At 43.5% G+C, this 57,534-nt stretch carries 52 protein-coding genes and 1 tRNA gene; 21 read left to right on the top strand and 32 right to left on the bottom strand.

The window, feature by feature from the left end; translation table 11 throughout:
* Positions 1 to 51: 51 nt before the first annotated feature.
* Complete coding sequence (locus AACT23_RS05945) at positions 52 to 450, top strand: hypothetical protein (protein ID WP_017045220.1); 399 nt, start codon at positions 52 to 54, stop codon at positions 448 to 450.
* A gap of 121 nt (positions 451 to 571) precedes the next feature.
* Here AACT23_RS05945 and fabV read toward each other — a convergent pair whose 3' ends face one another.
* The 3 genes from fabV to AACT23_RS05930 form a co-directional block, all read right to left on the bottom strand.
* Positions 572 to 1,774, bottom strand: a complete 1,203-nt coding sequence (gene fabV, locus AACT23_RS05940; RefSeq protein WP_026028134.1) for an enoyl-ACP reductase FabV — start codon at positions 1,772 to 1,774, stop codon at positions 572 to 574.
* Positions 1,775 to 1,951: 177 nt separating this feature from the next.
* Positions 1,952 to 4,234 carry an acyl-CoA dehydrogenase gene (locus tag AACT23_RS05935; protein WP_064625501.1) on the bottom strand — a complete coding sequence of 761 codons (2,283 nt, stop codon included), beginning with the start codon at positions 4,232 to 4,234 and terminating at the stop codon, positions 1,952 to 1,954.
* A gap of 55 nt (positions 4,235 to 4,289) precedes the next feature.
* Positions 4,290 to 4,916 (bottom strand): TetR/AcrR family transcriptional regulator, encoded by a 627-nt coding sequence (locus AACT23_RS05930; protein ID WP_038172089.1) that lies wholly within the window; start codon positions 4,914 to 4,916, stop codon positions 4,290 to 4,292.
* A 447-nt stretch (positions 4,917 to 5,363) separates the two neighbouring features.
* Between AACT23_RS05930 and AACT23_RS05925 the strand changes: the two genes are divergently transcribed.
* Positions 5,364 to 6,257: a pyridoxal-phosphate dependent enzyme gene (locus tag AACT23_RS05925; RefSeq protein WP_094127174.1), complete on the top strand. Its 894-nt coding sequence runs from the start codon at positions 5,364 to 5,366 to the stop codon at positions 6,255 to 6,257.
* A 28-nt stretch (positions 6,258 to 6,285) separates the two neighbouring features.
* On the top strand, positions 6,286 to 6,540 hold the full coding sequence (locus AACT23_RS05920; protein ID WP_017045216.1) for a DUF1496 domain-containing protein: 255 nt from the start codon (positions 6,286 to 6,288) through the stop codon (positions 6,538 to 6,540).
* Between the two features lie 11 nt (positions 6,541 to 6,551).
* Here the strand turns inward: AACT23_RS05920 and AACT23_RS05915 are convergent, their stop codons facing one another.
* The 6 genes from AACT23_RS05915 to AACT23_RS05890 all read right to left on the bottom strand — a co-directional run bounded on the left by AACT23_RS05915 (position 6,552) and on the right by AACT23_RS05890 (position 14,081).
* Positions 6,552 to 8,003: an NAD-dependent succinate-semialdehyde dehydrogenase gene (locus AACT23_RS05915; protein WP_445286071.1), complete on the bottom strand. Its 1,452-nt coding sequence runs from the start codon at positions 8,001 to 8,003 to the stop codon at positions 6,552 to 6,554.
* A gap of 151 nt (positions 8,004 to 8,154) precedes the next feature.
* Positions 8,155 to 9,495 carry a GGDEF domain-containing protein gene (locus AACT23_RS05910; RefSeq protein ID WP_013856589.1) on the bottom strand — a complete coding sequence of 447 codons (1,341 nt, stop codon included), beginning with the start codon at positions 9,493 to 9,495 and terminating at the stop codon, positions 8,155 to 8,157.
* A complete protein-coding gene (locus AACT23_RS05905; protein ID WP_019280927.1) occupies positions 9,492 to 10,526 on the bottom strand; it encodes an ABC transporter substrate-binding protein in 1,035 nt (344 codons plus the stop codon). Before AACT23_RS05905 ends, AACT23_RS05910 begins: the two co-directional genes overlap by 4 nt.
* A 188-nt stretch (positions 10,527 to 10,714) precedes the next feature.
* Positions 10,715 to 10,802, bottom strand: a tRNA-Ser gene (locus tag AACT23_RS05900).
* A 168-nt stretch (positions 10,803 to 10,970) separates the two neighbouring features.
* On the bottom strand, positions 10,971 to 11,420 hold the full coding sequence (locus AACT23_RS05895; protein ID WP_017042265.1) for an L-alanine exporter AlaE: 450 nt from the start codon (positions 11,418 to 11,420) through the stop codon (positions 10,971 to 10,973).
* 237 nt (positions 11,421 to 11,657) lie between these two features.
* Positions 11,658 to 14,081: a hybrid sensor histidine kinase/response regulator gene (locus AACT23_RS05890; protein WP_217899552.1), complete on the bottom strand. Its 2,424-nt coding sequence runs from the start codon at positions 14,079 to 14,081 to the stop codon at positions 11,658 to 11,660.
* Positions 14,082 to 14,242: 161 nt separating this feature from the next.
* On the opposite strand from AACT23_RS05890, the gene AACT23_RS05885 reads away from it, so the two are divergent.
* The gene (locus tag AACT23_RS05885) at positions 14,243 to 14,824 is read left to right on the top strand and encodes a UPF0149 family protein (protein WP_017045210.1); all 582 of its coding nucleotides are present in this window, start codon (positions 14,243 to 14,245) and stop codon (positions 14,822 to 14,824) included.
* Positions 14,825 to 14,936: 112 nt separating this feature from the next.
* Here the strand turns inward: AACT23_RS05885 and nadA are convergent, their stop codons facing one another.
* The 16 genes from nadA to cysS all read right to left on the bottom strand — a co-directional run bounded on the left by nadA (position 14,937) and on the right by cysS (position 28,994).
* Positions 14,937 to 15,998, bottom strand: a complete 1,062-nt coding sequence (gene nadA / locus AACT23_RS05880; RefSeq protein ID WP_094127168.1) for a quinolinate synthase NadA — start codon at positions 15,996 to 15,998, stop codon at positions 14,937 to 14,939.
* Positions 15,999 to 16,130: 132 nt separating this feature from the next.
* Positions 16,131 to 16,907 carry a tol-pal system protein YbgF gene (ybgF, locus tag AACT23_RS05875; RefSeq protein ID WP_094127166.1) on the bottom strand — a complete coding sequence of 259 codons (777 nt, stop codon included), beginning with the start codon at positions 16,905 to 16,907 and terminating at the stop codon, positions 16,131 to 16,133.
* 15 nt (positions 16,908 to 16,922) lie between these two features.
* Entirely contained in the window at positions 16,923 to 17,462 is a 540-nt protein-coding gene (pal, locus tag AACT23_RS05870) for a peptidoglycan-associated lipoprotein Pal (protein ID WP_013856577.1), read from the bottom strand.
* 30 nt (positions 17,463 to 17,492) lie between these two features.
* Entirely contained in the window at positions 17,493 to 18,830 is a 1,338-nt protein-coding gene (tolB, locus tag AACT23_RS05865; RefSeq protein WP_088718023.1) for a Tol-Pal system beta propeller repeat protein TolB, read from the bottom strand.
* Positions 18,831 to 18,857: 27 nt separating this feature from the next.
* A complete protein-coding gene (gene tolA, locus AACT23_RS05860) occupies positions 18,858 to 19,928 on the bottom strand; it encodes a cell envelope integrity protein TolA (RefSeq protein ID WP_094127164.1) in 1,071 nt (356 codons plus the stop codon).
* Between the two features lie 12 nt (positions 19,929 to 19,940).
* Positions 19,941 to 20,384 (bottom strand): protein TolR, encoded by a 444-nt coding sequence (gene tolR / locus AACT23_RS05855; protein ID WP_094127162.1) that lies wholly within the window; start codon positions 20,382 to 20,384, stop codon positions 19,941 to 19,943.
* 3 nt (positions 20,385 to 20,387) lie between these two features.
* Entirely contained in the window at positions 20,388 to 21,071 is a 684-nt protein-coding gene (tolQ, locus tag AACT23_RS05850; protein ID WP_013856573.1) for a protein TolQ, read from the bottom strand.
* Positions 21,061 to 21,480 (bottom strand): tol-pal system-associated acyl-CoA thioesterase, encoded by a 420-nt coding sequence (gene ybgC, locus AACT23_RS05845; RefSeq protein WP_017042272.1) that lies wholly within the window; start codon positions 21,478 to 21,480, stop codon positions 21,061 to 21,063. The genes tolQ and ybgC overlap by 11 nt, the downstream gene beginning before the upstream one ends.
* A gap of 179 nt (positions 21,481 to 21,659) precedes the next feature.
* Entirely contained in the window at positions 21,660 to 21,962 is a 303-nt protein-coding gene (gene ybgE, locus AACT23_RS05840) for a cyd operon protein YbgE (protein WP_013856571.1), read from the bottom strand.
* Positions 21,955 to 22,062: a cytochrome bd-I oxidase subunit CydX gene (gene cydX, locus AACT23_RS05835; RefSeq protein WP_000270284.1), complete on the bottom strand. Its 108-nt coding sequence runs from the start codon at positions 22,060 to 22,062 to the stop codon at positions 21,955 to 21,957. The genes ybgE and cydX overlap by 8 nt, the downstream gene beginning before the upstream one ends.
* Positions 22,063 to 22,073: 11 nt before the next feature.
* Positions 22,074 to 23,210, bottom strand: a complete 1,137-nt coding sequence (cydB, locus tag AACT23_RS05830; protein WP_013856570.1) for a cytochrome d ubiquinol oxidase subunit II — start codon at positions 23,208 to 23,210, stop codon at positions 22,074 to 22,076.
* Between the two features lie 17 nt (positions 23,211 to 23,227).
* The gene (cydA, locus tag AACT23_RS05825) at positions 23,228 to 24,814 is read right to left on the bottom strand and encodes a cytochrome ubiquinol oxidase subunit I (RefSeq protein ID WP_029189795.1); all 1,587 of its coding nucleotides are present in this window, start codon (positions 24,812 to 24,814) and stop codon (positions 23,228 to 23,230) included.
* Positions 24,815 to 25,286: 472 nt separating this feature from the next.
* Positions 25,287 to 26,291, bottom strand: coding sequence for a Holliday junction branch migration DNA helicase RuvB (gene ruvB / locus AACT23_RS05820; protein WP_017042275.1), 1,005 nt, complete (start codon positions 26,289 to 26,291; stop codon positions 25,287 to 25,289).
* Positions 26,288 to 26,908, bottom strand: coding sequence for a Holliday junction branch migration protein RuvA (gene ruvA, locus AACT23_RS05815; protein WP_013856566.1), 621 nt, complete (start codon positions 26,906 to 26,908; stop codon positions 26,288 to 26,290). The genes ruvB and ruvA overlap by 4 nt, the downstream gene beginning before the upstream one ends.
* 100 nt (positions 26,909 to 27,008) lie before the next feature.
* A complete protein-coding gene (ruvC, locus tag AACT23_RS05810) occupies positions 27,009 to 27,530 on the bottom strand; it encodes a crossover junction endodeoxyribonuclease RuvC (RefSeq protein ID WP_013856565.1) in 522 nt (173 codons plus the stop codon).
* An 81-nt stretch (positions 27,531 to 27,611) separates the two neighbouring features.
* Positions 27,612 to 28,994: a cysteine--tRNA ligase gene (gene cysS, locus AACT23_RS05805; protein WP_094124411.1), complete on the bottom strand. Its 1,383-nt coding sequence runs from the start codon at positions 28,992 to 28,994 to the stop codon at positions 27,612 to 27,614.
* 179 nt (positions 28,995 to 29,173) lie between these two features.
* Between cysS and AACT23_RS05800 the strand changes: the two genes are divergently transcribed.
* The 4 genes from AACT23_RS05800 to AACT23_RS05785 all read left to right on the top strand — a co-directional run bounded on the left by AACT23_RS05800 (position 29,174) and on the right by AACT23_RS05785 (position 32,295).
* Positions 29,174 to 29,668 carry a peptidylprolyl isomerase gene (locus AACT23_RS05800; protein ID WP_010319203.1) on the top strand — a complete coding sequence of 165 codons (495 nt, stop codon included), beginning with the start codon at positions 29,174 to 29,176 and terminating at the stop codon, positions 29,666 to 29,668.
* Positions 29,669 to 29,704: 36 nt separating this feature from the next.
* Positions 29,705 to 30,439, top strand: a complete 735-nt coding sequence (gene lpxH, locus AACT23_RS05795) for a UDP-2,3-diacylglucosamine diphosphatase (RefSeq protein WP_019280922.1) — start codon at positions 29,705 to 29,707, stop codon at positions 30,437 to 30,439.
* A gap of 103 nt (positions 30,440 to 30,542) precedes the next feature.
* On the top strand, positions 30,543 to 31,757 hold the full coding sequence (locus tag AACT23_RS05790) for an EAL and HDOD domain-containing protein (RefSeq protein ID WP_094127160.1): 1,215 nt from the start codon (positions 30,543 to 30,545) through the stop codon (positions 31,755 to 31,757).
* Positions 31,758 to 31,824: 67 nt separating this feature from the next.
* Positions 31,825 to 32,295 (top strand): YchJ family metal-binding protein, encoded by a 471-nt coding sequence (locus AACT23_RS05785; protein ID WP_141195541.1) that lies wholly within the window; start codon positions 31,825 to 31,827, stop codon positions 32,293 to 32,295.
* Positions 32,296 to 32,351: 56 nt separating this feature from the next.
* Here AACT23_RS05785 and AACT23_RS05780 read toward each other — a convergent pair whose 3' ends face one another.
* Complete coding sequence (locus AACT23_RS05780) at positions 32,352 to 33,353, bottom strand: porin (RefSeq protein WP_094124386.1); 1,002 nt, start codon at positions 33,351 to 33,353, stop codon at positions 32,352 to 32,354.
* A gap of 512 nt (positions 33,354 to 33,865) precedes the next feature.
* Here AACT23_RS05780 and dinG point away from each other — a divergent pair.
* The 4 genes from dinG to rsmS are packed head-to-tail and all read left to right on the top strand — an operon-like array spanning position 33,866 to position 37,491.
* Positions 33,866 to 35,941 carry an ATP-dependent DNA helicase DinG gene (dinG, locus tag AACT23_RS05775; protein WP_094127156.1) on the top strand — a complete coding sequence of 692 codons (2,076 nt, stop codon included), beginning with the start codon at positions 33,866 to 33,868 and terminating at the stop codon, positions 35,939 to 35,941.
* A gap of 53 nt (positions 35,942 to 35,994) precedes the next feature.
* Complete coding sequence (locus tag AACT23_RS05770) at positions 35,995 to 36,774, top strand: sulfite exporter TauE/SafE family protein (RefSeq protein WP_094127154.1); 780 nt, start codon at positions 35,995 to 35,997, stop codon at positions 36,772 to 36,774.
* A complete protein-coding gene (gene priC, locus AACT23_RS05765; RefSeq protein ID WP_010319211.1) occupies positions 36,771 to 37,319 on the top strand; it encodes a primosomal replication protein PriC in 549 nt (182 codons plus the stop codon). Before AACT23_RS05770 ends, priC begins: the two co-directional genes overlap by 4 nt.
* A 1-nt stretch (position 37,320) precedes the next feature.
* Positions 37,321 to 37,491 (top strand): pleiotropic regulatory protein RsmS, encoded by a 171-nt coding sequence (rsmS, locus tag AACT23_RS05760; RefSeq protein ID WP_013856554.1) that lies wholly within the window; start codon positions 37,321 to 37,323, stop codon positions 37,489 to 37,491.
* Between the two features lie 34 nt (positions 37,492 to 37,525).
* Here the strand turns inward: rsmS and AACT23_RS05755 are convergent, their stop codons facing one another.
* Positions 37,526 to 39,643, bottom strand: coding sequence for a methyl-accepting chemotaxis protein (locus AACT23_RS05755; protein ID WP_017050380.1), 2,118 nt, complete (start codon positions 39,641 to 39,643; stop codon positions 37,526 to 37,528).
* Positions 39,644 to 39,868: 225 nt separating this feature from the next.
* Here AACT23_RS05755 and xthA point away from each other — a divergent pair, with 225 nt between their 5' ends.
* Positions 39,869 to 40,678: an exodeoxyribonuclease III gene (gene xthA / locus AACT23_RS05750; protein WP_094127152.1), complete on the top strand. Its 810-nt coding sequence runs from the start codon at positions 39,869 to 39,871 to the stop codon at positions 40,676 to 40,678.
* 112 nt (positions 40,679 to 40,790) lie between these two features.
* Here xthA and AACT23_RS05745 read toward each other — a convergent pair whose 3' ends face one another.
* The 4 genes from AACT23_RS05745 to AACT23_RS05730 all read right to left on the bottom strand — a co-directional run bounded on the left by AACT23_RS05745 (position 40,791) and on the right by AACT23_RS05730 (position 44,071).
* Positions 40,791 to 41,468, bottom strand: a complete 678-nt coding sequence (locus AACT23_RS05745) for an ABC transporter permease (RefSeq protein WP_094127150.1) — start codon at positions 41,466 to 41,468, stop codon at positions 40,791 to 40,793.
* Between the two features lie 2 nt (positions 41,469 to 41,470).
* Complete coding sequence (locus AACT23_RS05740; RefSeq protein ID WP_013856550.1) at positions 41,471 to 42,211, bottom strand: ABC transporter permease; 741 nt, start codon at positions 42,209 to 42,211, stop codon at positions 41,471 to 41,473.
* 208 nt (positions 42,212 to 42,419) lie between these two features.
* Positions 42,420 to 43,196, bottom strand: a complete 777-nt coding sequence (locus AACT23_RS05735) for an ABC transporter substrate-binding protein (RefSeq protein ID WP_026028918.1) — start codon at positions 43,194 to 43,196, stop codon at positions 42,420 to 42,422.
* 104 nt (positions 43,197 to 43,300) lie between these two features.
* Positions 43,301 to 44,071 (bottom strand): ABC transporter ATP-binding protein, encoded by a 771-nt coding sequence (locus AACT23_RS05730; protein ID WP_013856548.1) that lies wholly within the window; start codon positions 44,069 to 44,071, stop codon positions 43,301 to 43,303.
* A 614-nt stretch (positions 44,072 to 44,685) separates the two neighbouring features.
* Between AACT23_RS05730 and AACT23_RS05725 the strand changes: the two genes are divergently transcribed.
* The 3 genes from AACT23_RS05725 to AACT23_RS05715 all read left to right on the top strand — a co-directional run bounded on the left by AACT23_RS05725 (position 44,686) and on the right by AACT23_RS05715 (position 49,960).
* Entirely contained in the window at positions 44,686 to 46,227 is a 1,542-nt protein-coding gene (locus tag AACT23_RS05725; RefSeq protein WP_017042289.1) for a DUF3360 family protein, read from the top strand.
* A gap of 268 nt (positions 46,228 to 46,495) precedes the next feature.
* The gene (gene pflB, locus AACT23_RS05720; RefSeq protein ID WP_013856546.1) at positions 46,496 to 48,772 is read left to right on the top strand and encodes a formate C-acetyltransferase; all 2,277 of its coding nucleotides are present in this window, start codon (positions 46,496 to 46,498) and stop codon (positions 48,770 to 48,772) included.
* 201 nt (positions 48,773 to 48,973) lie between these two features.
* The gene (locus AACT23_RS05715) at positions 48,974 to 49,960 is read left to right on the top strand and encodes a lipid A deacylase LpxR family protein (protein WP_026028681.1); all 987 of its coding nucleotides are present in this window, start codon (positions 48,974 to 48,976) and stop codon (positions 49,958 to 49,960) included.
* A 17-nt stretch (positions 49,961 to 49,977) separates the two neighbouring features.
* Here AACT23_RS05715 and AACT23_RS05710 read toward each other — a convergent pair whose 3' ends face one another.
* Positions 49,978 to 51,855: a methyl-accepting chemotaxis protein gene (locus AACT23_RS05710; protein ID WP_017048071.1), complete on the bottom strand. Its 1,878-nt coding sequence runs from the start codon at positions 51,853 to 51,855 to the stop codon at positions 49,978 to 49,980.
* 201 nt (positions 51,856 to 52,056) lie between these two features.
* Between AACT23_RS05710 and pflA the strand changes: the two genes are divergently transcribed.
* The 5 genes from pflA to AACT23_RS05685 form a co-directional block, all read left to right on the top strand.
* Positions 52,057 to 52,797 (top strand): pyruvate formate lyase 1-activating protein, encoded by a 741-nt coding sequence (gene pflA / locus AACT23_RS05705; RefSeq protein ID WP_013856543.1) that lies wholly within the window; start codon positions 52,057 to 52,059, stop codon positions 52,795 to 52,797.
* A 64-nt stretch (positions 52,798 to 52,861) separates the two neighbouring features.
* The gene (locus tag AACT23_RS05700; protein WP_017048072.1) at positions 52,862 to 53,527 is read left to right on the top strand and encodes an energy-coupling factor ABC transporter permease; all 666 of its coding nucleotides are present in this window, start codon (positions 52,862 to 52,864) and stop codon (positions 53,525 to 53,527) included.
* Between the two features lie 123 nt (positions 53,528 to 53,650).
* Positions 53,651 to 54,151 (top strand): YfbU family protein, encoded by a 501-nt coding sequence (locus tag AACT23_RS05695; protein WP_013856541.1) that lies wholly within the window; start codon positions 53,651 to 53,653, stop codon positions 54,149 to 54,151.
* 288 nt (positions 54,152 to 54,439) lie between these two features.
* Positions 54,440 to 56,374: a PrkA family serine protein kinase gene (locus AACT23_RS05690; RefSeq protein ID WP_013856540.1), complete on the top strand. Its 1,935-nt coding sequence runs from the start codon at positions 54,440 to 54,442 to the stop codon at positions 56,372 to 56,374.
* A gap of 82 nt (positions 56,375 to 56,456) precedes the next feature.
* On the top strand, positions 56,457 to 57,534 hold a 1,078-nt coding region (locus tag AACT23_RS05685; protein ID WP_094127146.1), incomplete at its 3' end, for a YeaH/YhbH family protein.

Below are 57,534 nucleotides of genomic sequence, written 5' to 3'. Positions count from 1 at the left end.
TCTACAACTCAATACTGTATACACATACAGCATGTATGAAAGGACAGTATTATGCTTCAAGTAAATTTCGCTTCTCAACTATCAGCTCAGTACCCTTTGGCTAATGCCCATCGCTCAGTAAATACGATTGAACAAGCCATGATGTCAAAGCTTGCTAAGCTATCCCAGCACCAACAGCAGTGGATCTTATTCACCTCTGAATGTCCTCGACCACAGTATGAACAGTTTGCTTCTTTCAATATACATTGCGACAGAGTGATCCACATGAAACCCTCTCAAACGTTATCGGAATTAGAGATTGTGATTAAAGCTATCCGCTCCGGAAATGCCAGTGCGATAATCGCGTCAAATACTATTGAGCCTATCAACCAACACCTACTCAAGCAATTAGCGGCCGAGCACCACTGTGATGTGTTTTTTGTTGCAGGGAAACAGCAACCGTTCCATTGATCGAGAAAATGCTGTTGAGGGTGAATAATGCTGTATTACCCTCCATAACAGCAAAGGCCTAGCATTGTGGCTAGACCTTTGAGATTAGAACATCTTATTGTGTCACTGTGACATCAATAGATTAGATATCAATTACATCGAATGCCACTTCAGTATCGACATCGGCTTCGTAATCAACGCCATCAACACCAAAACCGAATAACTTCAAGAATTCTTCTTTGTATTCAACGTAATCCGTCAGCTCTTTTAGGTTTTCAGTAGTGATCTGTGGCCAAAGCTCACGGCAATGCTTTTGAATATCTTCACGCAGTTCCCAGTCATCCAGACGCAGACGATTTTGCTCATCTACTTCCGGCGCACTACCGTCTTCTTTATAAAGACGTTGGCTAAACATGCGATAGATCTGTTCAATACATCCTTCATGTACACCTTGCTCACGCATTTTCTTAAACACCATTGCGATGTAAAGAGGCATAACAGGAATAGCTGAACTGGCTTGAGTAACAACCGATTTAAGAACGGCCACATTAGCCGTGCCACCTAGTACAGAAAGCTGTTCATTCAGTGCCGATGCGGCGCGGTCTAAATCCATCTTCGCTTTACCTAGCGCACCATCCCAATAGATTGGCCAAGTTAGCTCAGTACCGATATAGCTATAAGCCACGGTTTTACACCCTTGGGCCAATACGCCAGCTTCAGCAAGTGCATGGATCCACAGCTCCCAATCTTGACCGCCCATAACCGTTACCGTGTCTGCAATTTCCTGCTCAGTTGCAGGTTCAACACTGGCTTCAATGATGATGTCTTTATTGGTATCAACCGCTGTCGCGGTGTATGTTTGGCCAATCGGTTTCAATGATGAGCGAATCAGTTCGCCAGTTTCAGGTAACTTACGCACTGGTGAAGCAAGCGAGTAAACCACCATATCAATTTGACCTAAGTCTTGTTTGATTAGCTCGATCGCTTTCTGTTTTGCTTGGTGAGAAAATGCATCACCATTTAGGCTTTTAGCATACAAACCCGCCTCGTGAGCAAGCTTGTCAAACGCGGCTGCGTTATAAAAACCGGCGGTGCCTGGTTTTTTATCCGTGCCCGGTTTTTCAAAGAAAACACCGATGGTCGCAGCACCTCCACCAAAAGCGGCGGTAATACGAGACGAAAGGCCGTAGCCACTGGATGAGCCTACAACAAGTACACGTTTCGGTGCATTTTTGATAGGGCCTTGTGCTTTGGTGTAAGCAATTTGTTCTTTTACATTAGCTTCACAACCCACAGGGTGCGTTGTCGTACAGATAAATCCACGAATTTTAGGTTTGATGATCATATTCAACTTCCTTCAAAAATCTCCGCTAGGATAAAAGTTTCGCTCGAAGATCTCACCCTATTTCTTTAAAAACAGGCAGAAATTGCAAGTGGTTGGATCTCTCGTGGCTCAAAAAATCAGGGCACCCGACTAGGATGCCCTGATATACGGTCACACTTTTAGTGACGATATTCGCGACTAGGCGACATGATTAAGCTTTGGCTTTCCCGGCTTATTGGTCATCACCTCGCTCAAGTCATGGCTAAAGTGATCAACTTGAATCGCTTTATAACGCAGTTTGTCTGCGGCCAAAATTTGGTCTACTTCAGTTTGAGTCAACACATTTTCGCTTAAGGCTTGAGCCAATCGCTCAGTCAGGGCACCTTTACGCGCAATTTTACCCTCTTTGGCTGCGCGGAACAGCTTGCGCTCCAGTGCACTGATACCATACATCGCCAAAAACGCTTTTTCCATCAAGCCAACGCTATCGTCTTCCTCTGGCCCAATGTAGCAAAGATGAGTGAGACGATCTCGATGTGCTCCAGGAGTCATTAAGCTTTCCGCCAGTTTGACCGACAGCTCATCGCTAGGTTTGTCATAATGGTTGCCCAAAGGGAAGACCAACACTTTAAGTAAGCGCCCAACCACTTTGTTGGGGAAGTTGCTGTACGCCTCTTGCAAAGATTTAGCCGCGTGGTACAAACAATATTGCACCGCGTAGTGCACGTAATCTAAATCAGTTTGTTGGCGGCCTTCATCTTCATACTTTTTCAAGGTCGCTGAAGCCATGTACAGATAACTCAAACCATCACCTAAACGCGCTGAAATCATCTCTTTACGTTTAAGATCGCCACCTAACGTCAACATAGCGAAATCGGCACTCACGGCAAGTGCTCGGCTAATGCGCGTTAACTGTTGGTAATACGCTTTTGTTGGGCCGCTCATCTGCGCTTTGACAAAGCGCGAACCCGTTAATGCAGCACCGAGCGCCCCAAAGGTATTTTTGGTCGCGTGGCTAATGTGCTTAAACAACAGCTTATCGAAATCTTTCGCGCCTTGCTCTGTATCAGGATTAGCCGCCGCTTCCATCTCTTTCAAAACATAAGGGTGACAGCGAGTGGCACCTTGGCCAAAGATCATCAAATTGCGAGTTAGGATATTGGCCCCTTCAACCGTAATTGCGACCGGGATACCAAGATAATGTGTTCCGAGGTAGTTCATTGGTCCATCTTGAATCGCTCGACCAGAGTGAATATCCATCGAATCATTTAAAATTGTGCGCGCAATTTCTGTCATATGGTATTTGGCAATTGCGGTCACTATACCCGGCTTTTCTTTCAAATCGAGCGAGGTTGTGGTTAAGGTTCGTGTCGCTTCAAGCAAATAAGTTAAGCCACCGATACGGCCCAGTGCTTCAGCTACCCCTTCAAATTTACCAATTGACATGCCAAATTGCTTGCGCACATAAGCGTATGCACCTGTCGTGCGCGAAGTTAAGTGACCAATCGCCGTACCAAGTGCGGGTAATGAAATACCACGCCCTGCCGACAAACATTCCACCAGCATGCGCCAGCCTTTACCCGCATAGTCAGCACCACCGATGAGCCAATCCATCGGGATGAAAACATCTTGACCACGCGTTGGGCCGTTCATAAACGCAAGGCCGAGTGGATCGTGTCGCTCGCCAATTTCCACGCCTTTGTGATTAGCAGGGATCAGCGCGCAGGTAATGCCGATATCGAGCTTATCACCTAGAAGTTTGTCAGGATCACTGAGTTTGAAAGCTAGGCCTAGCACAGTTGCAACCGGAGCCAGCGTGATATAACGCTTGTTCCAACTGAGTTTAATCCCAAGGACTTCTTTGCCCTCGTGCTTGCCGTAACACACCACGCCTTGATCAGGAATACCGCCAGCATCGGAGCCTGCTTCTGGCCCGGTCAGCGCAAAACAAGGGATATCAGTACCGTCAGCTAAGCGAGGAAGCCAGTAGTCTTTCTGTTGTTGTGTACCGTAGTGAGAGAGAAGCTCTCCCGGACCAAGCGAGTTTGGCACCATCACTGTAACAGCGGTACTGATACTGCGCGTCGCAATCCGTGACACTATGGTGGAGTTGGCGAGTGCTGAAAATTCACGACCACCGTAGGCCTTTGAAATAATCAAAGAGAAGAAACGCTCTTTACGCAGAAACGTCCACACTTCCGCTGGCAAGTCGCGATCTTCTTTCACGATTTTATGGTCATCTAACATAGACAGCAGCGTTTCCAATTCATTATCAATGAAAGATTGCTCTTCATCTGACAAGGTTGGTTTTGGGTAATGATGCAGCTTGGTAAAGTCTGGACGACCTGAAAACAGTTCACCATCCCACCAAACGCTGCCCGCTTCCATCGCCTCTTTTTCTGTCTCCGATAACGGAGGCAAAACTTGCTTAAACAGTTTAAAGGCGGGGTCGCTTATCCATTTTCTTCGTAGAGAGCTCATGATCAGATCCTTTTGTTCGCTTGGATTGTTACTTCTTATAATAGATTTAATTGGGTTAATCAGCCGCAACGCCGGCGGCTAAATAAGGAATAAGTAAGTCGACGACGGTTTTGGCATCCACTTGGTTGCCAAAATCACTTTCGGCAATCTCAGCCAATGCTTGGCTCGACGCCATGGTAAAAACACACGTGCCTAGCGTGAAGTGCAAACGCCAGAATAGAGTTTCAGGCGTCAGTTTTGGGTTCGCCTTCATCACTGACTGAGTAAACAGTGACAATACATCGTTGTAGCGTGTGGTGATAAACCAACGCAAATGACCTTGCACATCGGTATAGCCGCGACCAATCAACAACATAAAACGGCTGGTACCATTGGGCCTAACATCATTCAACGCACGTAATGGTGTACGCAATGACTCAAACACTTCCGACATTTGATATTCATCTTGGGAGTTTAACTCCTGCAGCGCTTGTTGAACGGCTGGCATAAATGCTTCTAAATAACGATTCAACACTGCACGCACTAACGTTTTCTTATCACCAAAATGGTAGTTAACCGAGGCTAGATTTACTCCAGCTTTGCTGGTGATAGCTCGTAACGATGTATCGTTGAAGCCATGTTCAGCAAACAATCCCTCTGCAACATCTAGGATTTTTTCTTTGGTACTACTTCTTGGTGCCATTTCAATCACTCGTATCAAACAGGTGTTTGAAATATACTATCGACACAATTGATTAACAAGCAATTAACATCACATTTTTACGAAATGATCGGAGCTGAAGAGTAAAATAGAAGTAAGCTAATGAAAGATAAATATTTTAAAAATAAATTGAAAAAAATGGCTTTAAGATGGAACTGATTGTGAAATGCTCAGTCTCAATAAGTGTAGTTAGCAGAGCATTAAGAATTTTACAGGCCGTCAAATTTTTCTTCTTACTGTAACTACCGATATGCTGCTTTTTCTTATTAACTCCTATGTTTATTTGTATCCGCCCAGCGCCTTTTGCTCTGGGCTTTTTTTTGCCGCATGAGAGGCAAAGCAGTAACTGACGAGCGATAAAATCGGCCAACACTGCAATTTTTACTCAGGTCAGTATATACTACGGCCCTTTTCTGCTCGAAAATCATCATGAAACTGTCTGACACCCCCATAACACAACATACTTTTGCCAATAACCGCTTCTATTTAAAACGTGATGATCAACTTCACAGCCATTTTTCAGGAAATAAAGCGCGTAAGTTTATGGCGTTATTGGATAGCGATCTCCCCGGCATCAGCACTTTAATCAGCTATGGTTCGGCGCAGTCGAATGCTCTCTATTCTCTGGCGGCTCTTGCGCGCATTAAAGGGTGGAAATTTGAGTTTTATGTAGACCACATTCCAACGTGGTTACAACAAAGGCCGATTGGCAACTATCGTGGCGCACTGGATTTAGGAGCGCACATCATCGAAGTTAGCCCCATCAATATAATGCCCCCCGAGCAGTATATTGATACGATCCGTCAGCCTGATGCTTCATGCTTAGTCGTACCAGAAGGCGGTCGCTCAAAGGTGGCCGAAACGGGCATTAAGCAGTTGGCTCTAGAAATTCTCAACTGGATGAGAATGGAGACAAAAACGCAATTCGTCGTTGCGTTGCCCTCCGGGACAGGAACCACTGCGATCTACCTGCAAAAATATCTAAAACCGCACGGCATTGAGGTTCTGACCTGTGCTTGTGTAGGGGGAAATGACTACCTCATCCAACAATTTGACGAGCTTGAAGAGCGCCAGTACCCTACGATTATATCTACAGAGAAAAAGCATCACTTTGGACGATTGTACGAAGCCGATTATCGGATGTGGCAAAATCTACTTGAGCAGACTCATGTGGAATTTGATCTGTTGTATGACCCTATGATGTGGCAATGTTTGTTACCTTGGATGGAAGCTCATCCAGAAAAAACGGTGATTTATATTCATCAAGGTGGGTTACTGGGCAATGAAAGTATGCTGCCCCGCTATCAGCGGCAATTTGATTAACTACCTCACTATAAATAGGAGATACACCATGCTGAAGTACTGTGTTTGGTTATTATTGATTGCTCCTAGCTTTGGCTACACGAAAGTAATCAATACCGCTTCGCTACCGGTTGTGGTGGCTACAGAAGGTAAAGCTTTGCAACGTGTTTGCTATTATAAGGACCAAGCTTATTCTATCGGTGCAGTGATCCAAGTCGGTGAGCTGTATATGATCTGCCAAGAGGCCAATGATTTTGAAACCAATGGCCCCTTAAGATGGGGGTTACTGACTCAACAAAAATAGTGAGAGGAAGGTTAGTTTAAGCCTCCCATTAGGGTGTATTTCACTTCCAAATATTCGTCTAGCCCCTGTTTTGCTCCCTCGCGGCCAAGACCTGACTCTTTGATGCCGCCAAACGGTGCGACTGTAGTTGATATCAAACCTTCGTTAATACCAACAATGCCGACTTCCAGAGCCTCACTCAAGCGCCAAGCCCGAGCCAGTGACTGTGTATAGCAGTATGCAGCTAATCCAGAATCCGTGTGGTTTGCACGTTCAATCACTTCCTCTTCGTGAGTGAAACGAAACAAAGGTGCAAGTGGGCCAAAGGTTTCTTCTTGAGCCACCAACATCTCTTCTGTCATCTCTGTTAATACGTGAGGCTCAAACAAACGGCTACCGGCTTGAGGCAGAGTGCCATATTGCACTAAAGCGCCTTGCGCGGTGGCATCCGCAATATGTAATTTGACTTTAGCCACCGCCGCATCATTGATTAAAGGCCCCATTGTTACGCCCGATTCCAACCCATTTCCCACAATCAGCTTGCTGACTTTATCAACCAATTTTTTAACAAATTTATCGTACACGCCCTCTTGCACATAGATTCGATTGGCACAGACACAAGTTTGACCAGCGTTACGAAACTTCGCCACCATCACACCCTCTACGGCGGCATTAATGTCGGCATCATCAAACACAATAAAAGGGGCATTACCACCCAGCTCGAGCGACAACTTTTTAATGTTGTGCGCGCACTGTGCCATTAATATTTTCCCCACTCCTGTTGAGCCAGTAAATGAGAGTTTGCGTACCACTTTGCTGCTGGTTAATTGCTGCCCGATTGCGATTGCCTCTCCGGTCACCACTTGCAATAAGCCAGCGGGAAGCCCAGCACGATGCGCCAATTCTGCCAAAGCAAGAGCAGTAAAAGGCGTATCTGGTGCTGGTTTGAGTACCACTGCGCACCCAGCCGCAATCGCTGGAGCACATTTACGAGTCACCATAGCCGCAGGGAAATTCCAAGGCGTGATCGCAGCAACCACACCAATAGGTTCTTTCGATACCAGTATTCTTGCATCCGCTTTATGACTCGGAACAAGCTCACCATAAGCTCGTTTTGCCTCTTCGGCATACCATTCGACAAAGCTGGCAGCATAGCTGATCTCGCCTTTCGCTTCCGCTAAAGGTTTGCCTTGCTCGTTGGTTAAAATCAGTGCCAGATCATCGCTGTGTTCAACAATCAATTCATACCAAGCTCTAAGCACTCTCGCTTTGTCCGCCGCTGGCTGTTTTTTCCACAGTTTCTGCGCAAGCTCTGCACCCTCAATCGCTTGTTGAACTTGCGCACTAACTAGCTGCGGAACCGTTCCAATCAGAGTGCCGTCATAAGGGTTGTAAACGGTTGAGGTGAGCGAGTTGGATGCACAAACCCATTGACCATTGAGATAACATTGTTGTTTAAAAAGTTGAGGATCACGAAGCTGCATGACGATGCTCCTAGCGATAAATAAGGGGGGAGAGAACAGGGTAAAAGGAAACTGAGTCAGGTTCAATTGATAAACGGTATTATTCAGGGATTGCGACTATCTACTCATGCATCAAGCTCGACACGGCCACTCCCTATACAGAAAAATGGTGTTAACTCACCACGTCTTCCACTGTAAAAACTCCCCTTAGGGGATCAATGTTTTGACAATAAGTGTTACCCACCACCTCTTTCGCTTGATACATCGCCTCATCAGCCAAGGCCATTAAATGGTGCATACTATTGGTTTGTAAGGGGAAATAGCTGATACCGACACTAACACCAACGGTTAGGCTTTGCCCTTCAAACTCAATGGGCAGCCCTAAGCATTTGATGATTTGTTTGACTTTCTCTGCGACAAAGTCGTACTCATCAATCAGATCGAGGCACACTACAAATTCATCGCCTCCAAGCCTTGCCGCAAAATCAGATTGGCGGATACTGGCCTCTAAGCGAATCGCGATTTGCTTTAAAATTTCATCTCCCGCGCAGTGGCCTTGAGTGTCGTTGATAGTTTTGAAATTGTCCAAATCAATGAAGAGCAGCGCTAACTTCACCTTAGTCCTGTTGGCTTTTACGATGGCGTTATCCAACAACTTTTCAAACGCTCGCCGATTAAGTAACCCCGTCAACGAATCATGTTCAGATAGAAACTGAAGCTGATCTTTTTGGATTTTTAACTCTGAGGTTTGTCGCTCAACCTCTAATTGCAATTCATCTTTTGTCACGGTTGTCGTTTTTAGTGAGACCTTCATATGGTTAAAAAAGTCAGCCAAAGCTACAAATTCAATATCCAGATTAACTGGTTCAATCTTGCTTTCAAGGTCACCATACGTCAAAGCTAGGATACCTTGTTTAATTGACGCAAACCCTCTTTTGAAACGTTTCAAAATCAACCACGCAATGCCACTCACTAAGATTGAAAAAAATAATATTTTCAGTGCACTCAACATCAAGGTCATTTGTTGACTCTCAATGCTTTTTGCTAAGACTGATTTTTGTAAGTAAAACAACTCTTCAGTCATATTTTGCACGAGCATATTGTAACGTGAATGTAGCAGCCCTTTTGCGCTGATTAGAGAGTTGCTTTTTGCTTCAGCATCTTGATGAGTAAGCTTTTTTTCTTGTTGCAGTAAGACGGCAAGGCTAGTATTCATGCGTTGTAAGTTTTCGATATGTTTGCCCATCATCTTATGATTAAGCAGTCTCTTGGAGAGGCTTTGCTGAGCAATATCAACCTGGTCCAAACTTGATACATCAGAATACTGCAGGAAAATCCAAAGTTGGCTACGCAACAAATCCACACTCAATTGGATCTGCATAATATCTTCTAGATCTTTTTTTGTTTGCTCTTGTTCTTTAAGTAAGCCCCACAGAGAAAAAGTGATCAAAAGGATTAGAAATGCCGTGGATGCGAACAATAATGTCAATTTACGTACAATCGAACTGATCATTTTATCGATACCTTAGTACGTAGCACTTCCTCGATCGGCTTGGAAGCAAGCACTGTCCGAAAATCCGGCTTGTCGCCCGTAACCATACCAGCCTCAATCGCCCATCTTGCTTGAAGCTGTAAGTTAGATAAAAGTGCATTACCTAACGACAAACGAAATACATAATCATTCCAAGACCACTCGAGTTGGGGTAACGGAATATTTAAGGCCTGTGCAATCACCTCTCTTGATTGTTCAGGATTGAGGTTAATCCATTCATTAGCCTCTTTTAATGCACGTAATATTGCCACTATCTCGTCATGCGCCTCTTCGACGGTTGCTTTCATCGAAAGTAAATTAAACGACAAATGATAAATACCAGATAGCCCAAGGTTCAATACATCGGATGGTGCAGAGGTTTCAGTTTTATAACCGTAAGGTTCCCAAACAGAAATAGCATCAACTTGTGAGGAGAATAATGAGTCATTTAGCGCTTCTGGTGGTAAATAGACTTTTTCAACAGCCATCTCTTTCAGGTCACTGGCAATCAACAATGAATCAAAGTAAAACTCACTGGCACTCGCCTTAACGATGCCTACTTTTTTACCTTCCAAGTCACTCAGGTTAACAATGCCTAATCGCTCTAACGTGAGCAGCTTTAAATCGTTATCTGACTCAACAAAACTGGTTAATAGTGCAAAATCATTACGCTGGAAAAGCTTAAACATAACCACCGACTCAGAGGCAGTCGCATAGTCTACATTCCCACTAAACAAAGCTTGAGAACAGGCCACACCTCCAGAACAGGGCACTAGTTCGACATTCACCCCTTGTTGTTCAAAAAAACCCAAACTGTCGGCAATAATAAAGGAGGAAGAGAGTGGCGTTTGCGAAACCGCTATTCTTACTGCTTTACGCTCTTCAACACGGCTAGCATCATAAAAATGACCAAGTTGCCTATTAAAAATAGCAATAGTGACTACCAATACAACAATAGCCACTGCAACTTTATGAAAGGTCTGAGCTTTGTGCTTTTTCGTAACCATAGCCAATAAGTGAAATTAGTTTTATATATGACAGTTTAGCTCTGAATTGGAATTATTTTTGAGTGAATGGCTATTTAATAACTTTTAGCAGGGGATGCATTGAGATTGTTTAGATTAAACAGTGAGTTAAGCTTGAGTTAACATGGTATTTTACGCACAAAAAAACCGTAGACGATTGTCTACGGTTTAGAATATGGCGGTGAGCAAGAGATTCGAACTCTCGATACGTTGCCGTATACACACTTTCCAGGCGTGCTCCTTAAGCCACTCGGACAACTCACCAAATTATATTGTGGTTAGCGCATTCGGCTAACGAGGCGCTAATTTAATGATTCTATAGGATTAGGTCAAGCCAAAATAATAAAAAAGCCCACCACTTTGGTTCGTTTGACTACTTATTGGCTTATTTGATGAAATTCAATACAAGCCTTTCTTCAGTGAGTGTCACGGTTAGGCACTACGATGATAGCCAGGGACACGGAACCAACGGCGGCACATATCTAAAAAATAGCCATAGAGAACGCCCATTCCACACGACACAATGGCATTGCTTGATACTGCGGTTATGATCTGCTCTGTAGATGCGCCTACAGCCCATAGAATGGCGGCATAGACCGGAGATTGAAATAGAACGTAAGCAACCAAATCCGAGACATTCTTCATTAAGCCAGTCTCAGACCATTGACGTCCCTGGCGCAGAATAAAGTCACGAAATACGCCATAAGGCCATGCTATTGCGATATTAACTGGGATAGACAGTGTACGTGATGCTAGCGACTGTTCGAAGGTCATTCCAGAGATGAAAATTTCAATGATCATGCCTGATATAAAACAAAAAACAACCATTGCAAATGTGTCCGCCGCAGCATGACGAATACAAAATGGGCCACGAGCTTTCATTACTTCCCTCTACACAATAGATATAACTATTAAATATGCCAATCAGCAATACAGATACCTAGAAAATAACAACAAGCTAGATAATGAGGGAATTAGAACACATATTTTGTAGATTTAGTGACCAATTTTAATTAACTTAGGTAAATTTATAACCAATTTTGAATCGGAAACTAGAATCTAACGCTATTCTTTAAATTCCTGTTACAACGCATTCTTACTAAATCTCAAAATGGTTATTTAATTACAAAAATCGGAAAGCAATACCGTTAGCAAATCGACTTGCTGCTGTGTAGGTAACTGGTGTTTTTCTAAGCTTGTTTGGGTATCGATTAACACTTGATGAATATGAGTATTTTCAATCTCCGGCAACTGTTGTATCAAACGTTGAATCATGGCTAATGCAAGTTCTATGTTTTGATCTTCCACGGCCATATAAAACGTCACCAATGATTCCTCTGCTGAGCCTATCTTTAGCGGCATAGAGGACTCTGGATGATATTGATACAGTTTTTCGACAAATTGGAAAAGAGCATCATCTAATTCATTGTCATCAATGGGTTTGGTGACAATATAATCAGCGCCGGCCGACAACATTCGCTCACGAGTTTCTTTGAAAACATCAGCAGTACAACCAAAAATGAGCACATTACGTTGCTCCCCAACTAAGATCCGAATCGCAGACACCGCTTCTACGCCATCCATTACGGGCATATGGTTATCCATCAATATCAGGTCATAATTCCCGCCAACAACCGCTTGAATTGCCAATTCACCATTCTCAACACAATCGCATGTAAACCCTTTATTCTTCATAAAGGTTTCGATGATGATAGAGTTGGTCCGGTTATCTTCCACAATGAGAGCTTTCAGTCCTTGGTAATTAAGCTTGCGACGTGGCTTGACTTCAATGGTCCCGGGCGTCGCTGTTTCTATCGCCAGCATAACGTGAAAACTGGTACCAATTCCTAACTCACTGGTTACCGTGACTGTCCCATCCATTAGCTCTACAATTTGTTTTACAATTGCTAAGCCCAACCCCGTTCCACCAAAACGCCTTGTCGTCGATGATTCAGCTTGTTCAAATGGGCGGAATATTTTTTCCTGAGCTTCTTTTGCTATACCTATCCCCGAATCCCGTATCCGAATAGAAAGATACCGTTTATCTTCCATCTGCTGCTCTTTTAGAGTCACTTCGACAAAGCCGTGAGAGGTAAACTTAACCGCATTATTCAGTAAATTAAACAGAATCTGTCTCAATCGTGCTTTATCTGAGTAATACCAGCGATCGTGAACAATATCGCTGTAAATTCTAAACTGCAGTCCTTTTTCATTGCATAAGGTATGGTAAACACTGTTAATACTACCAATCAGTGAATCCAAGGGGAAACGGGTGTTATCAAGTTCTAATCGCCCTTGTTCAATCTTGGAGAAATCGAGAATTTCGTTAAGCAGCACCATCATGTGCTCGCCAGACTCATACAGACTATTAAGGTGTTGCCTCTGTTCTGGGGAAAGCTCTGTTTTCAATAAGATTTGCGCGGTTCCTAAAACACCATTCATTGGAGTTCTGATTTCGTGTGACAGGGTTGCTAAGAAGGCACTTTTGGCTTGAGTGGAAGCTTGAGCTTTCACTTTTTCCGCTTCAAGATAAACGGTTTTTTGGTTAAATGAATCGATAAGCTGGCGTATCTCATCTTGGCTTCGATACGGCATATCAATAATACCGCCTTGTTTAGAATCACTCACTTTTTTGGCAATCATGGTAATCGGTTTGATCACATATTGATTGATCAAGTAATAACCGATCATAACGCACACTAAAAGGATTGGAATGATACTCCGTTCGACATTCATCACCAGATCAAACACTTCGTCATTCACTAACCGATGGGCATTAATAACATCAACTCGCCATTCAAAATCACCAAAACCGAAATGACTTACGTTAGCTTCTTCACGTATTATAAAATTATGTTCAGTGATCAGGGAGCCCCCCGAATCACTTAAGGATACGCCAAGGTTATAAAGCTCCGCTTGACTGGCAATAAATGTGGCTAACCCCGCCAATGACAGATCGACTGTTGCTACTCCAGCAAATTCACCGTTAACGTAATAGGGCGATGAAGCCGTGATCATCTGAACGTGCGTATAGGCATCAACATAGACTTCTGACCATACCACACTACCGACAGGCTTCTCTTTTACTGCGTTGTACCACTCTTCGTTATCGTAACCATGCGCTTCTTGATTGTTCCAAGAATGCAATTTGTCGACTTGACCGTCAGCGGCCCGATTATAAAACAGGCTACTGTATCGCTGAGATGCATTAATACTGTAGGGTTTCGGCCATAGCCCACCACTGACGACAACATCATCAAGTATAGTGAACAGCGAAGAGAGCATTCTGTCTTGCTCAGCTTGGTTGGTTGCAGCTTGCCCAAGGCTGACAATGCTTTGGAGCACACCAATAGAACGGTTGAGAGGTTCGCGAATTTGGGCTGATAACACTTCTGCACGAAGATCTAAATTCTGTTTTAATTCAGCTCGTAGTGGCGCTTCGACAATCCAATAAGTGACGGTACCTGTGATCGCAATAAAAAAGCAGAGATAAAAAGAAAGGGCGATAATGCTCTTCTTCTTCAATGAAATAGGTGCTCTCATAAATCCTTTCAATTTTTTCTTTTGTGCAAATTATAGTGAATAATCTTAGCGAGCAATATGTTGATTGTTGTAAAACCTCACTAAAGCCAACAAATTATCAGCAAAATTCGCACATTGTATCGCTTTAACGTTAAAATGGCTGCAAATACACTCGGCAACTGATGGGATCTGCTGTGAATTTACAAGAACTCCTTACCCAACCCGAACTAGAAGATAAATTGCTTAATGAGGCCAAAACTCAAGGTTTTGTCGCATCCATGGCGTCAGCGCCTAACTTGCTCCCGCCAGAGGAATGGCTCCCTTTTCTATGGGGGGGAGAAGAGATCGCGCCATTTAGCGAAGGCAAACAGCTAGAAACCTATTTCCAACTGATCGTTGAAATGTGGAATGACTATCGCCCTGCTTTGCTCGAAAATCAATGGAGCTGGCCTACTGGTTGCTCACTCGATGAACAAGAAATAGTGACTGAACACGTCCGTGATTTTTGTGAAGGTTTTCTTCAAGGTTGGCAACTTACGCGTGATGATTGGGAAACGTTAATGCCTGAAGATAGCCAAGACAATGCGCTACTTGGGGGCGTGCTCCTTTCGCTGAGTATGCTTTATGATCCTGAGACGTCCTTGGCAACACTTTCTCAACAAGGTATGCAAGGACTCGACCAGTTTGAAGAAATCTATCAGGCCATACCGGTGATGTTGTGTGGCTTAACGCAACGCGGCGCTCAGTTGGCACTAGAGCAATAACTTTGTTTTTGAATAGTTTTATTTTCGAATAACGTTAATTTCAAATCAATTTGCTTGCGATAAAAAAGGCTCTAAATAAGAGCCTTTTTTCATCCACTACCGCCGAAAGGAATTAGGCATTCCCTTTAACTTGCAAATTTAACTGTTCAGCAAAATCCAACATACGGTTTAATGGGATGAGTGATTTCACTCTCACAGCTTCATCGACGAAAATTTCGTGATCTTTACCGCCTTCCATAAGAGCTGACTCAATCGCTCGAAGACCATTCATCGCCATCCAAGGACAATGCGCGCAGCTTCGGCATGTTGCCCCTGCCCCTGCCGTCGGTGCTTCAATCAATTCTTTCTCAGGGACTAACTGCTGCATCTTAAAAAAGATGCCTTTATCGGTCGCCACAATCATTTTCTGTTGAGGTAAGGACTTTGCTGCCTTAATCAACTGGCTTGTAGAGCCTACAGCATCCGCAAGTTCTACCACACTGGCTGGTGATTCTGGATGCACAAGGATGGCTGCATCAGGATACAGTGCTTTCATCTTACGCAATGCATCGGCAGAGAACTCGTCGTGAACTACGCATTCACCTTGCCAGAGCAACATCTTTGCGCCCGTTTTTTTCTCGATGTATGAGCCTAAATGGCGATCTGGCCCCCAAATTATGGGTTTATCTTCCGCATCTAAGTGCTCAACAATATCAAGTGCAATGCTCGATGTAACCACCCAATCGGCACGAGCTTTGACCGCCGCCGATGTGTTTGCATACACAACAACGGTATAATCTGGGTGTGCATCACAAAATTCTGTGAATTTATCGGCAGGACACCCCAGATCCAAAGAGCATTCTGCTTTTAACGTTGGCATTAAAATGCGTTTTTCAGGGGTTAAGATTTTTGCTGATTCGCCCATAAATCGCACACCAGCGATGATCAATGTACTGGCAGGATGGCGATTACCAAACTTGGCCATCTCTAATGAATCACCAACAAAACCGCCGGTTTCTTCAGCGAGAGCTTGAATTTCAGGATCGGTATAGTAATGCGCAATTAATACAGCATCTTTTTCTTTTAAGAGTTGTTTGATACTTGCTGTATAGGCTTGTTTTTGCTCAACCGTCAGTGGAATGGGCTTTGGCGGAAATGGATAAATAGTTTCAATCGTATCTAATATGTGGCTCATTGCTCTTGCTCTACGCACTTCCAAGAATCCGAGCATTGTACACCGCACCTAACGAAGGATCAAAAGCGATTCATAAAATAATGCCGTCGAAAAAGAGGCCGCAAGGCCTCTTTTTATTAACTCAAATTGCTATCAATTCAAATTCTCTTTAGCAACCTTGGCAGACGCACTTGTAGGGTATTCATCCACAACTTGCTGATAATACTTATTTGCTTGCGCAGTATTATTATTGCGCTTGGCAATATCACCTAACTTAACCAGCGCATCAGCACGTTTATTGGAGTCACTGTAAGTGAGCACGGCGGCAAAACTTTGCGTCGCTTCTTTATCCTGCTTTTTCGCAAAATAGAGCTGCCCTAACCAGTAATGGGCATTAGACGCAAAATTAGAATCTGGATAATCTTTTTGAAACTGTTGAAACGCTGCAATAGCACCACTGTAATCCCTTTTCTTCAGGATCAAATCAACCGCATTCTGATAGGCAGTTTGTTCATCAACATTGCTGCTAAACGTTCCTGCAATATCAGTGTCCGTTGTCGGCTGTGACGAACTTTTGGTTGTATTCTTCATTTCGCCACGTACGCGATCTAACTCGATAAAGAGTTCACGCTGACGCTGCAACATTTGCTGCATATCGTAGCTATTACGCTCTAACTGGCCACGTAGTTCGCTGATTTCAAGTGCCATATCATCGAGCTGCTGCTGCATTTTGAGTTGAACGCTATTACGGTTTTCAAGCAGACGTTCAAGACGTTGTACATTAGATTCAGATGATGATTGTTGAGCACGAGATGTGCTTGCTGAAGAGCTATTGCTAAGATCGGATACTGGAGCTGGTGCAGCGAGTACTTGACCCGCTGCACTTGCCAGTAACGTAAGCGTTACAATTCGCTTTAAGTTACTGAACATGAGGCGATTCCTCGATTAGTATACGAGAACCGCGCGGCGGTTCTTCGCATACACTTCTTCAGATTGACCAAGAAGAAGTGGCTTCTCTTCGCCATAGCTAACGATCGAGATTTGGTCAGCTTGTACACCTAGCGCTTGTAGATATTTCGCTACAGCTTGTGCACGACGCTCACCTAGCGCGATGTTATATTCAGGCGTACCACGTTCGTCAGCATGGCCTTCGATGGTAACTTTCATTGCTGAATTTTTGCTTAGGTAAGCTGCGTGTGCAGCAAGCATATCTTCGTAATCACCAGCAATTGTCGCGTTATCAAATGCGAAATAAATGGTTTGAGTTTCACGAAGAGCTTGTTCCTTTAGCTCTTGTTCAGAGAGTTGGCCATTCGCATCAATTGGAGAAACTACAGTTGTATCAACGCTGTTTGCTGAACCTGAAGTAGACTGGTTAGTTTGAGTACCAGAAGCGTTTGTCGCTTCATCGCTTGAACTACATGCAGTTACTGCAAGTACTGGTAGCGCAATCAGTAGCCCTTTAAGAACTTTATTAAGTTGCATTTTTTTTCCTTACTTTTTGATACTTACTTGCTATAAAAACGGAGACCACGCAGGAGCCCTAACGCGACCATTTGTTGCCGGTAATCTAGCTTTGAAACGCCCATCTATAGACACCATCGAAAGTACATTCGCTTTGTTATAAATAGAACTGTATATGACCATACCACCATTGGGTGCAATACTTGGAGACTCATCGAGCAAAGTCTTTGTTAGAATTTGCACTGAACCAGTTTCCAAATCTTGTTTCGCCAGATTAAAACCCGAATTACTTCGGTTTACCATGACAAGGAATCGACCATCAGGCGTTATTTGTCCACCTAAATTCTGGCTGCCTTGCCATGTCAGACGATTGGTAGAACCGTCTGATAAATTTACTTGATATATCTGTGGTTTACCACCCCGATCCGAAGTAAATATTAGCGATTTACCATCAGGATGCCAGAACGGTTCTGTATTATTTGATCTGCCACTCGTTATTTGTTTCAGCTTCTTGGTTGCCAAGTCCAGAGTATAAACCTGTAAGCTGCCCGTTTTAGACAACACCAAAGCGAGGGTTTTCCCATCTGGCGAGAACCTCGGTGCCCCATTATGGCGTGGGTACGAGGTCACTTTCTCTCTTTCACCAGTATAAATATTCATGATGAATATTTCCGCTTGGCCGTTTTGGAAGCTCACATACGCCAGTTGCTTACCATCAGGTGACCAAGTCGGTGACATCAAAGGCTGTTTTGAACGAAGTACTAAACGTTCATTGTAACCGTCATAGTCAGCAACCCTTAGCTGGTAAGGATATTGTTCATCGTCGTTGACCACCACGTAGGCAATACGAGTGAGAAACGCACCCTTATCACCCGTGAGTTCTTGATAGACCAAATCTGAAATTCGATGCGCATACTCACGCATTCGGTTTGCTGGTACGGTGGCAACTTTATTGAATAAAACATGATCTTTAGAAAGCACCAACTGTCCATCGTTACTTAATGCTTTGCTTTGGCCTTGTGTCAGTTGACCACGCACTACATCTACCAGTTGGTAGTTGATGACATAGTTACCTTCTGCATTTTGCGTAATGCTACCTGTGAGCAAAGCATCAACACCAATACTGGTCCAAGCATCAAACTTCACATCGGTTTCATTGTAAGGCGTTTGTGGCATTTTGCTGGTCGCAATCGGGCTGAATTTACCACTACGTTGCAAATCTGACGCGATCACCGCAGAGACATCCTGCGGTAATTTTGTTTTGCCTTCCCACTTAAACGGTACGATAGCAATCGGCCTTGCTGAATTAATGCCGTCGGTGATCACAAGCTCCAATGCGGCGTTGGCGAGCTGTACACTACTTGCGATGACAAGTAGGCATCCTAACATCAATCGCTTTAACACAAGCTTTTCCTTTTAATTTGGTTCTACAGTTAAATTAATGTCTTTCAATTGATTGACTACATCAAGATCATCTTTGGGCAGCGGAAACGTCCCCACCTGCGCCACAGCACGTTTTGTCGCCGCGCATAACCTTGAGTCACCATCAATAATGCTTAGATTACCGACTATTGCTCCAGTTCCCGTTGGAATGAGCCGTAGGTTCACTTTGCACTGTTTACTTTTAAAACTGTCTTCAATCAGCAAATTTTGTTGAATGAGCTGCACATAAATTTCTCCATATCGCTGAGCTTCACTCATTACAAATTGAGAACGAGCTGAACTATTTTGCTCTGCTTCTGTTTCTAACCCAGAAAAAATGTTATTCAGCGCCGCTTCTTGTTCTTTGCGTTCACGCTCCAATCTCTCTAGACGTGCTTTCTCTTTTTTTGCATTTTCGGCCGCTTTCTTCGCCTCTTGTTCTTTGGCTATTCGCTCTTTCTCGGCTCGCTCTGCTGCTTCTCGCTCTTTACGAGCTTTCTCTTTAGCTTGTTCTGCCTCTTTTTCACGGGCAATGCGTTCTTTTTCCGCTTTCGCAATTTCAGCCTCTTTAGCGATGCGCTCCTGTTCTGCTTTTTTTACCGCTTCTTCTTTTATCTTACGTTCCGTTTCCGCTTTTACCGCTCGCTCTCTTTCTTTACGAGCTCGTTCTTCTGCCACTTTACGCTCTTGTTCTTTTTCGGCACGTTGCTTTTCAGCTTCTCTGACCGCTTTCGCTTCCTGAGCTTGTTGTTCTTTTAGTTGGCGAATATTCTCTTCTTCCGCCTTGCGGTTTTTTTCCAACTGCTCACTTTCGCGGCGTAACTTATCCAGCCGATCCTGCTCTTTTTTGGCAGCAGCTTCACGCTGGTTACGAATTTGCTGGGCTTGTTTTTGTACCAGTTGTGGATCAATCACCACAGCTTGAACCATCTGCCCTGCAGGCTCGGGCTTAATTAGGTTAAAATCCGAACCCCATAACAAAGCAATGATCAACACTATATGCAAAATAGCCGAGATAATGATGGGCTTTTTGTAATCGCTTTTTTTGGATTTATGATCTTTCATGAACAGTACAAACTATCCTTTAATTTCGGTTAGCAGACCTACTTTTGAAATGCCCGCACGATTCAATTCATCCAGAACCAGTATCACTTCTGCATAAGGCGTTGCAGCATCACCGCCAACCGCAACCGGTGAATCCGGTTTCAACGACAATTCAGCTTTGACTCTAATGATGACATCTTGCAGCGAAAGACCCCGCTCGACTTCCTCATTATTTACGCTCAACCCGAGACGACCTTCTTTATCTATTTCCACGATGATAAAACTACTATCACTGTCGCCTTTCAGATCAGCCGCTGACTTTGAAGTGGTGGTTTTAGGAAGCTCGACATCAACGCCTTGAGTGACAAACGGCGATGTCACCATAAAAATAATCAGCAACACGAGCATAACGTCGATATAAGGGACAACGTTAATCTCAGCTGTCAACTTGCGTTTTTTACGCTGGTAACCCACCATCGTCTATTCCCTACCAGCCATCGCTTGGCGGTGAAGAATGCTATGAAATTCTTCAGAAAAGGTGGCGTAATTATGCTCTAATTTGCTGACTTTATTGCTCAACCTGTTGTAAGCCATCACCGCAGGAATAGCCGCAAATAAACCCATGGCGGTCGCAATCAGCGCCTCTGCAATACCAGGAGCCACCATTGCTAACGTCGCTTGCTTCACCGCACCTAACGCAATAAATGAGTGCATGATTCCCCATACCGTACCAAATAATCCAATGTATGGGCTGATAGAACCCACGGTCGCTAGAAATGGCAGACTGGTCTCTAACTCGTCCACTTCCCTTGCGACAGCAACTCGCATCGCACGTCCCGTCCCTTCCATAATGAAATCGGGTGAAGTGGCGTTAGTCTTGCGTAAACGTGCAAATTCGGTAAAGCCAGAATAAAAAATCTCTTCTGTACCCAAAAGTTCATCTTTACGCTTTTTAACATCTTGATAAATAACGGATAAGTCAGTACCAGACCAAAATTTGTCTTCGAAAGCATCAGCGTTCTTTTCTGCTTGGGAAAGGACTTTACTACGTTTGATGATCATCGCCCACGAAACGATAGACATCCCCAAAAGGATTAGCATCACCATCTTGACCAATAAGCTGGCTTGCAAAAACAGATCGAGAATTGAGATATCAGCAGTCACTATGGGTTAACTCCAAAATTATTGATTGAGGCATCGCTTTTGGCCTCATGTTCTGATTGTCGATGCATGCTACCTTAACTATTGCTTTACACAATACTTTACCTTCAGGATTGACGAGCTCTTGACAGAAGATCAGTGAGGCTTTTTTCAATGCCGAAATCACAGTATTTATCGTCAGCATATCGTCTAAACGTGCAGCTTGTAGAAAATCGATGTCAACGTGCCTGACCACAAAACCAATGTTCTGCTGCAAAAGCGTCTGCTGAGACACTCCAACTGCGCGTAACATTTCAGTTCGGGCTCGTTCAAAGAATTTAAGATAGTTTGAGTGATAGACGACACCACCAGCATCCGTATCTTCATAGTAAATCGTTACAGGCCAATGAAAGGCTGAGGCTGTATTTTGCACAAAGGTTCCAACACATATACAGATTTAGGCGGATACTATAACGCAACTCATTGACGTTAGTACAAGCATTGAGTGGACTTTTACAAAACTTGAAACAAAAAATTAGTGCTGTCTCAAAGAGGCAGCACTAATGTGGGTCGTTAATCAACCTTCGACAGGTTATTCATACACAGTAAATATCAAACTAGTCGAATAATCGTTAGGTAAATTAAGATCGATAATGAAATGTAGGGGCTAAACAATAATTGCCAAAACCATTTGCGTGGTCTAAAGCCAACACCAAAAACCATACTTGCACACAGCGCCCATATCATGAGTGGTGAAATAACCGCGTTAAAACCACCAATGCTCTGAGAATACAGCTCGGGATCCCACATAATCATGGCGATATGATAAAAACCAAGCAAGAGCGATAAGACTCTGAGCAGAGTCTTATCAACCAGTTTATGGTACTCAGTGACTTGCATTGCAAGTTTACTCACTGTCTTTGTCCATCATTTCAGAATGCTCTAACCAAAGAGCGTTGATGATGCCAAATGCACAAGCTAAAAGCACGCCTAGAATCCATGCGAAATACCACATATCTATGCTCCTTAGTAAAGTGAGTTTTTGTTTTCTTCAATAAACTTGCTATCAAGACGACCAAACATCTTGTAGTAAGTCCAAGTGGTGTAACCAAGAATGATAGGTACCATTACAAAAGCGACCACTGTCATTAAGTTCAACGTCAATTCACTCGATGTTGAGTCCCACATGGTCAAGCTGTTACTTGGTACTAAGCTTGAAGGCATGATAAATGGGAACATCGCAAAACCAGCGGTGAAAATCACACCCGCATTGGCTAAGCTAGAAGCCAAGAATGCGAGACCACCTTTTTCAAAACGCGACGCCAACACAGCAAGTAGTGGCATGGCAACACCCAAAGCTGGTGCGATCCATAGTAATGGGTAAGCGTTGAAATTAGCCATCCACGCCCCCGCCTCACGTATCACTTCTTTATTGAGTGGGTTTGATGCGGCATGTGTATCAATGACGCTGGTAATCACGTAACCATCGATGTTTTGGATCCAAAACCCTGCAGCGACGAAAGTAACAGCAACCAACAAGCCCATTAGTTGAGCGACGCCACGAGCGCGTGCATGCAGCTCATCGGTGGTTTTCATCTGTAGCCAAGCGGCGCCTTGTAAAATAATCATAAACAAGCTGACTAAGCCGCAAAGCAGAGCAAATGGGTTCAACAGACCAAAAAATGAACCGTGATACGTTGGCATCATGAAATCACTGAGTTGGAATGGCACGCCTTGTAGTAAGTTGCCAAAGGCAACACCAAAGATGACTGGTGGTACAAAGCCACTAATTGAAATACAGATATCCCAAGTATTACGCCACTTTGGATCTTCAATTTTTGAACGGTAATCCAAACCAATCGGACGAAGCCATAATGCAGCCAATGTAACAATCATAGCCAAATAAAATCCGGAAAATGATGTCGCATAGACTAACGGCCAAGCCGCAAACAGTGCACCACCTGCCGTGATAAGCCAAACTTGGTTACCATCCCAGTGTGGAGCAATAGAGTTGATCATGACACGACGCTCACTGTCATTCTTACCAATGACGGGAACAAGAGCACCAACGCCCATGTCAAAACCATCTGTGATTGCAAAACCAACCAGCAGTACGCCGATCAGCACCCACCAAATTAGTCGCAAGATTTCGTAATCAAACATTATTCTATCTCCCTGCCTTATGCTTCGACTTGACGGCTAACTTTGTCTTCAACAGAGTTTGCGTTTTGCTCAAAGTGATAACGACCAGTTTTCAGGCTGCTAGGCCCTTTACGAGCAAATTTAACCATCAGGTAAACTTCAGCAATCAAGAACACAGTGTACAGTGCAAGAATCGCAAACAATGAGGTCCATAATTCGCCCAGAGTTAGCGCAGAAGCGGCAACATTGGTTGGCAATATTTCACCAACAGCCCATGGTTGACGGCCATATTCAGCAACAAACCAACCTGCTTCAATTGCAATCCACGGTAGAGGAATACTGAACAAGGCGGCTTTAAGTACCCATTGTTTTTGCTCAATTTTCTGACGACAAGTTTGAATAAATGCTGCACCAAAGACAAATAGCATCACAAAACCAACACCGACCATCAGACGGAATGACCAAAATAGTGGCCATACGGTTGGAATTGAATCATCGGCGGCGGCTTGAATTTGCTCTTCCGTTGCATCGCTCACTTTATCGGTATAACGTTTTAGCAATAAGCCGTAGCCCAAATCGCCTTTCACTTCTTCAAAAGCGGCAATGTTTGCTGGCGATTTTTCGCCTGCACGTAATTTCTCTAACAGTTCATAGGCATACATACCGTTACGAATTCGGTCAACGTGTTGATCGCGTAGATCGCGTAACCCTGTGACTTCGGTATCCAGTGAACGTGTAGCGATAATACCCATCACGTACGGAATTTTTACTGCATAATCGGTGTGCATGGCGTCTTGGTTAGGCAAACCAAACAGTGTAAATGCAGCCGGTGCAGGTTCCGTGTGCCACTCGGCTTCAATCGCAGCCAGCTTCACCTTTTGAACTTCACCCACTTCATATCCTGATTCATCACCAAGCACAATCACGGACAAAATAGCGGCCATGCCGAATGATGCAGCGATAGCGAATGAGCGGCGTGCAAACGCAACGTCTCGACCTTTCAGCAAGTAATATGAACTAATACCAAGAATGAACATCGCGCCAGTGGTGTAACCAGAAGCTACGGTATGCACAAATTTCACTTGAGCGACAGGGTTGAAAACGACTTCAGCAAAGCTGACCATTTCCATACGCATAGTTTCAAAATTGAATTCTGCGCCAACTGGGTTTTGCATCCAACCATTCGCAATCAAGATCCAAAGTGCCGAGAAATTGGACCCCAGAGCAACCAACCAAGTCACGCCCAAGTGCTGGCGTTTTGATAGTCTATCCCACCCAAAGAAGAACAAACCGACAAAGGTTGATTCTAAAAAGAAGGCTACAAGTGCTTCAATCGCAAGAGGGGCGCCAAAAATGTCACCTACATAGTGGGAATAGTATGACCAGTTTGTACCGAACTGGAACTCCATAGTGAGGCCAGTGGCCACCCCAAGGGCAAAGTTAATACCAAAAAGCTTACCCCAGAACTTTGTCATGTCCTTATAGATTTGCTTATCAGTCATTACATACAAAGATTCCATGATGGCTAAAAGAAAAGCCATACCTAGAGTCAATGGAACGAACAGGAAGTGATACATCGCTGTCAGTGCAAACTGCAACCGCGATAGATCAACGACGTCAATCATGGTAACTCCTTTGTGCCGGCTGAATGACACTTTTGACATGCTAAACGGGTTAAAATTCCTCAAAATCCATCAGTGATATAACCTCATCAAATGTTGAAAAATATCAGAATTTTGTTGCAAGCATGTACCGTTATGGTTAGTTAATTGTTAAGCATCAGCTAATATAGCTGGGACTAATACTACTTCTAAATGCAGGTTGTTTCAAAAGATTTATGGGAGAAAAACGCCTTGATTTACATCAATTTTCACGCGGCAAATCTGAACAAAAAAAGAACAAAATGATCCACATCAAAGGAAGAATGAAATTGTTGTGAGTATTTAGTGAAAGGGATAGAAATTAATACAACGAATCACACAGAGAGTTAACAATACACCTCACATCATTAACTCTTTAGTGATAAGGAAATTATCATAAATAAGATGTAGTTCACACTTTGTGCTTACCACCTAAAAATGACGATGAGGTGTAAACTTATTTTTCAATTCCGAAGTGAAGATAGGCGCGATCGGTCGCCATTCGTCCTCTTGGTGTCCGTTGTAAATAACCTTGTTGGATAAGAAAGGGTTCTAACACATCTTCAATGGTATCTTTTTCTTCGCCGATTGCAGCGGCTAGGTTATCGAGACCAACAGGTCCACCGCCAAATTTGTCCATAATCGCTAGTAATAGCTTTCTATCCATATAGTCGAAACCTTGGCTATCAACATCCAACATGTTTAGCGCTTTATCTGCAGTCTCTATACATATGTGCCCGTTGCCTTTCACTTCAGCGTAATCTCGAACTCGGCGCAATAAACGGTTGGCAATCCGAGGCGTTCCCCTTGCTCTCCTTGCCACTTCAAGTGCACCATCCGCTTCCATCGACAATCCTAAACAGTCCGCGCTTCTTTGCACTATGTACTGTAGATCATCAATTTTGTAATACTCAAGGCGCTGTACAATACCAAAGCGATCACGCAAGGGTGAGGTTAACGAGCCAGCGCGAGTTGTTGCCCCAATCAGCGTAAAAGGGGGTAAATCGATTTTAATGGACCGAGCGGCTGGACCTTCGCCAATCATTATATCGAGCTGGTAATCTTCCATTGCGGGATAAAGAATTTCTTCAACCACCGGACTTAATCGATGAATTTCATCAATAAAAAGAACGTCGTTCTCTTCAAGGTTAGTCAGTAATGCCGCCAAATCGCCTGCTTTTTCCAATACCGGACCAGAAGTTGTGCGGATATTCACTTCCATCTCATTGGCAACGATATTGGCTAATGTTGTTTTTCCAAGCCCTGGAGGGCCAAAAATCAGGAGATGGTCGAGTGGTTCGCTGCGCATTTGTGCCGCTTTAATGAAGATTTCCATTTGATTGCGTACATGATCTTGGCCACGATAATCCGCTAATTTTTTGGGACGAATCGCGCGATCAATAATATCTTCATCTTTAAAAATAGGGCTATCAGGAGCAATTAAGCGATCAGCTTCAATCATACCATTGCTCTCAAGGCTTCTTTAATCAGCGCTTCACTGGTCATGTCAGCTTTCATTACTTGTGCCACTACTTTAGAAGCTTGTTGAGGCTTATAACCCAAAGAAAGTAACGCACTGATAGCTTCTTCTTCCGCATTGCTCGTGAGCGCTTCCAAGGAATTGTTATCGACTGGTGCAGCGTCAGTAGCGGGAGTGAAGAGGTCACCGGCTCCCCAACCTTTCAGCCTATCTTTCATCTCAACAACCAAACGTTCAGCGGTTTTTTTACCCACGCCAGGAAGCTTAACTAATGTGGAGATATCTTCACGCTCAACGCATGAAACAAATTGACCGGCCGTCATGCCGGACAAAATACCCAAGCCTAATTTTGGCCCTACGCCATTCGCTTTAATCACTTCACGAAATAAAGCTCGCTCTTTTACCGTGTTGAAACCATATAAAAGCTGCGCATCTTCTCGGACCACAAAATGGGTATAAATGACCGCTTCTTCGCCCAATTTAGGGAGTTCATAGAAGCAACTCATTGGCATTTGAACTTCATAACCAATGCCAGCGACTTCAATCAATAGCTCTGGAGGTTGCTTTTCAATCAGAATGCCGCGAAGACGTCCAATCACAGGAAATTCCTTAGAGAAATGAGGTTATTTGACTCGGATGATAATAAATAACTGGATGTATAGCCAGTAGAAAAATACCACCCCGCTCGAGATCGGTTTTTCAGCGATATCGGCCTTTTTTAGCACTGCTTGCCCGCCCAGCTAACGCAATCAAGGTTTTATTGGTATTCGCATGACAAATTGCCACACCCAAAGCATCAGCGGCATCCGCTTGTGGCTTAGCCGATAATTTGAGCATTTGCTGGACCATATGTTGCACCTGCGCTTTATCAGCACTACCCGTACCAACTACAGATTGTTTAACCAGTCGAGCGGCATATTCATAGACTGGAAGATCCGCATTCACCGCCGCCACAATAGCACTGCCCCTTGCTTGCCCGAGTTTGAGTGCTGAGTCCGCATTCTTTGCCATAAATACTTGCTCGATGGCAAAAACATCAGGCTGAAACTGTGTGATGATTTCCGTCACGCCAGCGTAAATTTGCTTGAGCCGCCCAGGTAACTCTTTTTCGGAGGTACGAATACATCCACTACCAAGATAGTACAAATATCGTCCATGCTGCCTGATCACACCATAACCTGTGATTCGCGAGCCGGGATCTATACCTAAAATAATTGACATGAAAACCTTAATCGTGGACGAAAAACAAAATGGGCTTAACCAATAAAGTTCAAGCCCATCATCGACAAGTTAACTGCCTGATTATTTACGACGCCAAGTAGTCCCACTTGGGCCATCTTCTAAAATGATGCCGAGTTCGTTCAACTTATCGCGTGCCACGTCAGCATTAGCCCAATCTTTTGCTGCACGTGAGTCATTACGCAGTTTGATCAAAGCTTCAATCTCAGCCACTTGTTCGTCGCCATTAGTGTCCCCTTTAAGAAACGCTTCTGGATCTTGATGCAAAATGCCAATCACATCGGCAAGCTCACGCATAAGTGCGCCAAGAGCGCTGGCTTGCTGAAGATTTTCTGTCTTCAACTTGTTGATATCACGTGCCATATCAAACAATACGGAATAAGCCTCTGGCGTATTAAAGTCATCATTCATCGCTATCGTAAAGCGACTGACATACTCTTCACCGCCCGCAACTGCTACGGTTAAATCCAACCCTCTCAACGCTGTGTATAGACGCTCTAGCGAGGCTCGCGCTTGTTTTAGGTTATCTTCGCTGTAATTTAATTGGCTACGATAATGGCCCGACATCAAGAAATAGCGCACCGTTTCCGCATCATAGTGAGCAAGTACATCGCGGATTGTGAAAAAATTCCCTAATGATTTAGACATTTTTTCTCTATCCACCATCACCATGCCACTGTGCATCCATGTGTTCACATAGGGAGTGTCATGTGCGCAGCATGACTGAGCAATTTCATTTTCATGGTGAGGAAACTGCAAATCAGAGCCTCCACCATGAATATCAAAGTGGTTACCCAAAATCGCTGAATTCATCGCCGAACATTCGATGTGCCAGCCTGGGCGTCCTTCTCCCCATGGGGATTCCCAAGTGGGCTCTCCCGGCTTCGACATTTTCCACAACACAAAATCAAGTGGGCTACGCTTAGCAAGATCAACATCAACACGAGCGCCCGCTTGAAGCTGATCGAGATCTTGTTTGGATAACTTGCCGTATTCGTCAAATTTGCTGACTTCAAACATCACATCACCATTAGAAGCAACGTAAGCAAAACCGCGTTCAATCAGTCGTTGCACCAAGCCTATGATTTCTTGGATATAAGCGGTTGCACGAGGCTCGACATCTGGACGTTTCATATTCAATGCATCGAAATCTGCATGCATGTCTGCTATTAAGCGCTCGGTTAGCGAATCGCAAGATTCACCATTTTCGGCAGCACGTTTAATGATTTTGTCATCAATATCAGTGATGTTACGCACAAATGTAAGGTCATAGCCTAAGTAGCGCAAGTAGCGAGAAATCACATCAAAAGAAACGAAGGTGCGACCATGGCCAATATGACAGAGATCATAAATGGTGACTCCACAGACATACATACCCACTTTGTTGGCATGAATTGGTTTGAATTCTTCTTTTTGTCTAGTGATTGAGTTATATATTTTCAGCATGATCTCTATCTAATAACTGTTTGAACTAAAATGGCTTCACAGTATAACAACTCTAGCCTAGCTTGGTCATCCTTATTCTCTCGCAATAATACGGCCCCTAAAGACATTTGTTGATTTGAATGTGTCCAAAGTTCAGTTAAAATCCGGGCCTCAACGAAAAATAGATAAAGGTAACTATCATGATCATCCTTCACACGAATTTTGGTGATATTAAAATTCAACTTAATGAAGAAAAAGCACCAGAAACAAGCGCAAACTTTCTACAGTACTGCCGTGACGGTTTTTACGATAACACTCTGTTCCACCGCGTTATCGATGGATTCATGATTCAAGGCGGCGGCATGACCTCTGGCCTAAAAGAAAAAACAACTCGCGCAACGATTAAAAACGAAGCCAACAATGGACTAAGCAATAAGATCGGTACTCTTGCCATGGCGCGCACTATGGATCCACACTCTGCAAGTTCTCAGTTTTTCATCAACGTGAACAACAACACATTCCTAGATTTTCGTTCAGAAAGCCGAGATGGCTGGGGCTACTGCGTGTTCGCTGAAGTGATCGAAGGTATGGATATTGTGAACAAAATAAAAGCCGTGAGCACAGGATCTATGGGCATGCATCAAGATGTTCCACTAGAAGAAGTGTTCATTTCTGGCACAACCATCGAAGAGTAACGGTAAAAGGAGCGCTATGCGCTCCTTATTTTTATTATGCATACACTATTTATTTCTGATTTACACCTAAGCCCTTCTCGACCAGATATCACCGAGTGTTTTATCCGTTTCATGCGCGAAGAAGCCATTCATGCCGATGCACTGTACGTGCTTGGCGATCTTTTCGAATTTTGGATAGGTGACGATGATAATTCACCTTTCGCCAACCAAATAAAATCGGAATTTAAACAACTGACTCGCGAAGGGGTTGCTTGCTATTTTACTCAAGGAAACCGCGACTTCTTGCTTGGCAAACGATTTGCGAAAGAAACCGGAATCACTCTTCTCCAAGAAGAACAAGTAATTGACCTTTACGGAAAAAAAGCCGTGGTGTTGCATGGCGACACACTCTGTATTGACGATATAAAGTATCAAGCCTATCGAAAGAAGGTTCACCAGCCTTGGCTACAATGGGTATTTAATCGGCTGCCATTTTTTGTAAAGGTTCGTATTGTGGGTAAAGTACAGTCGGGCATCCATAATGATAAGCAAATGAAATCTATGGATATTATGGATGTTACACAAAGTGAAGTGGATAGAGTTCTGACCCAGTATGGGGTCGATTTAATGATTCATGGCCATACTCATCGACCAGAGATTCATCACAGAAATCAACTTCATGGCACCGCAACGCGAATTGTTTTGGGTGACTGGTACACCCAAGGTTCAGTCTTAGTCTATGCTAATGATGGTTACGAACTGCAAACTCGACCTTTTAGTTCTAAAAACTGACGCCAAGTCGCACTCTGGTACTAATTGGTTTAAGTGGTCGAATCAAAAGTTAAGCTATAATAAGTATAATCAATAATATCAATAATTAGATAAGAGTCTTGCCTTGAAATACTCCTATATCGCCAGACAACCCATACTCGATCGTGACCGAAAAACTATCGGCTACGAGCTGCTATTTCGAGACGGTCCTAAGAACACCTTTCCAGATATAGACCCAGACTTAGCAACGAGCCGGTTACTCTCTGATCATTTTTTATCCACTCATTACAATACGCTGGGTAAGCATTTAGGGTTTGTCAATTTTCCTTATCAAAGCCTGATTAACCTCGTGCCTACGCTTTTTCCTGCGCAAAACTTGGTCGTTGAGGTATTGGAAGATTGCGAACCAACTTTAGAGTTATTAGAAGCAATTAAAAAGATGGCGAAGCTTGGTTACCGAATTGCGCTTGATGACTTTGTACCCAGTTCAGGCTGGCTCGTCTTCTTCCCCTATGTGTCAATTATCAAATTTGACATCCGTATCGTTCCCCTTGAAAAAGCCGCTCGCTTTATTCAAAAACTTGGTGCGACGAAAATTGAGTTCCTTGCTGAGAAAGTAGAAACCTATGAAGAGTTTAAGCAAGCTAAAAAGGCGGGCTTTACCTATTTTCAAGGCTACTTTTTTAGCAAACCAGAGATGTTACAGCGCAAAGCGTTAGAGCCTGCATTTCTTACTGTGGTGCAACTGTTCAAAGAAATAGCCAAATCTAACCTCGATTACAAAGCCATTGAGGAGCTTGTCGCCACCGACCTGACCCTGTCTTATAAACTGTTAACCTTTGTTAACTCATCCGCGACAGTCAGTTCAAAGATCCATTCATTTAAACAAGCGCTGATCTATCTCGGTGAACAACGATTGAGAAAGTTTATCTCCTTGGTTGCGATTGCTTCGACGCAAGAATCTAAACCGGATTATTTGTATGGCTTATCCATTCAAAGGGCAAGATATTGCGAGCTGATCGGTGTGAAAGCAAAAATGAACGTTGAACCCGGTTCGGCCTTCCTGACAGGAATGTTTTCGCTACTCGATAGCCTACTTGATCAACCTTTAGAAAGTATCATGGAAGAGATGCCTATCGACGAATACGTTAAACTTGCACTAATAGAAGGGAAAGGAGAGTTAGGTCTGGTACTTGAATTAACTCGAGCTTATGAACAGGCTGACTGGCAAAAGGTTGAGAAAATTGCTCATGCATTAAGTATCGAAGAGCCCGTGGTGAAAGAGTGTTACAACGAAGCTGTGAAATGGACAGCCGATTTACTGGGTGTCCACTCCTGAGTAGACATCGAGTTTAGATCTCCTTAAACTTCCCCGTCTTATCTGCATGGGCAATTTGAGAGGATTTATGAACCAATGCTATTGTGGTAGCCATTTAGATTACCAACACTGTTGTGAACCAATCCACAGTGATTCAGCTTTAGCCATCTATCCAGAACAACTGATGAGAGCCCGCTATAGTGCCCATGTTCTAGGCTTGGTTGATTTTGTCATCAATACCTATCATCAGAGTTGCAATGCACCACAGCAACGCGACGCGATTGAAGAATCAATCAACAGTCAATGGTGTGGGCTAGACGTCATCTCCGCAAGTATCCGCAACAACGAAAATGAAGGCTTCGTTCATTTCAAAGCCTATTACACACAGAATCAACAGCAATTTTGTCTGCAAGAACGTTCACGATTTATACGAGAAAATGGTATCTGGTTCTACATTGACGGTGAATTTCCACAGGAGAACACACCAACGAAGCTAGGACGAAATGACCCATGTCATTGCGGTAGCGGCAAGAAATTTAAGAAGTGTTGTGGGTCATGATATAAGAAATAAGGCCAATCATACGATTGGCCTTATTTTATAGGGGAAGCTTTCGATTAGAATTTGTAGAATGCAGCTGCGAATACATAAGTCTCTTCGTCTTCACCTTTCTTAACATCTAGGTCTTGACGAATATCGATACCCATGTCGATCTTGTCGCTATGAGTATACATAGCAGCAACGTTTACATAACTACGATCGATATCTTCTTTTCCGTCTTCTTCAGTGGTGTTGGTTGCATAACCAGCAGCAAGTGTAACACTATCAGAAACAGCGTAACCAGCAGATAGGTAGTAACCAATTTTCTCTAAATTAGTAGTATTGTCTTTAACATCAGTTGCACCTTCATCGATCCAGAAGTTTGCACCGATAGTTAGCGCATCGCCAAGCTTAGCATTACCAGAAACAGATGTAACATTGTAGTCAGCATCATCACGAGTCTCATAACCAGCATAAACGTTGAATGAAGACTGTTCGATACCTACATAACCGTTGTAAGCAGTATCAGCCTTTTGACGATCATCGTCCGTTTCAGAGGTAGAAATACCGTAAGCAAAACCCGAAGTAGAACCTTCGAATTTAATTACATTGAAGCCATCAGATGCATCACCAGCTGAGGCGCCGAATTCGTACGTTTGGTCACCAGCACCATCAACTTTATCTAGAGCTGTATCATTTTCCCAACCTAATGACAGAACACCAAATCCAGTATCAAAACCAAGCCATGCTTTATCTACATCTGTTGCTGGACCTGATTGAATCGGTTGTTTAGCTTCGTCAGTACTGTAATTCATTTCCAAGTCAACTTCGAGATAACCCAATAGTCGGTTATTTTTGTAGTTAACAGCTACAGTTAGTGCAGTAGCCCAATCATCATACAGAGCATCAGTTTTTGTATCGTAATAACCACCAATGCCCCAAGCACCTGAAACAGAAAACTGATCTTTATGAACTGGATCAAATTCGAATACTGGTTTGGCGTTTTGAGAAGTAGTTTCCACTGCGAATGCTGACGCCGAGATACTCGCAATAGCTAGTGCTAATAATGTTTTTTTCATGTTAATCCACTGCCTTTTCTTATGTATGGGAATTCCTTATCCGGTTCCCTTTGTTTTTGCTGACAACTTCCAAATTTAAACTCGGTTCGTTGCCGCCATTAAATCTCAAGGATTAGATTGCAAAAGATTATCCTGCATGTCAAATATCCTAAAAAATAAACAAAAATAAAGGTAAAAATAATTAAAAACATATAGTTACATGATATTTTCATAAAATTACGGGTGACTTCCAAGCAAAAACATCACTCAATCTAAAAACTAACAATCATGAAACATCAGAATTAAACACCAATAAAATTTAGTTTGGCAAGATTAAATAGATATTGAGGTCATCATTTAACCGAATAGGTAGCTTTATATTTTTCACAATAAGAATTAAACATAAGTTCCTGAAGGTTCAGTTTTTTTTTGTGAACAAGATCTAGATTTGATCTAAAAGCATACGATTTCGTGAACTGCGTATCCTTTAGTGAACTGTGCTAGACTCGGCACTCTGCTATTTAGGTCTGTATATGCTTACAACAAAAATCCAAAAATCCATTCGGGATAGTTATCAAAACCTGCAATTTCAGCTCGAAAACTTCATTCCTCGGCGAGGACAAAACTATCTCGTTGCTGAGATTGCAAAAACATTGTGTGGTTCATATCACAAGTCCAACCGAATCTTGATTGCTGAAGCGGGTACAGGAATAGGGAAATCACTCTCCTATTTAATGGCGGCGGTTCCTGTTGCAGTGTTGAATAATAGAAAGGTTGTTGTTTCGACAGCCACAGTGGCACTTCAAGAACAGCTGATCAGCAAAGATTTGCCTTTATTTAGACGCATCACTGATCGTCAATACTCTTTTATCCTTGCCAAAGGACGTCAACGATACTGTTGCACCGAAAAACTCGCGGCTGCGTGTGGGGTAGATGGATCACAAATTGCTCTGTTCGAATCAAAGCCACAAAAAAAAGACGTTGAATTATTCACCACCATGTATGAAAAACTGGCTCAAGGAAAATGGAACGGTGATCGCGACTCGTGGCCAAAAGCGATTAAAGATGAGTTATGGCAACTGATTGTTAGTGATAAGCATAGTTGTAATGGTAGCTTTGCTGGCCACAGAGATTGTCCTTTTCAAAAGGCGCGTTCAGAACTGGATAAAGCCGATGTCATTATTGCCAACCACAGCTTGGTCATGGCGGATGCTGACCTTGGCGGTGGTGTCATTCTGCCTGAGCCCGAAAACACCATTTACATTTTTGATGAAGCACACCACTTACCTCATGTAGCACGAGATCACGCTTCAGCGTCCGCAAGCTTGAAAGGCGCAGCTAGTTGGTTAGAAAAACTCAATCAATCCGTAACCAAGTTTTCAAGCTTAGCCGAAGAAAAACGAGTGGCACGTTTTCGTAACGAACTGCAAGAGACACTGCAACAACTTATCCCAGGCTTGAGCCAACTGACAAAGCAGTTTGTACCCGAACAATTTGAAGAAAAGCGATACCGTTTTGAGCATGGAGAACTGCCACAATGGCTTGAAGAAGAGTCTAAAACCTTGAAGCGGCTCTCTCAAAAAGCCAATCAATCTGTCGCTAAAATTGCGGACTTGATTGCTGAACGAGTTAAAGAAGGCGAACTCGCCGCTCGGTTGGCAGAACCAGCACTGACTGAATTAGGCTTTTATATTCAGCGTTTAGAGAACCTTGCCCAAGTATGGCTGCTGATGGCGGAGCCCAAGCGAGAGAAAGGAGCCCCTTTGGCACGTTGGCTTGAAATTCACCCTGAACGTGAAGGTGATTTCATTGTTAACGTTTCACCGCTAGAAATTGGTTGGCAACTTGATCAACAGATCTGGAGCCGCTGCATAGGCGCAATCTTAGTCTCCGCGACGATGCGAGCTCTTAACTCGTTCAGCTACTTTTGCTCGCAAGCAGGGATCAGTGAAAAGGCAGAAGATGGCACACGTTTCCTAGCACTCGCTTCACCGTTTGATTATCAAAATCAGGCCGAGTTACTCATTCCAGCAATGCGTTTTGAACCGCAAGCGAAAGAGTATACTGATTATCTGGTAGAGCGGCTCGCTGAGTTTATTCAGCCAAACAAAGCTAATTTAGTGCTGTTTGCTTCTTACTGGCAAATGCGCGAAGTGGCTGAAAAAATATCAACAGATTTTGTTAAACGAGGCTGGGCGCTGCAAGTCCAAGGTGAAATATCACGCACAGAAATTCTAAATAAACATAAAATGCTAGTGCAGTGTGGTAAAACGAGCGTAATGTTTGGCACCAGTAGCTTTTCGGAAGGGCTAGACTTACCAGGAGAACTTTTGGAGAATCTGGTGATCACAAAAATTCCGTTTGCCGTACCAACCTCTCCAGTTGAGCAAGCTCACGCCGAATACATAGAGAAGCGAGGCGGAAACTCTTTTATTCAGATAACCGTTCCTGAGGCCAGCAAAAAGCTGATCCAAGCCGTCGGGAGATTGCTGCGCAAAGAGCGTGATTCTGGTAGAGTCGTGATTCTCGATCGCCGAATCGTTTCAAAACGCTACGGAAAATCATTATTGGACTCGCTTCCTCCATTTAAAAGAACAATAGAATATTAGCTAGGGCTTAACACTACGCCCTTTCATCTCATTACTCAGGGCCGATTTTATTCATGGAATTTGTTGAGCCAACCACTTTGATTGTGTTGGCGCTTGTTGCTTTTATTGCTGGCTTTATCGATGCAGTCGCTGGCGGCGGTGGCATGCTTACTGTACCCGCGTTATTATCAATCGGTCTTCCGCCGCACATCACACTAGGAACGAATAAGCTGGCGGCAACATTTGCCTCATCAACTGCCGCATTAACCTACTATCAGAAGAAGTTGTTTCAACCAAGTTGCTGGGTCAGAGCTTTCATTGCCACCTTAATTGGCGCAACCATAGGTACTTTTGCTGTCGATGCGATCAGCACCGATTGGCTACAAAAAGTGCTGCCGCTCATTATTCTAGCTGCCGCTATCTATACGATATGGCATAAAACACCACATGCACACCAGAATGTCAGCCCGCCTCCCTGCCCTGTACTTCACAAAAAGCAGTATGCGCAAGGCTTGATACTTGGATTTTATGACGGGCTGGCAGGGCCGGGGACTGGCGCATTTTGGACAGTCAGTTCGATGGCGTTATACCGACTCAACATTTTATTGGCCTCTGGCCTTGCTAAAGCGATGAATTTTACCAGTAATGTAACGTCATTGGTTACCTTTGCCATTTTGGGGCATATTGACTGGGTGCTGGGACTGACTATGGGAGTTTGTTTGATGGCTGGAGCTTTTGTTGGCGCACATTCAGCGATTCGTTTCGGCGCTAAATTTATTCGTCCGGTGTTTGTGAGTGTGGTCAGTGTGCTTGCAATCAAGCTGACTTATGATGCGTGGTTTGCAGGCTTATGAACCATTTTTCTCAATTGAAGTCCTTAATTGAAGAGTTAAAACAACAAGCCGCCAGTGTTGACCGAACTCGTGGTGAACACCATCAGGCTCTGTTTGATGAGCGCCTGTTCCACTGTAAAGCGCACTTATTAATCCCTTGTGTTATGGAAGCAAAAGCGACCTTTGACTCCATCGTGCGCGAACAAGAGAGCCAACGGCTAACCAGTCAACGAGCTCAATATCTAACCGATCGACTGCTTGCACAAATTGCGGCAATCCAACGCGAAATATCGACAGTATCGATCAGAAAAAGTGAGCCCAAGCATCGCAGCTATTATCGCAAACCGATCAACGCGTTATATCAAGAGCTGGCCCAGCACCAAGAATGGGAGCGAAGGCTGATGGATATGGTGAGAGAAAAAGAACTCGGACTCAAGCAAACTTCTGCTGTTAGTCAGCAGCAAGCACAAAAAGCGTTATTAACGGTAGAGCAACGGCTCAAGCGTTGCCAAGAAGCTAAGGCTAAGATCGAAAAACAAATTACGTTCAGGGAGAAAAACCAATAAAATGAATGATCCTACTGTACCGCTAGACGGTGCATCTGAAGAGATAAAGCTCGCTGTCGATCTCATCTACTTATTAGAAACCAATCAGATTGAACCACACACCGCACTTGAAGCGCTGAAAATCGTACAGCAGGATTTATTGCGTAAACTGGATGATACTGCGAGAGAGTAAGAAGCAAACATCTACTTCTTACTCTTTCCAGCCGTTAGACTTTAAATTGTCCAACCAACTGTTGTTGCTTGGCCGAGAGTTGGCTTATCTGAGCACCAACCGATTCTGATTCACCGACCAGTGTCAATATCTGCGCGCTAAGATCACGAATATTGGATAGGTTGAGGTTGACTTCACCAGAGACGGCTTGCTGTTCTTGGGCCGCTTTTACAATCTGGCTATTCATATCGTTAATTGCTGAGATGGATTCAAACACTATTTCTAATTCAGCAACGGCCTTTTGAACTTGCATCGCAGTTCCATTTGCTAACGCGTTTCCTTGCTGGATCACCTCAACTACGCCCTCAGTACCTTGTTGGACTTTTTCTATCACTTTGCGTATTTCACCCACAGAGTTCTGAGTCCGCTGGGCCAAATTACGTACCTCATCGGCGACAACAGCAAACCCTCGCCCTTGATCTCCGGCCCGAGCCGCTTCTATAGCCGCATTTAATGCGAGCAAATTGGTTTGCTGTGAAATTCCCTCAATGACCGTTAAAATTTCGGTAATATTGATATTGTTTTGAGCCAACTCTTCAACAACCGGCACCGCATCACTCATTCGCACCACCAGCTTATGCATCTCAGCTTCAGAGGCACGGATGACATCCTGCCCAGTCAGTGCGGAGTGATTAGCTTGCGAAGCGGCTTGCACCGCAGCCTCGGCATTTTGCACAACGAGACTTGCTGTTTGTGTCATTTCTTCAGAGGCAGTCGCCACCATATCCATCTCTTTAAATTGAGACTCACTACGGCTACGCGTTTGTACGGCAGACTGCCGTGCCTGTTCAGTCGTTTGAGCTACTTGGTTCGCACTTTCTACGATCTGCTGAATGATAGCCTGTAATTTGTCTAAAAACTGGTTAAAGCCGCGTGCCAAATCACCGATTTCATCATGACTACTGATGACAAGCCGCTGAGTTAAATCCCCTTCGCCAGAAGCAATATCTTGTAACCGCTCCACGACCGCTCGAATAGGTTTCACAATTTGGGTTGCAGCTAACGCAATGATTGCGAGCCCTAAAAAGACTAGCAATGCGCCGACTAATAGCTCCGCTCTAACGCCATTCTCTACCTGTTGAGTAATGATTTGATCCAGTTGATTGGCATCAGCTAGCACACTCGATGTCGGCATTTCAAAAACCACGCCCCAAGTCTGGTTCGCCACCTGAATAGGAGCAAAGACAGACAACCACTGCCGATCTGAATTCCATTGAGAATGGACTTTACCCTCGGCTAGAAGATTGGCAATCTCCTTTGTAGTCAAGACTGAATCAGCCAGTGGCGCGCCTAAGGTTAATTCACGCTCATCAGTCGCAATAAGCGTGTTATTTAAGCTGACAATAAAGACCTTACCATTACCGCCAAATAGACTTTGATCTGAACTCAGTGCAATCGCTACCAGTGGGCTAAGTTTTAAATCGATGCCAAAAAAGCCAATCGCAACGCCATCAATCAAAATGGGCACAGAGAGAGAAGAAGTAAGAAACGTTTCATTGTCTTGAATCACAATTTTAGGCGATGAGATACATGCACTAGCGGTTGTTAACGGGCAGGCGAAACGCTCACTGTTTCCTTCATCCTTCAATGCCACTTCGCTTAATACATTTGCCACAACATTTTCACCATTGGAGGACGTTATCCAGTATGCAGCGAATCGACCTATTTCATTTGAGCCTACATAGTCAGCATTCTGGTAGTTGTCATCCTCGCTATCGAGCAAATTTGGCTTAAAGACGAGATAAGCCCCCTGAACATTGGGATAATTGACTACCGTCTTGCGAACCATTTCATCTAAAGATGTCCTTAACGCTTCGCTTTCACCAAAATTTTCTTCGGTATTTGATTTGAAAAACAAGGCCGTATCAGCAAGCATTTGAGCCCGATACATGGCTTCACTGAGATATTCAGATACTTCGGTGGCATTGAGCAGCGCCCGAGTTTCTAATAACTGCTGCGATTTATTGATCACAGAATCTGAACTTTGTTGTTTTATTGCTTGTTGGTTATTCACTGCGTTATAAACAGAGAAACCAATGAGAGACAATGACGTAATTAGCAGGCAAAGGCCGGCTAAAAGGGTTATTTTCCATTGAACCGAAAGTGTTCGCATACTACATCCTTATGCTGCGCTAATAGGGTTTTCAGACGAAATGGTGACGACTTTAATTAGAGCATATTGACTTGAGAGATCAATCGTAAGTTTACATAAATGTTAATAAAAATATCCTTTCTGACTATTCAAAAAATTTACGTATTACAATTGATTCGCTTTTCGTCTTGTCCTTGCGCCTTGAAATGGTAACATCTTGCGCACAACTCATCTTAAGGATCCCTTATGAAAGTCATCAGTTTTAACATCAACGGTTTGAGAGCTCGCCTTCATCAACTGCAAGCGATTATTGATAAGCATCAACCTGATGTCATTGGACTTCAAGAAATCAAAGTACACGATGACGCTTTTCCTCTTGAGGATGTTGAAGCCATGGGCTACCACGTCTATTTCCATGGTCAAAAAGCGCATTATGGCGTCGCCATGTTGTGCAAGAAGGAACCCATTTCAGTACAGAAAGGCTTTCCTAGCGATAATGAAGATCATCAAAAACGCATGATTATGGCCACTTTTGAAGATGACAACGGCCAAAAAACAACCATACTCAACGGCTATTTTCCTCAAGGGGAGAATATTTCCCATGAAACAAAATACCCCTATAAGCGTCAGTTTTATAAAGATCTAATGGGTTACTTAACGACACATCATTCCCCTGACGAACAAATAATTGTAATGGGAGACATTAACATCAGCCCTATCGACTTGGATATTGGGATTGGTGAAGCCAATAGAAAACGCTGGTTGCAAACGGGAAAATGCTCTTTCCAACCTGAAGAGCGCGAATGGTTACAAACTTTAATGGACTGGGGTTTTGTTGACACATTCCGTCAGTTAAATCCGGATGTAAATGATCAATTTTCGTGGTTTGATTATCGCTCACGCGGCTTTGATGATAACCGCGGGCTACGAATCGACGTCATTTTAGCGACCCCGAACCTAGCAAAAAAATGCCAAGAAGTCGGCATCGACTATGAACTTCGAGGAATAGAAAAACCTTCTGATCACGCGCCAATTTGGTCCAGTTTTTCTTTGTAGGAACAGAAAGTAACGTGCCAATAAGAAGCGCGCATTCAGCGCGCTTCTTATTTTAATCTATGCCTTGATTATAGAAACAAACTCGGTACAACAAATTGCTACTCGCAGCCCTTCAGCTTAATGGGCGCAAATAAGCTAAGAAGCGTTTTTCAGCCTGTTTAAAGCAGAACAAAATAATGAAGGTCAAGCCCATATAGAACAAACCTGCGGTTAAAAATGACTCGAATGGAGCATAATAACGAGAGTTCACTAAACGCGCAGCTCCCGTTAAATCCATAATGGTAACAATACCAGCAACCGCAGAACCGTGGAGCATGAAGATAACTTCATTACTATAAGCGGGCAGTGCGCGCCTTAACGCACTCGGTAGAATAATTCGTCGATACGTTTTCCAAGTACTCATTCCGTATGCCTTCGCCGCTTCAACTTCCCCTTTAGGCAACCCATTGATCGCACCGCGAATAATTTCAGCCGTGTAGGCGGACGTATTGAGAACAAAAGCAACCAACGCGCAAAACCAAGCGTTTTCCCACAAGGTATCTTTCACCGGGAAAAATTGATCCATTCCATAGTAGATGAGATAAAGCTGGACTAATAACGGTGTACCACGAAAAAAGTAGGTATAAGCCCATGCTGGAGTACGAATCAAATAGTTGTGGCTATTTCTAGCAATCGCTAAGGGGATGGCAAGGCTCAAACCGATAATTAACGACAACCCCACCAGCCAAACCGTTGTCCACAGCCCACTAAAATAAATTGGTAGGCTTTGAGTAATAAGGGAAAAATCCATATTTACCTCGTGTGAATGCTGAACTTGCGCTCAACCAATTTGAGAAGACCGGTTGATACACTGGTAAAGAAAAGGAAGATCACTGAGACAGCCATATAAAAGGTGAATGGCATTTTTGTCGAACCCGCCGCGAGTGAGCTGACTCTGACCATATCTTCTAATCCAATAATGGAAACAAGTGCCGTCGTTTTGAGCAATACCAACCAGTTGTTACCAAACCCTGGCAATGCATGACGAACCATTTGAGGAAGCAAAATGCGTCTAAATGCTAAGGTAGAACTCATACCATACGCTTTCGCCGCTTCCATCTCTCCTTTATCAACCGCCATAATAGCGCCACGAAAGGTTTCAGCCATATAGGCACCGAAAATGAAGCCTATGGTTAGTATCCCAGCAATGAAAGGGCTAACATCAATATAATCGGGGAGATAAGCGGTCCATTCATGGCTCGGGTCACTTGCCATAAACCAATTGTTTAGCCATTCGTTGATTGAATAAAGGCTATTATTCAACAATATTTGACCGCCAAAGAAAATAAGCATCATTAACACAAGGTCTGGAATACCGCGAATGATGGTCGTATAAAGAGTGGCAATGGCTCTTGCCCAACGGTAAGGTGCAAGCTTGGCTAGCGCACCTAGCATGCCAAGTAACATGGCAAGTAATAAAGAGAGCACGGCAACTTCAATGGTCAGCACCGCTCCCTTCAAAATTGAGGCTTCATATCCGTGTAGGTCCAACATAATTCATCCCTAGTCCCTGGAGAATTTAACGGCTGGGTACTTCTGGAACTAGGATCCAGCCGTTAAGAATCAATGGATTCCCATCATAATTGAGAAGGTGGAGTCAACTGAGCTAACCAGTCCTAATTACAGAGTGATCGATAAACATATTCATGTGCTCGGCCCACTCTCACCTTCTAATTATATGGGTAAGATATGATGTTACAGCTTATTCACCGTATACATCGTAATTAAAGTATTTGGTCGCAATTTCTTGGTAAATCCCTTGTTGACGAAGAGATTTAATCGCCATATCAAGTTTTTGAGTGAGATCTTTGTCTTGTTTACGAACCGCAATACCAAAACCATCGCCAAACCATTTCGGATCGGTTAATGATGGGCCGACGAACTCATACGCTTCGCCGCCCGCTTTGTTAAGCACACCCTCTTCCAATGCAGAGGCATCACCCAATACTGCCGCAATACGACCATTGGCTAGGTCAAGATAGGCTTCATCAAATGAACCATAACGGACAATTTCAACTGCATCGCCATAATTATCAGTAAGATACTTATCGTGCGTTGTTGCACGTTGTACACCAATTTTCACCCCTTTTAGACCTTCTTTAGAAAAATCCAACGCGGCTCCCTTCTTGGCGATAAATTTATTGGGAATTAATGCGTACTTACCAGTGAAATCGACTTTTTTCTTGCGCTCGTCGGTAATCGACATGGCTGCAATAATCGCGTCATATTTACGTGCGAGCAGTGATGGGATAATGCCATCCCAGTCTTGTGGAACGATTTTACATTCCACTTTCATCTCCTTGCACAACGCATTGGCCATATCAACATCAAAGCCTTTGAGAGATCCATCAGCCTCTGTCCAGCTAAAAGGAGGATAAGCCCCTTCTATACCAAAACGAACCGTCTTCCATTCTTTCGCTTGGGCCATACCAGTCATTGCACTAGCAGCAACGGCTGCAACTAATAACCACTTTTTCATTTCCATACTCCTGTGATTGAGGTCTTACTTATTTATCATGCTATGTTTATGTTGGTTTTGCTTAATATTTATGCCGTGGCGAATACCACAACATAATGAACACATTAATAAATAGAGGATATAAATTGTTTTAACCGTTCAGATTTAGGCTGGGTGAACAGGATGGCTGGATCTCCTTGCTCTTCCACTAAACCTTGGTGCAAGAACATCACATGGTTTGAAACATCGCGAGCAAAGGCCATTTCATGAGTCACTACCAGCATAGTACGGCCTTCTTCTGCCAAGTCTCTCATAACACCCAACACTTCACCCACCAATTCAGGATCAAGTGCAGAAGTGGGCTCATCAAACAGCATGACTTCTGGCTCCACGGCTAACGCTCTAGCAATCGCCGCACGTTGTTGTTGCCCACCAGAAAGGTGACCAGGATAATAGTCTTTACGTTCATACAGGCCGACTTTTTTTAGCAGCACCTCAGCACTCTCGATGGCTCGTGCTTTCGGTACTCCTAACACATGAATTGGTGCTTCAATAACGTTTTCTAACACCGTCATGTGCGACCAAAGGTTAAATCCCTGAAATACCATAGCAAGGCGTGAGCGAATTCGTTGCACCTGCTTTTCACTCACAGGTGAAGCTTCACCTTGCCGATTTTTTTTCATTTGAATGAGTTCACCATTGACCCAAATATCACCAGAGGTTGGTGTTTCAAGTAAATTGATGCATCTAAGAAAGGTACTTTTTCCCGAGCCAGAAGAACCAATAATGGAGATCACATCACCCTTACGAGCTTCTAGTGAGATTCCTTTTAGTACTTCGTTTTGACCAAAGGTTTTGTGCAGCTCTTTAATATTCAGCGCCGGTACATCAGTCATGCGCTTAACTCCCTGTATTTGCTACTGCAGAGTATTCCAACTCCCATTTTTGATACAAACTAGCATTCACACCGAAAACATGCAACAAATTATTAACCTAGAAAATAAGGATATTTAGTTATTTTATCTGATTAAAAATTCACATTTTAGCCAATACTTCTCCATATGGCGCATATAAATGGCACATCAAGCAATTAACAGTTAACTCATTTCATTAACATTTACTTAAAGATAGACAACCTATTCATGTATAAAGTACACCTAGATTCATAGGATATTTAAGGTCATTAATATCATTGAAACTCTTTTACAAACATCACAATGTGAAAACTTATTTCAAGCAAGTAACGGCTCAACCCCCCGTTTTCATTAGGCTGCTGTAGTTTTCTTTCACATTTATTCTTAAAGTGATCAAGATCAATCACCCTAAAGGATAAGCAAGCTAAACTCGCGAGCAAAGATAAGGTTGTATAAATAACCACACTCTCTTTTTTAGTTGTTGTTATGCAAGCACATATGAAATGTGCTACATATTCAATTAAAAACATTACCGCTTCTTCGCGGATTACTAGGATTCAGTACGAATTACTAACTTTTAAAAATATGAGGAATCTATGCCAGACGTAGTCAACAATGAGCGCTCAGAAATCGAGACGAAAAGCTATAAAGAGCTGCATCGTCCAGCATCTGAGTTTGCAAGCCGTTCAGATTACCTAGACCACGAACTGCAAATCATGAAGCCCCGTCGCTTTGGTTTGAACTTACCTGGTCGTGACTTCCGTTTTGAACTTGAAGATTTTGTACCAGCCATCGCGGGCACAATCGGCATCATCGCCATGTACTCAGCGGTAATGATGTCTTGGGCTGATGGCCTAACCCAAGCATGGGATCACATTCATCTAGGTAAAGACTTCGCGATTGAAGTTGCACGTGTAGAGATGTTATTTCCTGCCCTCTTCTTCTGTGTTATTGCCTCTGGTTTCTTAAACCCAAAAGCCAACTTAGCTGGCAACCATGGCCCAATGATCCCTCTTATCGGCTCAATCGCATTAGCCGGTGCACACCCTTTGGCATTGGCAATTTTGCTTGGCGTTTTTGGTCTTCTCTTAAGTTACTTTAAAGGAGGCTCGAAACTGGTCAATCTAACCTCCGAGGGAACCGCAGGCGGGTTGCTTATCTTCCTCGGCTTTACCGGAACAATGAGCCAAATTGGTTCTATCCAAACTTGGGCTACCAGTTTGCAATCGGCCGATGTCGCCGCAGGCAGCTTAGGTTACGTTGGCCTAGTGGTTTTAGGTGTCAATATTGTGCTGTATGCATTTCTTGCAAAAATCAACATGCGTTGGTTAGCAATTCCTGTCTGTGCAATGACAGGGCTTGCGATTGCGCTTTTATTCGGTACTGGCTTTGATCTTCAATTTGAAACTCAAATGGGCTTACCTAACCTTAATCCTGTTTACTGGTGGGGCTCAACCACTGAAGGTTGGATGCTTGGTTTGCCAACAGTAGAACACTTTATCGCCTCATTGCCCTTTGCTATTTTGGCCGTTGCGATGTGGTCACCAGATTTCCTTGGTCACCGAATTTTCCAAGAATTGAACTATCCAAAGAGAACTGAAAAAGTACTGATGGATGTTGATGACACAATGACCATGTGTTCAATTCGTCAAATGGTAGGTACAGCGCTTGGTGGTGGTAATATCACATCGTCATGGGGAACGTATATGATCCCAGCGGCGATTGCTAAACGCCCAATTCCTGGTGGTGCCATCATCTTAGGTTTATTGGTCATGACTATTGCTATCCTTGGCTTCCCTATGGACGTAGCGGTTTGGCCTCCAGTAATGCGTATTGCTCTATTAGTAGGGGTATTTCTTCCTTTACTAGAAGCGGGTATGCAAATGGTAAGAAACACAAAAGATTCACAAGCAGCGGGCATCTGTATCTTTGGTAGCGCTGTGGTGAACCCGGTTCTAGCATGGGCATTGACCATGCTACTCGATAACAATGGCCTAATTGGCGACAAAGAACGTGCATCAAAGCTGTCTTTTATCGACAAAATCATCATTCCAGGTGGTGTGCTGATCATCTGTTTAATTGCTATGCTTGCGGTTGGTATGCTTGAAAACCAATACGGTTTAAAAGCTTGGCTATAATGAGCTTGGACTAATACGAATTTGGGTAGTGCTCGCACTACCCAAACTTTATTTGAAAAATTTAACTTTTATTGATTTAGTTTAAGGTTTGCAAAAAAATTTTAGTCTAATCTTGCATTCAAGGCTTAAAAGCACAATATCTATATTCAGATAATTGAATAGTGTGAATATAGATATTGTATTAATAGAGTGTACTGCTCCTTTCGAGGATAACTGGCTCAACGGTGAAGACGGTACGTGTTTTTTCTACTAAAAAGGTAGGTATGTCATGGCAGAGCAATTTGCTAAAGCTTGGGAAAGTTTTGTTGCAGGTGAGTGGCAAAACGAAGTTAACGTTCGTGATTTTATTCAAAAGAACTATACGCCGTATGAAGGTGACGAATCTTTCCTAGTTTCTGAAGGTACTGAAGCGACAAACAAGCTTTGGGCTAAAGTAATGGAAGGTATCAAACAGGAAAACGCGACTAAGGCCCCTGTCGATTTCGATACTGACGTTATTTCTACCATCACTGCTCACGATGCAGGCTACATCGAAAAAGATCTTGAAACTATCGTTGGTCTACAAACTGAGAAACCACTTAAGCGCGCTATCATCCCTAACGGTGGTGTGCGTATGGTTGAAGGTTCTTGCAAAGCATACGGTAGAACTCTTGACCCTATGATTTCAAAAATCTACTCAGAATACCGTAAAACTCACAACGCTGGCGTTTTCGATATCTACACTCCTGATATCCTAGCGTGTCGTAAGTCTGGTGTTCTGACGGGCCTTCCTGATGCTTATGGTCGTGGCCGTATCATTGGTGACTACCGTCGCGTAGCACTTTACGGTATTGATTTCTTAATGAAGGATAAGCTGGCTCAATTCACTTCTCTACAAGAGCGTTTTGAGAACGGCGAAGATCTAACGGCAACGATGCAACTTCGTGAAGAAATTGCAGAACAACACCGCGCACTTGGCCAAATGAAAAAAATGGCTGAAAAATACGGTTTTGACATCTCTCGCCCAGCAGAAACTGCACAAGAAGCTATCCAGTGGACTTACTTCGGCTATCTAGCTGCTGTTAAATCACAAAACGGTGCGGCAATGTCGCTAGGTCGTACTTCGACTTTCCTAGATATCTTCATCCAACGTGATCTAGAAGCGGGTAAAATCACTGAAGTACAAGCTCAAGAAATGATCGACCATTTCGTAATGAAGCTGCGTATGGTTCGTTTCCTACGTACTCCTGAATACGATGAACTATTCTCTGGCGACCCAATTTGGGCAACAGAATCAATGGGTGGTATGGGTCTTGACGGTCGTACACTCGTTACGCGTTCTAACTTCCGTTTCCTAAACAGCCTATACACTATGGGTCCTTCTCCAGAGCCAAACATCACTGTACTTTGGTCTGAGCAGCTACCTGACGGCTTTAAACGTTTCTGTGCAAAAGTATCTATCGATACTTCATCTATCCAGTACGAAAACGACGATTTAATGCGTCCAGACATGAACTCTGACGACTATGCTATCGCATGTTGTGTATCGCCAATGGTTGTAGGTAAACAAATGCAGTTCTTCGGAGCGCGTGCAAACCTTGCTAAAACCATGCTTTACACCATCAATGGTGGTATTGATGAGAAGTTGAAAATCCAAGTTGGTCCTAAAATGGACAAGATCGCAGGTGAGTATCTTGACTATGACGAACTATGGGCAAAAATGGACCACTTCATGGATTGGTTGGCGAAGCAATATGTGACCGCACTAAACAGCATTCACTACATGCACGACAAATACAGCTATGAAGCCGCGCTAATGGCACTGCATGATCGTGACGTTAAACGTACGATGGCATGTGGTATTGCTGGCCTGTCTGTTGCTGCTGACTCTCTATCTGCAATCAAATACGCAAAAGTTAAGCCAATTCGTGACGAAGATGGCCTAGCGATCGATTTCGAAATCGAAGGTGATTATCCTAAATTTGGTAACAATGACGCCCGCGTTGATGACATCGCATGCCAACTTGTTTCTACGTTTATGGGCAAAATCCGTAAACTTAAGATGTACCGTGATGCAATTCCAACTCAGTCTATCCTGACTATCACTTCAAACGTGGTATATGGTAAGAAAACAGGTAACACACCTGATGGTCGCCGTGCTGGTATGCCTTTCGCACCGGGTGCAAACCCAATGCATGGCCGTGACGAAAAAGGTGCAGTAGCATCATTGACTTCAGTAGCGAAACTACCGTTTGCTGATGCACAAGATGGTATTTCTTATACTTTCTCTATCGTTCCAAATGCGTTAGGCAAAGAAGAAGCAAGTCAACGTGCAAACCTTGCTGGCCTGATGGATGGTTACTTCCACCATGAAGCAGGCATTGAGGGTGGCCAACACCTAAACGTGAACGTGCTTAATCGCGAAACTTTAGAAGATGCGGTTAAACACCCTGAGAAATACCCTCAGCTAACCATTCGTGTATCTGGCTATGCTGTGCGTTTTAACTCACTGACTGCTGAACAACAAGCTGACGTTATTGCACGTACTTTCACTGAATCTCTATAATTTCAGTTAAATTACTAGCAAAATAGTTAAGCCCTGCTCGATGAGTGGGGCTTTTTTTATACTCAGAAATCAAAAATGCGCAATGCATCGACCACAAATGTTACGCTTACCACATTTATTTTGATTCAATTGCCTATTTATCAACTGAATAGCGCATCTTTCCTATATGATTAGGGCTTGTCTATACTCTGCAGTGTTCGTATGAAGCTATTTCACATTCTTCCATTGACGTTACTCAGTGCTTCTGCGCTGGCCTCTCAACACGCAACGGTTGCTTTTAACCTCGATAACGATGGCGTATTTGGCGTAGATCGCGACTACACCAATGGTTTATTTTTAAGCTACACCTCAGGGGCGATTGCTCCATATTGGTGGGCTAAACCACTCAGCCTTTCTGTTTGGGGAGCGGCCCCATTGGACAAATGGGAAATCAGCATTGGCCACAAAATGTGGACTCCTTCGGAGATTTCTCTCACCAAACCAGAGCCGAATGAACGACCTTACGCTGGGTATTTACACACCGAGCTTAACTATATTAGTTTGCATCCCCAACAAGCCACGCGGGCAAATTTAACCATTGGAACCACCGGAGATGCTGCGCTTTCTGAGAAAGCGCAAAAGTTAGTGCACAGCATAACTAAATCTGACGAACCCAATGGTTGGGCCTACCAAGTAGAGGAAAAAATCGTCGGCAGCGTGGGTTATCTGTCTCACTTTAATCTGACACGATACCGCAGCTATGCAGGAACTGACGTTGAGCTTTCCAACGTTTCAGAGGTCAATGTAGGTAACTTTCGCAGTGATCTCTCCACAGGTTTTATGATGCGTTGGGGGACCGATCTTGCGGGTAACTTTGGCAGTGCTCAAATCAGTGCAGAAAACCCTTTCTCGGCAGGGATGATTGGTGCCTCGGATACTGGATGGTTTCTATTCGGAGGTGTAGAAGGACGCTATCGCTTCAATGACATTACCATCGAAGGAGATAGGCCTTTAAACGGATTGGATCACCCATCTGAATATTACCAAGTTAACTTGGAAAATCTTCAGGCGACCGCCGTAGTTGGTGCGGCTTGGTATATTCAACAAGTCGGTGCGAGTTTAACGTTCACCGCAAACACACCTGAGTATAAGGAAGACAAAAACTCCATTCACGGTGTCGGTAATATTTCTCTTTTTGCTTTTTTCTAACGTTTAGCAAACTGAAATTATATGGTGAAACTTTGGCAGTCTACACTTAGGCTGCTAGAGCGTTTATCCACAATCTGGCTGGTTGCTCTTAACTGTTCATTGTTCTCTTCCAAGGCTTTCATGGCTCTAGATATTTGTATCATATTATCTGCCATTGAATGGCTAGTCGTCGCCAAATCTCGGATCGATGCAAAAATGGCTTCTGTTTTATTCGCCGCTTCATCTGCTTTTTTGATAATTTGCGCGATGGCCTGTATTGCCTCATTACCTTTCTCTTGCCCACTCTGCATAGACTGCTCAGATTGCGCAATATAAGTGATTACTTCCGCACTTTCCTTTTGCATAGTATCAATAGTGCCGGAAATTTCGGCCACGGCATTGACCGTTCTTACTGCTAAACTTCGAACTTCATCAGCGACAACAGCAAAGCCACGACCTTGCTCTCCCGCTCTCGCCGCTTCAATTGCGGCATTGAGTGCCAATAAGTTAGTCTGCTCGGCAATACCATTAATGATGTCCATCACCGAGTCTACTTTTGCAGAAGCTTGTTCAAGTTGATGAATGTGGCCTGCGGCCGAGCTTAGGATTTTACCAACCTCAACCAGTGACGTAATAGCAACGGAAATCACTTTTCCTCCCTCTTCTGCGCTTTGCATAGAAGATTTGCTGAGTTCCGCAACAAACTCCAATGAGTTGGAGACTTCTTGGGTCGTCACGCTGACCTCTTCTGTGGCCGATGCCAATAATTGCGTTTGTCCCAAAACGTCAGATTGATTTGTCACCAAAGTGTCTAATCCAACATTCAGTGACGCGGCATCACCAGACAAGGCTTCACTGCTTTTCTGCACACCACTCACCAATTTCCCTAAATTTTCACAGCTTTGGTTAATGGCCAATGCCAGTTGATTGAATTCGTCCTTTTCGTTATTCGTCATCGGCATACGGCGTGACAAATCGCCACGCGAGATATTGTTCAACACGTGAATAGTTTGCGACAAAGAACGAGAAAGAGAAAAACTAAAGGTAAGGAAAATAGCAATGGTCAATATGGCAAGTAACGCACAGGCCGCCAATACAGACCACTGTGTTTGCGATGCGGTCGTTTTTGCGGCCAACTGATATTGCTCACTCAACGCGGAAAGCTTGGTTGAAATATCTTGAATCACCGACTTAACTTGCGCCTCTGTATCGCCTCTTTGTTTCTCCATCACTTGCAATTGCTGAGACAGTTCACTCACACGTAAAAAAGCCTGTTTAAATTGTTGTATCTCTTTTTCATACAGATCCAACATCGAATAAGAATCAGACATATTGACGAAACTGGCCATAGCACGATTAAACAGTTTTAAGTTTTGCTCAGTGGGTTCTAATAAATAATTTTGCTGCGCCTTAACCATGGCTTGAAAATCCGAGTTGATTGTAACCATCCCCGTCTCATCTATCTTTTTCTCTATCGTGGTGGCCAACGTTTTCAGCTCACCCAGCTTACCTTCGTTAACGTTGAAACCCACTTCTGATTTCACTTGCAACCAAGGACGCAAAAATTGGTCAAATTGTTTGGCCGCCTTGAGCAACACTTCCCCTTCTTGAGCAAAATTGGTCTTTTGCAGGAAAGCAACATTAGCATTCACCTCTCCCATCAACTGATCCAATTTATTCAAAATCGAGTTGACCTGATTGCCTTGCATGTTGTTGAGCTCTGATGCAAGCGACAACAAGTTTGCTTGAGTAGTAAATATCGCCACAGAACCGGATGCCACTTCGCCACTGGAGCGATACTGTTCATCCATTCCCATCAAGCTCTTTGCGGTATAAATCCCTAAACCTAAAAAACCAACACAAAGGATAACTAAAAATAGACTGATTTTTTGCTTTTGAGAAAACTGTACATCCATGAACTATTCCTTATTTAAACCCTATCGCATTCAACGAGTTCTTATTTCTATACAGTGTAGTCAATGTGCAGAATTTCATGACATTCATTTTGAGCCACAACATATGGTTTAGGATATGCGGCGGCAATTGCACATTAACCCTACTTAATCCCTACCATTTGTAATAAAATAACGGGCAAATAACCTATTCGAGATGAACTGATGTCAACAACTGGTCGTATTCATTCTTTTGAGTCTTGTGGCACGGTAGATGGCCCTGGAATTCGCTTCATTGTTTTTATGCAAGGCTGCCTAATGCGTTGTATGTATTGTCATAATCGTGACACATGGGACACCCATGAAGGCAAGGAAGTGACTGTTGAAGAAATCATTACCGAAGCAAAATCTTATCGCCATTTTATGAAAGCCTCTGGCGGCGGAATTACCTGCTCAGGCGGTGAAGCTATGCTTCAACCTGAATTTGTTCGTGATTTATTCCGCGCAGCGCAAGCTGAGGGCATTCACACCTGCTTAGATACCAACGGTTATATTCGCAAACACACAGACGTGATTGATGAAGTACTCGATGCAACTGATTTAGTGATGTTAGACATCAAACACATGAAAGATGAGATCCACCATGATTTTATTGGTGTGTCGAATAAGCGAACCTTAGATTTCGCGCGCTACTTACACACCATAGGTAAAAAAACGTGGATCCGTTATGTGATTGTTCCTGGCTACACTGATGACGAAGAAGCGGCTCATATGCTTGGTGATTTTATTAAAGATATGGATAACATCGAGAAAGTAGAGCTGCTGCCTTATCACAAATTGGGCGCTCATAAATGGGAAGCAATGGGGCTAGAATACCCATTAGAAGGTGTGAATCCGCCGTCAAAAGAGACCATGGACAAAATCGTTGGGATCTTAGCTCAGTATCACTCAAACATAAAATATTGATTGCTTGATTTAATAACCATAAAAATGCCAGCATAATGCTGGTATTTTTATAGAGAGGCTAGCCATGCAGCTGGAACAACTTGCGGTGCTATTGCTCCTGCTACTTGTTGGGTTAACGACCCTTCGCGATTTTAAATACTCATTTTGGACAAAGTTTAAGGCCGAGAAATCCTTTCAGCATCTCACCTATTTTGCCTCTTTTGCGCTTTTTCTTTTGTGGTTAGCTCAAGCCGGAGTGACCGAAGGATTGCCTATCCATTTTCTCGGTTTAACAACCCTCACGATGATGTTTGGCTGGCGCTGCGCATTTGTTATAACTATTCCTGTTACATTCGCACTGGCGGTGGTCGGTAAACTGGCCTTCTTTAACATCCCCGAATACTTACTACTATCATCGCTACTGCCAATCCTAGTTAGTTATGCTTTGTTTGCTTTGAGTTATCATTATCTACCGCGCAACATTTTTGTGTTTATTTTTGTGGCTGGTTTTTTAAATGGCGGCCTGACGGGTAGCCTGCATTTGGCCATTAACACCGCTTATCAATTGCTTCTTGGGCAACATGACTGGCAAGTCATCCGCGATAATTACCTAATTTTTGTTCCTTTACTCGCTTTCCCAGAAGGGCTGCTCAATGGTATGGCGTTAGCGATACTATCCGTATTTAAGCCAGAATGGTTGCGTGTCTTTTCCGACAAAGATTATATCTATAACCACTTACACAAAAAGTGACAAGAATTGCACACATTTTATACTTTCCATATTAAATCCGTGTTGAGATCATGTTTCATTGTCGATAATTGCTGTTAACCTTATGCCATCAAATAGAACATAAAATTTAGTGAGGCTACCTCCATGGAAATGACCAACGCTCAACGACTGATTCTATCTAATCAGTATTTTTTGATGTCACAGATGGATCCCAACAACGCCAAAAAATACAAGCGGTTACAAACCATTGTAGAACGTGGTTATGAACTGCAAATGCGAGAACTCAACAAAGAATTTGGCTGCTTGACCGAAGCGGAGTGCCGCGAAGTGATCGACATCATGGAGATGTATCACGCCATGCAAGAATCACACAAAATGCTCTCCGATGCAGAAAGCAAAAATGTGGATCAGCGCCGCCTGCACTTTTTAGGGTTTGATATCGCTAAAGAGTCACAACGCGTTCATTACGTGCGTTTCTTGGTTGAGTCTGAAGGGCTTTACCCACAATTTGATAAAGCCGATCACCACTTCAACAGCCAAATGCCAATGTCAGATAAATATCGTCGTATGTTAACAGCTTGGCGTAATTGTCCTCGCCAATACCATTTGTCAACCGCAGAATTTACACAAATTTTTAATGCCTAAATTTTAATACCTAGCAAGGTAGGCTGACGAAAGATGAAAAGACGCAGACACTGCGTCTTTTTTACATTCCCCCTCGCAGTTGTTAACTCCAACACCAACTTATCCCTCGAACTCTTGATATTCATACACTAAATAGTTCAACCTGATCGACGTTATTAGTGTCACGAAATTTAAATAAACACATAATTGTTAAGCAAAATTGTCAAACTCGGACTAGTCTTAAATTGTTATTAATTTGTGTTTTTAAGCGGTGTTGTCAGTTAGACAGTTTTCAGAGGGGAATTCACTATGAGTATTTTTGACCACTTTCAGGCACGCTATGAAGCCGCCAAGGATGAAGAGCTATCACTGCAAGAGTTTTTAGCTCTGTGTAAAGAAGATAAAAGTGCTTATGCCAATGCAGCAGAGCGGCTTTTAATGGCGATTGGTGAGCCTGAGCTGATAGACACAGCAAAACACCCCCGATTGAGTCGCATTTTCTCTAACCGGGTGATTTCTCGTTATAAAACTTTTGAGGATTTCTATGGCATGGAAGAAGCCATAGAACAGATTGTTTCCTACCTCAAACACGCTGCCCAAGGTTTAGAAGAAAGAAAACAAATTCTCTATCTACTCGGTCCAGTTGGTGGCGGTAAATCTTCACTGGCGGAGAAACTCAAAGCTTTAATGCAACAAATGCCTATTTATGTTTTGTCTGCAAATGGCGTTCGTAGCCCAGTCAATGACCACCCATTTTGTCTGTTTGATGTGGTTGAAGATGGCGAAATCCTCAAGCAGGAATATGGGATAGAAAAACGCTATTTACGCTCAATTACATCACCTTGGGCGGCCAAACGCTTACACGAGTTTGGTGGCGATATTTCCAAATTCAAAGTCGTCAAAGTCCGACCTTCAATTCTCGATCAAATTGCCGTCGCAAAAACAGAGCCCGGTGATGAAAACAACCAAGACATTTCGTCACTGGTTGGGAAAGTGGATATTCGAAAACTCGAGCATTTCTCGCAAGATGACCCCGATGCATATAGCTATTCCGGTGCACTCTGTAAAGCCAACCAAGGGTTAATGGAGTTTGTTGAGATGTTCAAAGCGCCAATTAAGGTGCTTCACCCACTCTTAACCGCCACGCAAGAAGGAAACTTCAACGGAACAGAAGGGTTATCCGCCCTACCCTTTGATGGCATGATTTTAGCGCACTCAAACGAATCAGAGTGGCAGACATTCCGTAACAACAAAAACAACGAAGCGTTTTTGGACCGGGTTTATATCGTTAAAGTTCCTTACTGTTTACGCGTCTCGGAAGAAGTGAAAATTTACCAAAAACTGCTTGAACACAGTGAACTATCCAAAGCGCCATGCTCACCAAGCACACTAGAATTACTTGGTCAATTTAGTATCCTCTCGCGCCTAAAAGTGCCGGAAAACTCGTCACTCTTCTCTAAAATGCGCGTCTACGATGGTGAAACGCTAAAAGATACCGATCCAAAAGCAAAAAGCTATCAAGAGTATCGTGACTACGCAGGTGTTGACGAAGGTATGTCCGGTTTATCGACTCGCTTTGCCTTTAAAATACTGTCGCGCGTATTCAACTTTGACCAAACGGAAGTTGCGGCTAACCCCGTTCATCTGTTCTATGTCATCGAACAGCAAGTTGAACGCGAGCAGTTCCCTCAAGAAATCGCTGAACGATATATGGAGTTTTTAAAAGGCTACTTAGTGCCTCGTTATGTCGAGTTCATTGGTAAAGAGATTCAAACAGCTTATTTGGAATCTTATTCTGAATACGGTCAAAATATTTTTGACCGCTACGTTACTTATGCTGATTTCTGGATCCAAGACCAAGAGTATCGTGATCCTGAAACTGGCCAACTTTTCGATCGTTCATCGCTCAATAACGAGTTAGAAAAAATCGAGAAAACAGCAGGCATTAGTAACCCGAAAGATTTCCGAAATGAAATCGTCAATTTTGTACTGCGTGCGAAAGCGCACAACAATGGACAAAATCCGGTTTGGACCAGTTACGAAAAACTGCGTACCGTCATTGAGAAAAAAATGTTCTCAAATACCGAAGAGCTACTTCCTGTTATCTCTTTTAATGCCAAAACCTCATCGGATGATCAGAAAAAACACGACGATTTTGTCGCTCGTATGATGGAGAAAGGTTATACAGAAAAACAAGTAAGGCTGTTGTCTGAGTGGTATTTACGCGTCCGTAAATCTTCTTAACTTCAAGCAAACCAAAACCTGTACATGCGTTAGCCATACCAACAATGGCTAACGTAAAGGTGACGTTTTCAAGGGGATACTCATGGCGCAATTTATCGATAGAAGATTGAACGGTAAAAACAAAAGCGCGGTCAATAGACAACGCTTTTTACGCCGTCATAAAGAGCAGATCAAAGAATCTGTTGCAGACGCAGTGAATCGTCGCTCCATCACCAACACCGAGTCTGGCGAAGATGTGTCGATCCCAAATCACGACATCAAAGAACCCGTGTTTCATCAAGGGAAAGGCGGCCTAAAAGAACGAGTTCACCCGGGTAATGACCAGTTTATTACTGGTGATAAAATTGAGAGACCTAAAGGTGGCGGACAAGGCAATGGTGCAGGACAAGGTGATGCGAGTGCTGATGGCGAAGGCCAAGATGAATTTATTTTCCAAATCTCTAAAGATGAATATCTTGATCTACTGTTTGAAGATCTGGAATTGCCTAATCTAGAAAAAAATCAAATCAATAAGATTACAGAATGGAAAACTCATCGCGCGGGTTTCAAAACGGCAGGTGTACCGTCGAACATCGCTGTAGTTCGTTCTTTGCAACAATCACTGGCTCGCCGCACCGCAATGACAGCGGGAAAACGTCGTTTAATGGGGGAATTAGAAGAAGAGTTACTGCGCATTCAAAATAGAGAGCCCGCTCAAGTATTAGAAGAGAAGCGACTTAAGCAAGAAATCGAAGCGTTGCGTAAAAAAATTGAAAGTGTGCCGTTTATTGATACGTTTGACCTACGTTTCAAAAACTTTGAAAAGCGCCCCATTCCATCGAGCCAAGCTGTTATGTTCTGCTTAATGGATGTGTCGGGTTCAATGGATCAAGCGACTAAAGATATTGCCAAACGTTTTTACGTGTTGCTGTATCTATTTTTAACTCGCACTTATGAAAATGTCGAAGTGGTGTTTATTCGTCACCATACGCAAGCCAAAGAAGTGGATGAGCACGAGTTCTTCTACTCTCAAGAGACCGGTGGCACGATTGTTTCTAGCGCCCTGAAATTAATGCATGAAATCATTGAACAACGCTACCCACTCGGCGAATGGAACATCTACGCAGCTCAAGCATCCGATGGTGATAACTGGGCTGATGATTCGCCTCGTTGTAAAGAAC

Source organism: Vibrio sp. V09_P4A23P171 (assembly GCF_963875615.1).
Classification (GTDB): Bacteria; Pseudomonadota; Gammaproteobacteria; order Enterobacterales; family Vibrionaceae; genus Vibrio; species Vibrio anguillarum.
This window is presented reverse-complemented; position numbering and strand designations above follow the sequence as displayed.

What these genes read in the sequence shown, in the direction of transcription:
- lpxH (WP_019280922.1), top strand. Translation starts at nt 29,705, where the DNA reads ATGCATACACTATTTATTTCTGATTTACACCTAAGCCCTTCTCGACCA.
- AACT23_RS05700 (WP_017048072.1), top strand. Translation starts at nt 52,862, where the DNA reads ATGCAGCTGGAACAACTTGCGGTGCTATTGCTCCTGCTACTTGTTGGG.
- AACT23_RS05935 (WP_064625501.1), bottom strand. Translation starts at nt 4,234, where the DNA reads ATGAGCTCTCTACGAAGAAAATGGATAAGCGACCCCGCCTTTAAACTG.
- AACT23_RS05755 (WP_017050380.1), bottom strand. Translation starts at nt 39,643, where the DNA reads ATGCGAACACTTTCGGTTCAATGGAAAATAACCCTTTTAGCCGGCCTT.
- AACT23_RS05780 (WP_094124386.1), bottom strand. Translation starts at nt 33,353, where the DNA reads ATGAAAAAAACATTATTAGCACTAGCTATTGCGAGTATCTCGGCGTCA.
- tolA (WP_094127164.1), bottom strand. Translation starts at nt 19,928, where the DNA reads ATGAAAGATCATAAATCCAAAAAAAGCGATTACAAAAAGCCCATCATT.
- AACT23_RS05740 (WP_013856550.1), bottom strand. Translation starts at nt 42,211, where the DNA reads ATGTTGGACCTACACGGATATGAAGCCTCAATTTTGAAGGGAGCGGTG.
- AACT23_RS05945 (WP_017045220.1), top strand. Translation starts at nt 52, where the DNA reads ATGCTTCAAGTAAATTTCGCTTCTCAACTATCAGCTCAGTACCCTTTG.
- AACT23_RS05735 (WP_026028918.1), bottom strand. Translation starts at nt 43,196, where the DNA reads ATGAAAAAGTGGTTATTAGTTGCAGCCGTTGCTGCTAGTGCAATGACT.
- AACT23_RS05920 (WP_017045216.1), top strand. Translation starts at nt 6,286, where the DNA reads ATGCTGAAGTACTGTGTTTGGTTATTATTGATTGCTCCTAGCTTTGGC.
- ruvB (WP_017042275.1), bottom strand. Translation starts at nt 26,291, where the DNA reads ATGATTGAAGCTGATCGCTTAATTGCTCCTGATAGCCCTATTTTTAAA.
- pal (WP_013856577.1), bottom strand. Translation starts at nt 17,462, where the DNA reads ATGCAACTTAATAAAGTTCTTAAAGGGCTACTGATTGCGCTACCAGTA.
- cydB (WP_013856570.1), bottom strand. Translation starts at nt 23,210, where the DNA reads ATGTTTGATTACGAAATCTTGCGACTAATTTGGTGGGTGCTGATCGGC.
- AACT23_RS05885 (WP_017045210.1), top strand. Translation starts at nt 14,243, where the DNA reads ATGGGATCTGCTGTGAATTTACAAGAACTCCTTACCCAACCCGAACTA.
- AACT23_RS05800 (WP_010319203.1), top strand. Translation starts at nt 29,174, where the DNA reads ATGATCATCCTTCACACGAATTTTGGTGATATTAAAATTCAACTTAAT.
- AACT23_RS05725 (WP_017042289.1), top strand. Translation starts at nt 44,686, where the DNA reads ATGCCAGACGTAGTCAACAATGAGCGCTCAGAAATCGAGACGAAAAGC.
- AACT23_RS05770 (WP_094127154.1), top strand. Translation starts at nt 35,995, where the DNA reads ATGGAATTTGTTGAGCCAACCACTTTGATTGTGTTGGCGCTTGTTGCT.
- AACT23_RS05745 (WP_094127150.1), bottom strand. Translation starts at nt 41,468, where the DNA reads ATGGATTTTTCCCTTATTACTCAAAGCCTACCAATTTATTTTAGTGGG.
- priC (WP_010319211.1), top strand. Translation starts at nt 36,771, where the DNA reads ATGAACCATTTTTCTCAATTGAAGTCCTTAATTGAAGAGTTAAAACAA.
- pflA (WP_013856543.1), top strand. Translation starts at nt 52,057, where the DNA reads ATGTCAACAACTGGTCGTATTCATTCTTTTGAGTCTTGTGGCACGGTA.
- AACT23_RS05930 (WP_038172089.1), bottom strand. Translation starts at nt 4,916, where the DNA reads ATGGCACCAAGAAGTAGTACCAAAGAAAAAATCCTAGATGTTGCAGAG.
- ybgF (WP_094127166.1), bottom strand. Translation starts at nt 16,907, where the DNA reads ATGTTCAGTAACTTAAAGCGAATTGTAACGCTTACGTTACTGGCAAGT.
- cydA (WP_029189795.1), bottom strand. Translation starts at nt 24,814, where the DNA reads ATGATTGACGTCGTTGATCTATCGCGGTTGCAGTTTGCACTGACAGCG.
- ruvC (WP_013856565.1), bottom strand. Translation starts at nt 27,530, where the DNA reads ATGTCAATTATTTTAGGTATAGATCCCGGCTCGCGAATCACAGGTTAT.
- pflB (WP_013856546.1), top strand. Translation starts at nt 46,496, where the DNA reads ATGGCAGAGCAATTTGCTAAAGCTTGGGAAAGTTTTGTTGCAGGTGAG.
- AACT23_RS05925 (WP_094127174.1), top strand. Translation starts at nt 5,364, where the DNA reads ATGAAACTGTCTGACACCCCCATAACACAACATACTTTTGCCAATAAC.
- tolR (WP_094127162.1), bottom strand. Translation starts at nt 20,384, where the DNA reads ATGGTGGGTTACCAGCGTAAAAAACGCAAGTTGACAGCTGAGATTAAC.
- AACT23_RS05710 (WP_017048071.1), bottom strand. Translation starts at nt 51,855, where the DNA reads ATGGATGTACAGTTTTCTCAAAAGCAAAAAATCAGTCTATTTTTAGTT.
- cydX (WP_000270284.1), bottom strand. Translation starts at nt 22,062, where the DNA reads ATGTGGTATTTCGCATGGATTCTAGGCGTGCTTTTAGCTTGTGCATTT.
- fabV (WP_026028134.1), bottom strand. Translation starts at nt 1,774, where the DNA reads ATGATCATCAAACCTAAAATTCGTGGATTTATCTGTACGACAACGCAC.
- AACT23_RS05915 (WP_445286071.1), bottom strand. Translation starts at nt 8,003, where the DNA reads ATGCAGCTTCGTGATCCTCAACTTTTTAAACAACAATGTTATCTCAAT.
- AACT23_RS05785 (WP_141195541.1), top strand. Translation starts at nt 31,825, where the DNA reads ATGAACCAATGCTATTGTGGTAGCCATTTAGATTACCAACACTGTTGT.
- AACT23_RS05895 (WP_017042265.1), bottom strand. Translation starts at nt 11,420, where the DNA reads ATGAAAGCTCGTGGCCCATTTTGTATTCGTCATGCTGCGGCGGACACA.
- dinG (WP_094127156.1), top strand. Translation starts at nt 33,866, where the DNA reads ATGCTTACAACAAAAATCCAAAAATCCATTCGGGATAGTTATCAAAAC.
- AACT23_RS05890 (WP_217899552.1), bottom strand. Translation starts at nt 14,081, where the DNA reads ATGAGAGCACCTATTTCATTGAAGAAGAAGAGCATTATCGCCCTTTCT.
- cysS (WP_094124411.1), bottom strand. Translation starts at nt 28,994, where the DNA reads ATGCTGAAAATATATAACTCAATCACTAGACAAAAAGAAGAATTCAAA.
- AACT23_RS05690 (WP_013856540.1), top strand. Translation starts at nt 54,440, where the DNA reads ATGAGTATTTTTGACCACTTTCAGGCACGCTATGAAGCCGCCAAGGAT.
- AACT23_RS05695 (WP_013856541.1), top strand. Translation starts at nt 53,651, where the DNA reads ATGGAAATGACCAACGCTCAACGACTGATTCTATCTAATCAGTATTTT.
- AACT23_RS05715 (WP_026028681.1), top strand. Translation starts at nt 48,974, where the DNA reads ATGAAGCTATTTCACATTCTTCCATTGACGTTACTCAGTGCTTCTGCG.
- AACT23_RS05730 (WP_013856548.1), bottom strand. Translation starts at nt 44,071, where the DNA reads ATGACTGATGTACCGGCGCTGAATATTAAAGAGCTGCACAAAACCTTT.
- nadA (WP_094127168.1), bottom strand. Translation starts at nt 15,998, where the DNA reads ATGAGCCACATATTAGATACGATTGAAACTATTTATCCATTTCCGCCA.
- AACT23_RS05910 (WP_013856589.1), bottom strand. Translation starts at nt 9,495, where the DNA reads ATGATCAGTTCGATTGTACGTAAATTGACATTATTGTTCGCATCCACG.
- rsmS (WP_013856554.1), top strand. Translation starts at nt 37,321, where the DNA reads ATGAATGATCCTACTGTACCGCTAGACGGTGCATCTGAAGAGATAAAG.
- xthA (WP_094127152.1), top strand. Translation starts at nt 39,869, where the DNA reads ATGAAAGTCATCAGTTTTAACATCAACGGTTTGAGAGCTCGCCTTCAT.
- tolB (WP_088718023.1), bottom strand. Translation starts at nt 18,830, where the DNA reads ATGTTAGGATGCCTACTTGTCATCGCAAGTAGTGTACAGCTCGCCAAC.